This window comes from Kitasatospora sp. NPDC004272 (assembly GCF_053603035.1).
Map to the genome: position 1 here is coordinate 1 of NZ_JBSGET010000017.1, position 56896 is coordinate 56896.

Consider the following 56896-nt stretch of genomic DNA (forward strand, 5'->3'; position numbering starts at 1 on the left):
CTCCCACCCAGCCGGGGCCGCGTCCGCCAGCGCTCGTTCGAGGAGCCGGAGCGTACGCATGTGGAACAACGTCTGCGGACTCACGAAAACCAGGCGGCGGGAGCCGGGGCCTTCTGCCGGTCCGGGCGGCTCAGCCCAGGCGCAGCAGGCGGGCGCCGATGGACGCCGGGGCCAGGTCGGACTGCAGGGTCACCGGGACCTCCACGCGGCCCTCGCCCTCGCCCGCCGAGAGCGTGCCGACCTGGGTGCCGGCCGCCAGGGTGTGGGCGATCTTCCCGATCGGGGTCAGGGTGACGTGCGCGGTGACGCCGTTCCAGCCCGCGACGGTCAGGTCCTTGGTCGCGACCACCGGCACCTTGCCGCCCACGCCGTCGTCCACGTAGCCGACCACCTCCCCCTGCTTGGCCAGGGTCTGCCCGGCCAGCGCGGACTGGGCGGCCACGTTGATCCGGTCGCTCGGCGGCTGGGCGGCCCGCACCAGGCTCATCTCCTCCTTGGTCTGCGGCTGGCCCAGCGTCACGCCCAGGACCATCCGCGGCACGCCGCCGATCTCCTTGACCGCCGCCCACATCAGGCAGGACTGCGCGGGCGTGGACGAGCCGGTCTTCACCCCGATGTTGCCGTTCCGGCCGAGCAGCGCGTTGGTGTTGTAGACCCGCTGCCCGTTGAACCGGGTGTCCGGCTCGGCGACGATCTGCCGGAAGATCTCGATCTGCATGACCTTCTCGGCCAGCTTCAGCTGGTCCTTCGCGGTCGACTTGGTGTCGTTGTTGTACCCGGCCGGGTCCGCGTAGGTGGTGTTGGTCATGCCGAGCTGCGCGGCGGTGGAGTTCATCTTCTTCAGGAACTCCTCCTCGCTGCCCGCGTCCCAACGGGCCAGCAGCCGGGCCACGTTGTTGGCCGACGGCAGCATCAGCATCTCCAGCGCCTCGTACTCGGTGAGCTGCTGGCCCTCGGTCAGCGTCACCGTCGACTCGTCGCCGTTGCTGGACTCCTGGGCGGCCTGCTTGTCCACCGTGAGCGTCGGGCCGCTCTCCCCCTTCTTCAGGGGGTGCGCCTGCAGGATCAGGTACGCGTTCATCACCTTGGTGACGGACGCGATCGGCACCGGCTTCTCCTCCCCCGACGCCCCCAGGCTGCCCACGCCCAGCACCTCGGCCGCGGCCTGCCCCCGGGTCGGCCACGGGATGTTCGGCTGCTCCCCGGCGAAGGTGAACGAGTCCGCCAGCGAGAGCTCCGCCTGCGGCGTCGGCAGCGGACGCAGCAACTGCGCCGCCACCACCACGCCCAGCACGAACGCCACGAAGACGCCCCAGATCGTCACCCGCTTCAACGCCCGCCGCAGCGGCGAGACCGGACGGGCGCTCAGCGCCTTGAGCGCCTCCATCGCCTCGATGGTGCTCTCCGGCCCGGGCGGCGGCGCGGCGGGCGCGGGCGCGGACGCGGACGGGGGCACGGGCGGGGGCACGGAGGCCGCGAGGGCGGCGGGCACGGACGGGGCGATCGACAGCGGCTTGGTCTTGGCCGGGGCCGGAACGGGCTCGGTCCTGGCCTCGGGCGCGGCCCCGGACTCACCCTCGGGCGCGGCCCCGGCGGCGCTCCCGGGGGCGGCGGTCGCGCCCTCCTTGGGCAGCCGCAGCATCACGGTCGGCTCGGGGCGGCCCTTGTCGACCCGCAGCGTCATGGTCGGCTCGGGCTTGGCGGCGGGCGCGTCCGCCTTCTCCTCCGCCTTCTCCGCGTCCGCGTCCGTCTCGTCCGCGTCGGCGTCCGCGTCCTCGGTCCGGGCGGGCAGCCGCAGCATCATCGTCGCCTGCGGACCGGCCGGAACGTCCGCCGGCTCCGACTCTTCGGCGTCCTCGGCGTCCTCGTCCTCGTCGGCCTCGGCCTCGGCCTGGGGCAGGTCGGTCAGCCGGAGCATCATAGTCGGCTCGGGCTTGGCGGCCGGCGCGGCCGCCTTCTCCTCCGCCCCGTCCTCGTCCTCGTCCGCCTCGTCCTCGTCCGCGTCCTCGGCCTGGACGGGCAGCCGCAGCATCATCGTCGCCTGCGGGCCCGCCGGAACGTCCGCCGGCTCCGGTTCCGACTCCGGCCCGGCGTCCTCCGCCTCCGCCTCTGCCGTCGCGTCCTCGTCCGTGTCCTCGTCCGCGTCCGCGTCCGGCTCCCCGGCGGGCGTCTCGGATTCCGGTGCGTCCTCGTCCCGCGGAGTGGGACGGGGGGTGGTGAGGGCGGCGCTGGACTCGGGGAGGTCCGCGGGGAGGCGGAGGTCGGTGGTGCGGGTGTCCGCATCGCGGACGCGCAGGTGGACGGTGCCGCTGCCCGCGGCGCTCTCGCCGGGTTCGCGCGGGGTCTCCTCGGTCTCGGCCGACCGCGTCTCGCCGTCTCGCCGCTCGCTCTGCGGGGACTCGCCCACGTAACCCACTCCTCCTCGTCCGCCCGGCACCGCCGGTCCGATCACACAAGCTGGTTTTTTTCGGGTGGGTTCTCGACCCGGCCCGGCACCTGTACAGTCTCCGGCACTGAGCCCGCGAAGGCCCGTCGCACCCCACCCGACCGGCGGTTTTCGCGCACGGCACGCGTTCTTTCCCGCTGGGACGCGGAGCCGTCGGACAACGGTTCCAGCGTGCCCGGGCAAGGTCACGATTCGGAGGCGTACTCGACAAGCCTGTGTGAGAGGCGTCACCCTGTCATTCATCCACGCGGGGAGGCTTGGATGGGCAGAGGCCGTCGAACCATTCCTGAGGAGCTCTTGTTGCTCGCGCTGGACCCGGCCACGGGTACCACCGCGCAGCCGCAGACCCTCGACCTCGGACTTGCCGGGGCGCAGCTCGTCGAGCTGTCCCTGGCCGGAAGGATAGTCCCGGACGGGGACCGGATCGCCGTGGTGGTACCACGGCCGACCGGTGACCCGACCCTTGACCACGCACTGGAACTACTGCGCCGGCGCGGAAGCCCGGTGCGCGCCGCGCACTGGATCGGCGGTCCGCGGCTCGGCCTGCGGCAGACGTACCTGGCGCACCTGGAGCGGTGCGGCATGGTGACCGCGGTACCCGGCCAGGTGTGCGGGGTGCTGCCGACGACGCGCTACCAGGCATCGGACGACTGCACCAACGCGGCGATCAAGCAGCGGCTGGACACGGCGATCCGCACCGGCGTGCCGCCGGACCCGCGGACGGCGGCGCTGGCGGCGCTGGCGCACGCGGTCGGCCTGGGCAAGCACCTGTACCCGGGCAACGAGGGACGCTCCTCGCGCTCCCGGCTGCGGGACCTGATCAGGTACGACCCGCTGGGCGGGATGGTGGCCCACGCGGTGATGGACGTGCAGAACGGTCTGCCCGCCCAGCAGCAGCAGGGCAGGTCGGCGCCCGCGGGTTCGCGCGGTCCGGCCGGTCGTCCCGCCGCCGCGGGGCGCAGTGTGGCCAGTCGGGTGGGCGCGCGATGAGCGGCGCACGCCGTTAGCGTTCGGTTCGGCAGGAGGGCGGGCGGCCCGGTGCGATGCACCGGACCGGCCGCCCTTCGGCGTTCCGGGGCGCGTCCGCCGGGCACCGCCCGGGGCCGGACGGTCCGTCAGGGGGCGTCTAGCGCACCGGACCCCCTTTATCGGGTAGGCGCGCCGAATGCAAGCGGGCGAATCCCGATTGAGCTATTTTCAAACGATCTGTTCTACTGCGCTGCCGCGATTCCCGGGCACGAACCGCAGTTGAAGTGGCATGCTGCTCAGCGTCAGGGGGGTTGGTACCAATTACCGCACTGTTGCCCGTAGTAGGGCCGGAGGTCGATGTGTCCGCCAGCGTGAATCCGACGGTTCGCCGCCGTAGGCTCGGTGCCGAACTGCGGCGTCTGCGCGAGCTCAGGGGGATGACCGCCGAAGAGGTGGCCGGCCGCCTGATGGTCTCCCAGTCGAAGATCAGTCGGCTGGAGAACGGCCGCCGCTCGATCAGCCAGCGCGACGTGCGCGACCTGTGCGACGTCTACGAGGTCGAGGACGAGCGGGTCCGCGCCGGGCTGATGGAGATGGCCAAGGAGTCGCGCCAGCGCGGCTGGTGGCACGAGTTCGGGGACATCCCGTACAGCGTGTACATCGGCCTGGAGGCGGAGGCGTCCTCGATCCGGGCCTACGAGTCCTCGTTCGTGCCGGGGCTGCTGCAGACCCGCGAGTACGCGGAGGCCGTGGTGGCGGGCACCCAGCCGGACACCGACCCGACCGCGATCCGCCGCCGGGTGGACGTCCGGCTGAAGCGGCAGCACCGGATCCACGGCGAGGACCAGTTGGGCAGTCTGTGGGTCGTCATAGACGAGGCCGTGCTGCGCCGCCAGGTCGGCGGAAAGGCCGTGATGGCCGAGCAGTTGCGGCAACTCGTCGAGTTGGGCGAGCGGGCGAACATCAACCTGCAGGTGATCCCGTTCTCGCACGGCTCCCACCCCGGCATGACCGGGACATTCTCCTTGCTGGAGTTCCCGGAGTCAGCGGATTCCACGGTCGTCTACTTCGAAGGAGTGACGAGCGATCTCTACCTGGAGAAGGACGCCGACGTCCGCCGCTATACCAATCTCTACGACCACTTGAGGGCCGCGGCGCTGAGCGTCGTGGAGAGCCGGTCGATGATCATCGACATCGCAGAGGAGTTCATGAAATGAGCAAGGCCACCGAGAGCCTTACCTGGCGCAAGAGCAGCTACAGCGGGGGCAACGGCGCCTGCGTAGAGATCGCGCTGCCGGGTTCGGCCTCGATCGCGGTCCGGGACTCCAAGGACCCGAAGGGCCCGCAGTTGCGCTTCACCGGCGCGTCCTGGGCGGCGTTCGCCACGGCGGCCGGTGCGGGCCGCTTCGGCGAGGTCTGAGCCTTCCCACCGCCATGTGAGGGTGCCCGCCCCCGGCCCGAGACGAAGGTGCCCGCGCGGCGGGCACCTTCGCGTCCGGCACCTTCGCGTCCGGCACCTTCGCGTCCGGCGTCAGCTCCCGCTCGGCGCGGGGTAGCGGTCGGACCAGGCTCCGGTGCCGTGCAGTTCGGGGCCGTGCAGCAGTTCCAGCACCAGGTCGTCGGCGAGTTCCAGGATGGCGCCGCGGCCCTCGACCTCGGCCAGCAGTTCCGGCGGGAGGGCGGTCTCGCCGTGCAGGGCGCCCAGCAGGTTGCCGCAGATCGAACCGGTGGAGTCGCTGTCGCCGGAGTGGTTGACGGCCAGCAGCAGGCCGCTGCGGACGTCCTCGGCGACCAGCGCGCAGTACAGGCCGATGGCGAGCGCCTCCTCGGCCACCCAGCCCTCGCCGAGCTCCTCGACCCGCTCGGGGGACGGCGCCCCGGCCCGGACGGCGTCCAGCGCGGCGCGCAGCGCGGCGGTGGTCTCCTCGTGTCCGGCGCGCTCGGAGAGCAGGGCCAGCGCCAGGTGCACGCCCTCCTCCAGGGTGCCGCCGCGGGCCACCGCGTGGACGATCACCGCGAACGCCCCGGCGGACAGGTAGCCGGTGGGGTGGCCGTGGGTCAGCACCGAGCACTCGACGGCGAGCTGGAAGACCAGGGCCGGGTCCCAGGCGGTGAGCAGGCCGAACGGGGCGGCCCGCATCACGGTGCCGCAGCCCTTGGAGGCCGGGTTGCGCGGCTCCTCGACGGTGGGCAGCGGCCCGTTCTCGGTGCCGGCCAGGCCGGACAGGCAGGCCTGGCCGGGGGCGCGGCGGGCGTACAGCCACTCCTCGCGGCCGAGCCAGCCCAGGTCCTCGCGGCGCTCGTCCGGGCCCCAGGCCTGCTGGGTGGCGTACCAGCGCAGGTAGGCGCGGTGCACGTCGGACGGCGGGTGCCAGGCGCCGCCGTCGCGGCTGATGTGGGAGCGGATCAGGCCGTCGACGGTGAACAGGGTCATCTGGGTGTCGTCGGTGATCGCGCCGCGCCGCCCGTAGGCGGGGACGTAGCCGGTCACCCCGGCCTCGCCGTGCGCCGCGCGGATCTGGTCCAGCTGCTCGAACTCGATGCCGCCGCCGAGGGCGTCGCCGATCGCCCCGCCGAGCAGACAGCCCCGGACCCGGCTGCGGAAGTCCTGCTGCTGGGCGCGTGACCACAGAGGCATCACGAGGCGGAACCCTTTCGGTCGGTGGCACGGTCGGGCGCCCGGGGCGGGTGCTCGGGCAGTAGACGCACCTTATTCGAAGAGTCGCGCGAAAAGGCGGTCCGCACCGAACATCGATTCGTTCAGCCGTCCTTGGCCGGGCCGACATCCGCAGGTCACCGGGCACCTGGTCGGTGTGCCTACGGTCGGCGTCCATGAGCTCCCCCCGCACCCGGCTGATCGCCGCGGCCGCCCTCACCGCCGCGCTGACCGTCACCGTTCCCGCCCTCGCCACCCCCGCGCTCGCGGCCCCGTCCGCCAACTCGGCGCGGCACTCGGCGCACGCGATCCCGTTCACCGCCGCCACCGCCGTGCAGCGGGCCGACGGCAGCTTCGCCCTCAGCTGGACCGCCCCCGGCGCCCGGCACGTCACCGTGTACGCGGGCACCGACCCGGAGCACGTGGCGCACCGCCGGGCCGTCGCCTCCGGCGCGGGCAGCGCCACCGTGACCGTCTCCGGGCTCGGCGCGGCCGACCGCTGGTACTTCGAGCTGGTGCCGGACCGGGGCGCGCCGCTGGTCGTCGCCGACCGCTCGCTGCACCTGGCCTCCGCCCCCAACTTCCGCGACCTGGGCGGCTACCGGACCGCGGACGGCCGCTGGGTGAAGCTCGGGCAGGTGTACCGCTCGGACGACCTGTCCAAGCTGACCGACGAGGACCTGGCCAAGCTGCGCCGGCTGGGCGTCCGGACCGTCTTCGACCTGCGCACCCCGGCCGAGCGGCAGGCCGCCCCGGACCGGCTCCCGGCGGGCGCGAAGTCGATCGCCGCGAACGTGCTGGGCGCCGCCGACACCGGCCAGTTCGACGTCACCAGTCCGCAGGCCGCCGTCGACATGATGATCCTCGGCGAGCGGACCATGGTCTCCGCCGACAGCGCCCGCGCCGCCTACGCGCAGCTGCTGGGCGCCGCCGACGACCGCGGCGCGGTGCTGTTCCACTGCACCGCGGGCAAGGACCGCACCGGCTGGGGCGCGGCCGCCCTGCTCACCGCGCTCGGCGTGCCGCAGGAGACCGTGCGGGCCGACTACCTGGCGTCCAACACCTACCGGGCGCAGGCCAACGCGGCCGCCCTGGCCCAGCTGCCGCCCGCCTACCAGGCGGTGTACCAGCCGCTGCTGGACGTCCGCCCCGAGTACCTGGCCGCGGGCTTCGACGAGGTGCGGGCCCGTTACGGCAGCTTCGACGCCTACTTGAGGAAGGGCCTGGGCGTGGACGCGGAGCGGCTGCGCCGCAACCTGCTGGTCGGCTAGTCGGCCAGCGGCAGCAGCCGGGGCAGGTGCCCGTCGGAGGCCAGCGCGGCGGCGCGGCGCTCGGCGGGCACCTCGCCGTACAGGGTGGTGCGCTGCCGGGCCGGGCGGCCGGCCAGGGCGGCGATCGCCTCCAGGTCGCGGACCGACTTGTAGGAGCCCCAGGAGGAGCCCGCCATCCGGGAGATGGTCTCCTCCATCAGCGTGCCGCCGAGGTCGTTGGCGCCGCTGCGGAGCATCTCGGCGGCGCCCTCGGCGCCCAGCTTCACCCAGCTGGTCTGGATGTTGGTGATGTGCGGGTGCAGCAGCAGCCGGGCCATCGCGGTGACCGCCCGGTTGTCGCGGGCGGTCGGGCCGGGCCGGGCGATGCCCGCCAGGTAGACCGGCGCGTTGGTGTGCACGAACGGCAGCGTGACGAACTCGGTGAACCCGCCGGTGCGCTGCTGGAGCCCGGCAAGCAGCCGCAGGTGGCCGAGCCAGTGCCTCGGGGTGTCGACGTGGCCGTACATCATCGTCGAGGAGGAGCGGATGCCCAGCTCGTGCGCGGCGGTGACCACCTCGACCCAGGTCGCGGCGGGCAGCTTGCCCTTGGTGAGGATCCAGCGGACCTCGTCGTCGAGGATCTCCGCGGCGGTGCCGGGGATCGAGTCCAGTCCGGCCTCCTGCGCGGCGGCCAGCCAGTCGCGGACCGACAGGCCGGTGCGGGTGGCCCCGTTGACCACCTCCATCGGCGAGAAGGCGTGCACGTGGATGCCGGGCACCCGCTCCTTCACGGCCCGGGCGATGTCGAAGTACGCGGTGCCCGGCAGGTCCGGGTGGATGCCGCCCTGCATGCACACCTCGGTCGCGCCGACCTGCCACGCCTGCTCGGCCCGCTCGGCGACCTGCTCCAGCGAGAGGGTGTAGGCGTCGGCGTCGGTGCGGCGCTGGGCGAAGGCGCAGAACCGGCAGCCGGTGTAGCAGACGTTGGTGAAGTTGATGTTCCGGGTGACGCAGTAGGTGACGTCCTCGCCGACGGTGTCGCGGCGCAGTTCGTCGGCGATCCGGGTGAGCGCGTCCAGGGCGTCGCCGTCGGCGTGGAACAGGGCCAGGGCCTGGTCGTCGGTCAGCCGGGTCGGGTCGTCGGCGGCGGTGGAGAGCGCGGAGCGCACGTCCGCGTCGATCCGGCGGGGGGCGGGCAGCGCGGCCCGTTCGCGCAGCGACTCCCAGTCGCCGTAGACGTCGTCGAAGTCGGTGCGGCGGTCGCCGGTGCGGCCCTCGGTGTCGACGGTGCGGAACAGGTCGGTGCGGCCGCCGCCGGTCATCGGCTCGTCCGGCTCCTGCCAGGGCAGGCCGACCGGGGTCCGGCCCTCGACGGCCAGGCCGGTGGCCGGGTCGGCCAGCGCCCGGACGTGCGGCAGCAGGCGCGGGTCCAGCCAGGGCTCGCCGCGCTTGAGGTACTCGGGGTAGATCGTCAACCGCTCGCGCAGCGCGAACCCGGCGGCGGCGGTGCGTTCGGCCAGCTCTTCGACGTGCGGCCAGGGGCGTTCCGGGTTGACGTGGTCGGGCGTCAGCGGGGAGACGCCGCCCCAGTCGTCGATGCCCGCGCCGATCAGCAGCGCGTACTCCTCGTCCACCAGGTTCGGCGGGGCCTGGATCCGGGCGGACGGGCCGAGCACCAGCCGGGCCACCGCCACCGCCGCGGCCAGCTCGGACAGCTCGGCGTCCGGCATGGCGCGCATCGCGGTGTCCGGCTTGGCCCGGAAGTTCTGCACGATCACCTCCTGCACGCCCTGGTAGGCGCGGGAGACCGAGCGGATCGCCAGCAGCGACTCGGCCCGCTCCTCGTAGGTCTCGCCGATGCCGATCAGCACGCCGGTGGTGAACGGCACCGCGCTGCGCCCGGCGTCCTCCAGCACCCGCAGCCGGACGGCCGGCTCCTTGTCGGGCGAGCCGTGGTGCGGGCCGCCGGGCTCCGACCAGAGGCGGACGGCGGTGGTCTCCAGCATCATGCCCATCGACGGGGCGACCGGCTTGAGCCGCTGGAAGTCCGTCCAGGACAGCACGCCCGGGTTGAGGTGCGGCAGCAGCCCGGTCTCCTCCAGCACCCGCACGGCCATCGCCCGCACGTACGCCAGGGTGTCGTCGTAGCCGTGCGCGTCCAGCCACTCGCGGGCCTCCGGCCAGCGGGTCTCGGGGCGGTCGCCGAGCGTGAACAGGGCTTCCTTGCAGCCGAGTTCGGCGCCCTTGCGGGCGATGTCCAGCACCTCGTCCGGGGACAGGTACATCCCGTGCCCGTCCTTGCGGAGCTTCCCGGGGACGGTGGCGAAGGTGCAGTAGTGGCAGCGGTCCCGGCACAGCCGGGTGAGCGGGACGAACACCTTGCGCGAGTACGTGATGACGCCCGGGCGGCCCGCCTGCTCCAGGCCCGCGTCCCGGAGCCGGGCGGCGGTCGCGCACAGCTCGGCGAGGTCCGCGCCGCGGGCCTGCAGCAGCACCGCGCCCTCCGCCGCGTCCAGCGCCACGCCGTCCCTGGCCCGGCGCAGCGCCCGCCGCATCGCGGTCGCGGTCGGGGCGGCGGGCACGGACGCGGCCGGGGGCACGGACGGGGACTGAGGGCTCATGGGCCCGACCCTACGCGAGAGGCGTAGCCCCGTGGGACTACCCGACCCTGACGGCGTCTCAGGGTCGCCGCGCGCCGGATGCGACGCGAGGCGTACCCGGATCTGCTGCCCCCGGGCGACGCCCGCACGGCCCGGACGGCTTCTAATGGACGGTGACAGCGCACAGGCACTCGATCAGGGGGCGGTCATGGACCACGACTCCACCGCAGCACAGGACACGGCGCCGATCCGCATCGCACCGCCCGAGCCGACCGCGCCGGGCACCCGGCCCCCGAAGCGGCGCGCCGCCGTCCGGGTGGGCGTGCCGGTGGCCGTGGCCGCCGCCGTCGCCACCGGCATCGGCCTGGTGCCCGCGCTCGCCAGCGACGAGGCGCCCGACCTGCCCGCGATCAGCGCCCAGGACCTCGTCGCCAAGGCCCTCGCGGCGGACACCGACACCTTCTCCGGCACCGTCCGGATCAGCGCCGACCTCGGCCTGCCCACCGCCCTCACCGACGCCGCGGGCGGCTCCGGGCCGCTCGGGCGGCTGGCCCGCGGCGCCGGCGCGGAGGTCGGCGGCGCCGCCCCGCAGCTGAAGGCCGTCGAACTGCTCGGCGGCTCGCACACCCTGAGCGTCGCCGCGGACGGGCCCGACCGGCAGAAGGTCGTCCTGACGGGCGACGGCTCCGGGTACGAGCTCCTCCACGACGGCACCCAGCTGTGGGCCTACGACCGCGCCTCCCGGCAGGCGCTGCACTACACCGCCCCCGCGGCCGCCGGGCCCGAACGCCCCTCCGGGATCGACTCCTTCACCCCGCAGGAGGTCGCCGGGCGCTTCCTCGCGCAGTCCTCGGCGACCACCGACGTCACCGTCAGCGGCACCGAGCGGGTCGCCGGGCACGACGCGTACCGGCTCAGCGTCAAGCCGAAGCAGGCCGGCTCCACCATCCAGGAGGTGCGGATCTCGATCGACGCGGAGAAGGGCGTGCCGCTGGCCGTCCAGGTCCGCACGGTGGACGGCGCGACCGCGCTCGACGTCCGCTTCGGCACCCTCTCCTACGCCAAGCCCGACGCCGGGACGTTCCGGTTCGCCGCCCCCAAGGGCACCGAGGTCACCGAGGCCGGCGCCGACGCGTTCTCGGCCGGCCCGCTCTCCTCCGCCCTGCCCGAGCGCCCCGCCGCGAACGACGGCGGCGCCGCCGCGATCGGCGAGGGCTGGACCACGGTCCTGCACGGCGACGCGGGCGCCGACGCTGCGGGGGCCCTCGCCAAGTTCGCCGGCCGCCACGTCGACGGCGGCACCCTGGTCTCCACCCGCATCGTCAACGCCCTGGTCACCGACGACGGCCGGATCTACCTCGGCGCGGTCACCCCGGAGACGCTGCAGAAGGCCGCCCGCAACTGAGAACGGCGGGAGAGCCCCCGGTTTCGCTTCCCTCCGCTACCGGGCTTGCGTGGAGGCCGCCGCCAGGGCGAGGGCCGGGAGGTCGGCGGGGGGCACCAGGAAGAGCGGGGACCAGCTCGCGGTGACCAGGCGGACGCCCGCGGTCAGGCCGTGCAGGCGGGCCCGGTGGGAGTGGCGCAGTTCGACCCGGTCGAGGCGGTAGGGCGGGAGGAGGTCGACGGGTTCGCCCCCGGCGGGCTGCCAGCGGATCACCGCGGGGAGGCCGGGCGGCCGGACGATGCGCAGTTCCCCGCCCTGCGACCCGCAGGCTTCCCGTCGCACCGCGGGAACGCGGCGGAGCTGGGGCCGGGCGAGGTGCACCATCGGAGTTCCTCCCGCGCGCCGGGACAGCTGCGGCCGGGTCGCGCAGCACGGACGTTAGCAGTCCGGGAGTCCGGTTGAGGAGATCCCGAGGAGGCGTTCTTCACCGGTGCCGCGCCCCTGACCCGCCGGCCGTCCCCGGCCCTTGACGCGGGCTCGGGGCGGACGGTGGGATGGTGGGCCGCCGCGGACCGTTCGTCCGCCGTTCGCCCGCCCGTTCGTCCGACCCCGCTGGGAGTGCCGTGCCGATCCGCCGCCGCCGGGTGCTGCTGGGTGCCCTGGCCGCCCTGGGCACCACCGCGCTGGCCAGGTACGGGTCGGCGGCGGCGAGCCCGGCGGAGGGGCCCTCGGGCCTGCTGGAGGTCTCCACCGACTGGACGTCGGGGCCGGAGCGCAACGGCCTGCAGGCGCTGCTGGCGGCGTTGAAGGGCAGTGCCCCGAACGTCACCTTCGTCGCCGGGGACGGCTCCAACCCGTCCGGCACGGACCTCGCGGCGCGGCTGGCCGACGGCCCGCCCCCGGACAGCTTCCGGTGTTCCGGCGGCGCCGAACTCGCCGAGCTCGCAGCCCACTTGGAGCCACTGGACGCCCGGGCCGGGGCCCGCGGCTGGAGCTCGGCGCTGCCCGCGGCCCTGCTGCCCAGGCTGCGTCCGGGCGGGGCCCTGCTGGCCGTCGCGGCCGGGGCCCGGCGCACCAACCTGCTGTGGAGCAACCCGCAGGTGCTGGCCGGGGCCGGGGCCGGCGTCCCGCCCCGGGACGCCGCCGCGCTGCTGGACCGGCTGCGGCGGGTCGCCGCCACCGGCGCCGTCCCGCTCGCCGTCGGCGGCCCCGTCGAGGTGCTGCACCTGGCCGAGCACGCCCTGCTGGCCGCGCACGGCCCGGACGCCTTCACCGCCCTCTGGCAGCCCGGCGGCCCCTGGCGGGCGCCCGCCACCGGCGAGGCGCTGCGCACCCTGGACGCGCTGCTGGCGCTCGCCGCGCCGCCCGCCCCGGACGCGGACTGGACCGACGCGGCCCGGCTGCTCGGCACCGGCCGGGCCGGGTACCTGTTCACCGGGGACTGGGCGGACGGCTGGCTGCGCGAGGACCTCGGCCTGCGTCCGGGCACCGACTACGGCTGGAGCGCCGCCCCCGGCACCGAGGGCCTGTTCCAGTCCCGCGTCGACGCCTTCGCGCTGCCGCGCGGGGCCCGCAACCGCTCCGGCGCGCTGGCCTGGCTGGACGTGTGCGCCGGGCTCGACGGCCAGGTCGCGCTGAACGGCGCCCGCAGCGCCGTGCCCGCCCGCACCGACCTGGCCGACCCGACCCGGGCCCTGTTCGGCCCGTACGCCCGCTGGTCGCTGGACGAGTGGCGCACCCGCCGCCCGGTCGACTCGCTCACCCACGGCGGCCTGCTCGCCCCCCGCCGCCGGGCCGCCGCGGTGGCGGCCGCGCGCGAGTTCACCGGGCACCGCGACGGCACCCGGCTGGCCCGCGAGCTGGCCGCGCTCTGATCCCCGGCCCGGCGAGCGCTCGGCCGGCGACCGCTCAGCCGGCGACCGGGACGGGGACCGGCACCCGCCGGCGCTCGGCCCGGATCCGGCGCAGCGCGTCCGCGCTCAGCACCACCAGGGCCACCCAGACCAGGGCGAAGCCCGCCCAGCGGGCCGGGGCCATCGTCTCGTGGAACACCGCGACGCCGATCAGGAACTGCGACACCGGCGCCAGGTACTGCAGCAGCCCGAGCGTGGTCAGCGGCACCCGCAGCGCCGCCGCGCCGAAGCACATCAGCGGCACCGCCGTGATCACCCCGCTCAGCACCAGCAGCGCGCTGTGGCCCCAGCCGCCGGCGAGGAAGCTGCCCTCGCCGCGCAGGCCCAGGTAGACCAGGAACACCAGCGCGAACGGGAACATCACCGCGCTCTCCACCGCGAGGCTCTCCGCGCCGCCCAGGCCCACCTTCTTCTTGATCAGGCCGTAGGTGGCGAACGAGAACGCCAGGGCCAGCGCGATCCACGGCGGCCGGCCGTAGGCCACCGTCAGCACCAGGACGGCCCCGGCGCCCACGCCGACCGCCGCCCACTGGGCCGGGCGCAGCCGCTCGCGCAGCACCAGCACCCCGAAGGCGATCGTCACCAGCGGGTTGATGAAGTAGCCGAGGCTGGTCTCCACCACGTGCCCGGAGTTCACGCCCCAGATGTAGACGCCCCAGTTGATCGAGACGGTGACGGCGGCCAGCGCCAGCAGTGCCAGTCGGCGGGGCTGGCGCAGCAGCGGCCGCACCCACGCCCAGTGGCGGCGCACCAGCAGCATCGCGGCGACCGCGACCAGTGACCACACCATCCGGTTCGCCAGGATGTCGACCGCTCCGGCGGGCTCCAGCAGCGGCCAGAACAGCGGGAAGAGCCCCCACATCCCGTACGCCGCGAAGCCGTTCCAGAGTCCGACCCTGGCCTCCCGCGAACCCTCCGCCATGGCCTGCCCTTCACCCGCACGCTGTCGTGTCATCCGAAAGGTAGCGGCCCGCGCGCGGCGATGTCATCTCCTAATTCGGATATCGCTCCTGACATGGGGCGAAATGCCGGGGCCCGGGGGACGGTCGTCCCCCGGGCCCCGGCGCGGGGTGCTCGGCCCCGCTACGCCTCCACCGTCCAGGTGCTGGACCCGGCCAGCAGCCGGCCCAGGTCGCCGCGGCCGCGCTGCTCCTCGGCCCGGGCGAGCTGCTCGGTCATCAGGGTGTCGTAGACCGGGCGGGCCACGTCGCGCAGCACGCCGATCGGGGTGTGGTGCAGGGTGTCCGCGTCGGCCAGCCGGGTCAGCGCGAAGGCGGTGGCCGGGCTGGCCGCGTGGGCGTCGTGGACGATCGCGGTGCCCTCGGAGCGGGGGGCGATCCGCAGTTCGCCGTCCGCGTCGCGCACCACGTGCCGTTCGGCGCCGACCAGCACCGGCTGCCCGTGCTCCAGCCGGATCAGCGCCTCGTCGCGGGTGCCCGGCTCCTTGAGGACCTCGAAGGCGCCGTCGTTGAAGATGTTGCAGTTCTGGTAGATCTCCACCAGCGCGGTGCCCTCGTGCCGGGCGGCGGCCCGCAGCACCGACTGCAGGTGCTGCCGGTCGGAGTCGACGGTGCGGGCCACGAAGCCGGCCTCGGCGCCGATCGCCAGCGAGAGCGGGTTGAACGGGGCGTCCAGCGAGCCCATCGGCGTCGACTTGGTGATCTTGCCGACCTCGCTGGTGGGCGAGTACTGGCCCTTGGTCAGCCCGTAGATCCGGTTGTTGAACAGCAGGATCTTCAGGTTGACGTTGCGGCGCAGCGCGTGGATCAGGTGGTTGCCGCCGATCGAGAGCGCGTCGCCGTCACCGGTGACCACCCACACCGACAGGTCGGGGCGGGAGGCAGCCAGGCCGGTGGCGATCGCCGGGGCGCGGCCGTGGATCGAGTGCATCCCGTAGGTGTTCATGTAGTACGGGAAGCGCGAGGAGCAGCCGATCCCGGACACGAAGACGGTGTTCTCGCGCCGGATGCCCAGCTCCGGCATGAAGGACTGGACGGCCGCCAGGATCGCGTAGTCGCCGCAGCCCGGGCACCAGCGCACCTCCTGGTCGGTCTTGAAGTCCTTCGCGGACTGCGGGCCGTCCGCCTTGGGGACCAGGCGCAGGGCGGGGAAGTCGGTCATCGGGTCTCCTCCGCGTCGAGGCTGCCGAGCGCGGCGTGCAGCACGTCGGCGAGTTGGGCGGCCTTGAACGGCAGGCCGCGGACCTGGTTGTAGGACTGGGCGTCGACGAGGTACTTGGCGCGCAGCAGCAGGGCGAGCTGGCCGAGGTTCATCTCGGGGACGATCACCCGCTCGTAGCGTTCCAGCACCGCACCGAGGTTGGCCGGGAACGGGTTGAGGTGGCGCAGGTGGGCCTGGGCGACCCGGCCGCCGTCGGCCCGGACCCGGCGCACCGCGGCGGTGATCGGGCCGTAGGTGGAGCCCCAGCCGAGCACCAGGACGCGGGCCGCGCCGCTCGGGTCGTCGACCTCGACGTCGGGGACGGAGATGTTGTCGACCTTGGCCTGCCGGGTGCGCACCATAAAGTCGTGGTTGGCCGGGTCGTAGGAGATGTTGCCGGTGCCGTCCTGCTTCTCGATGCCGCCGATCCGGTGCTCCAGGCCCGGCGTGCCGGGCACCGCCCACGGGCGGGCCAGCGTGTGCGGGTCGCGCTGGTAGGGGCGGAAGCTGCCGTCCGGGCCGTTCGGCTCGGTGGCGAACTCGACTCGCAGGTCCGGGAGTTCGTCGACCTCCGGGAGCTTCCACGGCTCGGAGCCGTTGGCCAGGTAGCCGTCCGAGAGCAGGAACACCGGGGTGCGGTAGGTGAGCGCGATCCGGGCCGCGTCCAGTGCCGCGTCGAAGCACTCGGCGGGCGTCGCGGGCGCCACGATCGGCACCGGGGCCTCGCCGTTGCGGCCGAACATCGCCTGCAGCAGGTCGGCCTGCTCGGTCTTGGTCGGCAGGCCGGTGGACGGGCCGCCGCGCTGGATGTCGACCACCAGCAGCGGCAGTTCCAGCGACACCGCCAGGCCGATGGTCTCCGACTTCAGCGCCACGCCCGGGCCGGAGGTGGTGGTCACGCCCAGCGCGCCGCCGAACGCCGCGCCCAGTGCCGCGCCGATGCCGGCGATCTCGTCCTCGGCCTGGAAGGTCCGGACGCCGAAGTCCTTGTGCTTGGACAGCTCGTGCAGGATGTCCGAGGCCGGGGTGATCGGGTACGAGCCGAGGAACACCGGCAGGCCGGAGCGCTCCCCCGCGGCGACCAGGCCGTAGGAGAGCGCCAGGTTGCCGGAGATGTTGCGGTAGGTGCCGGGGGCGAGCTTGGCGGGCGGCACCTCGTAGGAGACCGCGAAGTCCTCGGTGGTCTCGCCGAAGTTCCAACCGGCCCGGAACGCCGCCACGTTGGCCTCGGCGATCTCCGGCTTCTTGGCGAACTTCTGCCGCAGGAACAGCTCGGTGCCGTGGGTGGGCCGGTGGTACAGCCAGGACAGCAGGCCGAGCGCGAACATGTTCTTCGCCCGCTCGGCGTCCTTGCGGGCCAGGCCGCTCTCCTTGAGCGCCTCCAGGGTCAGCGTGGTCAGCGGCACCGGGTGCAGCCGGAACGCCTCCAGCGAGCCGTCCTCCAGCGGGGAGGCGGCGTAGCCGACCTTCGCCAGCGCCCGCTTGGTGAACTCGTCGGTGTTGACGATGATCTCCGCGCCGGCCGGCAGGTCCGTCAGGTTGGCCTTCAGCGCCGCCGGGTTCATCGCCACCAGCACGTCGGGCGCGTCGCCCGGGGTGAGGATGTCGTGGTCGGCGAAGTGCAGCTGGAAGCTGGAGACGCCCGGCAGGGTGCCTGCGGGGGCCCGGATCTCGGCCGGGAAGTTCGGCAGCGTGGAGAGGTCGTTGCCGAACGCCGCCGTCTCCGAGGTGAACCGGTCGCCGGTGAGCTGCATGCCGTCGCCCGAGTCCCCCGCGAAGCGGATGATCACCCGGTCCAGCCGCCGGATCGGCTTGGCCGCCCGTCCGGACGCCGGCCCGGACGCCGGCCGGGCCGGCACGGCCGGGCCGTCGCCGTCCGAGCCGTCCACTGCTTCTGACTGATCGACCTGACTGGTCACTGCCGCGGACCTCCTGTCGGGGAGCCAGCAGCGGGCGTGAGCCGGTGTGCCCCCGTCCGCCTGGTGCACCGAGGGCATCCTAAGCGGGCGGGGCACGGCTGGAGGGGAACTCGCGCAGAGCGTTCCGGCGGCCGGGGCGGGGTCAGGACTCCAGGTAGGCGAGGACCGCGAGAACCCGCCGGTGATCGCCCTGGCTCTGGCTCAAACCCAATTTCTGGAAGATGTTCGACACGTGCTTCTCGACCGCCCCGTCCGACACCACCAGTTGCTTGGCGATCGCCGCGTTGGTCCGGCCCTCCGCCATCAGCCCCAGCACCTCGCGCTCACGGGGCGTCAGACCGGCCAGCGTGTCGACCTGGCGGCTGCGGCTGAGCAGTTGCTGCACCACCTCCGGGTCGAGCGCGGTGCCGCCGTCGGCGACCCGGGCCACCGCGTCGACGAACTCGCGAACCTCGGCCACCCGGTCCTTGAGCAGGTAGCCCACCCCGCGGGTGGAGCCGGCCAGCAGTTCGCTCGCGTACTGCTCCTCGACGTGTTGGGAGAGCACCAGCACCCCCAACCGCGGGTAGCGGCCGCGCAGTTCCACGCAGGCCCGGACGCCCTCGTCGGTGTGCGTCGGCGGCATCCGGACGTCCGCCACGACGACGTCGGGCAGGGCGCCCGCGCCGTGCAGCTCGTCGATCGTCCGCACCAGGGCGGCGCCGTCCCCGACCCCCGCCACGACCTCCATCCCACGGTCCGTCAGCAGCCGTGTCAGCCCCTCCCGGAGCAGCACGGAGTCCTCGGCGATCACCACGCGCAACATGGCACAGACCCTAGCGCGCGCCGGACCGGGAGCCGGACCGCGGCCGCTACATGGTGCGGATCGCCACCGTGTCGCAGAGCTCCTGCAGGGCGGCCTTCGCCGGGCAGTCGGGCAGCGGGTCGAGCAGCGCCCGGGCCTCCTCGGCGTAGCGCAGCGTGTCGCGGCGGGCCCGCTCCAGCGCCGGGTGGCGGCGCAGCAGGCGCAGCGCCTCGGCGTGCGCGGCGTCGTCGGCGGCCAGGTCGGTGTCGAGCAGTTCGCGCAGCCGGGCGTCCTCGGGGTCCGCCGGGTCGGCGGGCAGCTGGCGCAGCACCAGCACCGGCAGGGTGGGGACGCCCTCGCGCAGGTCGGTGCCGGGGGTCTTGCCGGACTCGTGGCCGTCGCTGGCGACGTCCAGGACGTCGTCGGCGAGCTGGAAGGCGGTGCCGATCCGCTCGCCGTACTGGGTGAGCAGGTCGACGATCCAGCGCTCGGCGCCGGCCATCAGGGCGCCGAAGCGGCAGGCCACCGCGATCAGCGAGCCGGTCTTGCCGGAGATGACGTCCAGGTAGTGGTGCAGCGGGTCGTCCTCGGGGCGCGGCCCGGCGGTCTCCAGGATCTGGCCGGTGACCAGGCGCTCGAAGGCGTCGGACTGGATCCGGACGGCCTCGGTGCCGAGGTCGGAGAGCACCTGCGAGGCGCGGGAGAACAGGAAGTCGCCGGTGAGGATGGCCACCGAGTTGTCCCACCGGCTGTTGGCGCTGGGCGCGCCGCGCCGCACCGGGGCCTCGTCCATCACGTCGTCGTGGTACAGCGTCGCGAGGTGGGTCAGCTCGACCACCACCGCGGAGGGCACCACGCCGGGCGCCGCGGGGTCGCCGAACTGCGCGGCGAGCATCACCAGCAGCGGCCGGAACCGCTTGCCCCCGGCCTCGATCAGGTGGCTGGCGGTCACCGTGATGAAGGGCACGTCGCTCTTGACGGCCTCGATCAGGGCGGCCTCCACGGCCTCCATCCCCGCCTGGACGTCACGGGTCAGATCGCGGTCCTGCACGCTCAGCCCGAAGGGCCCCACGACGGTCACGCTGACCACTCCTGTCCCTGGTCGATCCAGCGGGCCGGTCCCTCAGCCTCGCCGATGCACATACAAGGCAGCGTATCCGGTCCGGAGTGGATCACTGCACGGGCATGGGCCCGACTTCCCTGGTGGCGGGAGGTGGGCCGTGGGCGATCCCGGCCGCACCGCTCCACGGCTCCGGCCCCCGCCCGGTGCGGGCGGGGGCCGGAGCCGGTCGGAGCCGGTCGGAGCGGGTTCAGCGGGTGAAGAGGGCGGCCTTGGAGGCCAGGTCGAGGAAGTACTGCGGGAGCAGGCCCAGACCCAGGGTGACCAGCACGCCCACGCCGATCGCGGTCGCGGTGAGCGGGCTGGGCACGGCCACCGCGGGCCCGGAGGGCTGCGGGTCGGAGAAGAACATCAGCACGATGACCCTGATGTAGAAGAACGCGGCCACCGCCGAGGACAGCACGCCGACGATGACCAGCGGGGTGGCCCCGCCCTCGGCCGCGGCCTGGAAGACCGCGAACTTGCCGGTGAACCCGGAGGTCAGCGGAATGCCCGCGAAGGCCAGCAGGAACAGCGCGAACACCGCCGCCAGCAGCGGCGAACGGCGGCCCAGACCGGCCCAGTTGGACAGGTGGGTGGCCTCGCCCTTGGAGTCCCGCACCAGGGTGACCACGGCGAACGCGCCGAGCGTCACGAAGGAGTAGGCCAGCAGGTAGAACAGCACCGCCGCCACGCCGCGCCGGTCGGTGGCGATCAGGCCGGTCAGGATGAAGCCGGCGTGCGCGACCGAGGAGTACGCAAGCAGCCGCTTCACGTCCTGCTGGGTGATCGCCAGGATCGCGCCGACCGCCATGGTGAGGATCGCCACACCCCACATCACGGGCCGCCAGTCCCAGCGCACGCCGGGGAAGGCCACGTAGAACAGCCGCAGCAGGGCGCCGAACGCGGCGGTCTTGGTGGCGGCCGCCATGAAGCCGGTGACCGGCGTCGGGGCGCCCTGGTAGACGTCCGGCGTCCAGGAGTGGAACGGCACCGCGCCGACCTTGAACAGCAGGCCGACGGCCAGCATGGCCAGGCCGATCAGCAGCAGCGCGTCGTTCTGGGTGGTGACGGCCAGCGCCGGGGTGACCTGGGAGACCCCGGAGACCACGTCGGCGATCTCGCCGAACTGCAGCGAGCCCGCGTAGCCGTACACCAGGGCGGTGCCGAACAGGAAGAACGCCGAGGCGAACGCGCCGAGCAGGAAGTACTTGACGGCCGCCTCCTGCGAGATCAGCCGGCGGCGCCGGGCGAGCGCGCACATCAGGTACAGCGGGAGGGAGAGCACCTCCAGCGCCACGAACATGGTCAGCAGGTCGTTCGCGGCCGGGAAGAGCAGCATGCCGCCGACCGCGAACAGGGTCAGCGGGTAGATCTCGGTGGTGCGCAGGCCCTCGCGGACCGCGTCGCGCTCCTGCTCGCCCCCGGGGACGGCCGCGGCCTGGGCGGCGAACGCGTCCACCCGGTGCCCGTTGATCCGCGGCTCCAGCCGGCCCTCCGCGTAGGTGAGCACGGCCAGCACCGCGGTCAGCAGGATCACGCCCTGCAGGAACAGCGCGGGGCCGTCGATGGCGACCGCGCCCATCGCCAGCAGGCCGGACTTGGTGGTGGCGTGGCCCTGGGCGGCCAGCACCAGCACGGCCGCGAAGGCGCCGCCCAGGCCCAGCAGCGACACCCCCAACTGGGCCGAGGCGCGGGCCCGGCGGGGCAGGAACGCCTCCAGCAGCACGCCGACCAGGGCGGCGCCGAACACCACCAGCATCGGCGAGAGCTGCCCGTACTCGATGTGCGGGGCGGGGATGCTCGGGCCGCTGCCGTTGGCGGCGGCCAGCGCGTGGACGGGCATCACTTCTGCTCACCTCCGTTGGTGGCGGCGACCGGGTGGGCCGGCGCGGGGTCGGTGCGGTGGACCTGGCTGAGGGTGTCGTTCACGGCCGGGTTCACCAGGTCGGTGAGCGGCTTCGGGTAGACGCCGAGCAGCAGGGTCAGGGCCACCAGCGGGGCGACGACGGCCAGTTCGCGGGCCTTCAGGTCCTTGACGCCCTCGACGCCGGCCTTGACCGGGCCGGTCATGGTGCGCTGGTACAGCAGCAGCGCGTACAGCGCGGCCAGCACGATGCCGAAGGTCGCCACGATCCCGATCGCCGGGTAGCGGCTGAAGGTGCCGACCAGGACCAGGAACTCGCTGACGAACGGGGCCATGCCGGGCAGCGACAGCGTCGCCAGGCCGCCGATCAGGAAGGTGCCGGCCAGCACCGGGGCGACCTTCTGCACGCCGCCGTAGTCGGCGATCAGCCGGGAGCCGCGGCGGGAGATCAGGAAGCCCGCCACCAGCATCCACGCGGCGGTGGAGATGCCGTGGTTGACCATGTAGAGCGTGGCGCCGGACTGGCCCTGGCTGGTCATCGCGAAGACGCCCAGGATGATGAACCCGAAGTGCGAGATGGACGCGTAGGCGACCAGCCGCTTGATGTCCTTCTGGCCGATCGCGACCAGCGCGCCGTAGACGATGCCGACCAGCGCCAGCACCATGATCACCGGAGCGAAGGTCTTCGACGCGTCCGGGAACAGGCCCAGGCAGAACCGCAGCATCGCGAAGGTGCCGACCTTGTCGACCACCGCGGTGATCAGCACGGCCGTCCCGGCGGTGGACTCGCCCATCGCGTTCGGCAGCCAGGTGTGCAGCGGCCACATCGGGGCCTTCACCGCGAAGGCGAAGAAGAAGCCGAGGAACAGCGCCCGCTGCGCGTTCGGGTCGATCACCAGCTTGCCGGAGGAGATCGCGTCGGTCAGCGCGGTCAGGCTGAACGTCGCCTGCCCCTGGTCGGCGGCCACCACGTACAGGCCGATCACGGCGGCCAGCATGACCAGGCCGCCGAGCAGGTTGTACAGCAGAAACTTGACGGCCGCGTAGGAGCGCTGGCGGTCCGAGTCGGGGCCGCCGGCCCGGTCGCCGAAGCCGCCGATCAGGAAGTACATCGGGATCAGCATGGCTTCGAAGAACACGTAGAACACAAAGACGTCGGTGGCCAGGAAGGACACCAGCACCATCGCCTCGACGGCCAGGATCAGCGCGAAGAACGCCTGGGTGCGCCGCTTGGACTCGAACGAGCCCTCCGGGGTGGAAGGGTCCGCGTCGTGCCAGCCGGCCAGCATCACCAGCGGCACCAGCACGGCGGTCAGCAGCACCAGGGCGGTGCCGATGCCGTCCGCGCCCAGCGAGAAGCTGATCCCGAAGGAGCGGATCCAGGAGTGGGACTCGGTCAGCTGGTAGCGGTCGCCGCCGGTCTCGAAGGAGGCGGCGATCGCGGCGGCCAGGCCGAGGGTGAGGACGGAGACCGCCAGCGCGACGGTCTTGGCGGTGCGCCGCCGGGACTCGGTGGTCCCGGCCGGGAGGGCGGCGGTGAGCACCGCTCCGGCGGCCGGGACGGCACAGGTGGCGGAGAGGAGGTAGCTCATCAGACCGACCTCATCAGGAGAGTGGAGGCGACCAGCACCAGCGTGCCGCCGAACATGGAGAGCGCGTACGTGCGGACGTAGCCGGTCTGGATCCGGCGCAGCCGACCGGAGATCCCGCCGATCGCCGCGGCCAGGCCGTTGACGAAGCCGTCCAGGCCCCGGCTGTCGAACCAGACCAGGGTGGCGGCCAGCGCGGTGCCGGGACGGACCAGGACGGCGTGGTTGAAGTCGTCCTGCAGCAGGTCGCGGCGGGCGGCCCGGGTGAGCAGCGAGCCGACCGGCGCCTTGACCGGGACGGGGCTGCGTCCGTACATCTGCCAGGCCAGGGCGGCGCCCGCCAGCATGCAGACGGTGGCGAGGCCGGTGACGGTCCACGGGCTCAGCGGGGAGTCGCCCTCGGCGTGGCCGGTGACCGGCTCCAGCCAGTGCAGGAAGGAGCTGCCGTAGACGAACAGGCCGCCGGCGAAGACCGAGCCGAAGGCCAGCACGATCATCGGGACGGTCATCGACTTCGGGGACTCGTGCGGGTGCGGGTCGTTGCCCTCAGCGTCGGGCTGCCAGCGCTTCTCGCCGAAGAAGGTCAGCACCATCACCCGGGTCATGTAGAACGCGGTGATCGCGGCGCCGAGCAGGGCGCACAGGCCGAGGATCCAGCCCTCGGTGCCGCCCTTGGCGAACGCCGCCTCGATGATCTTGTCCTTGGAGAAGAAGCCGGACAGGCCCGGGAAGCCGATGATCGCCAGGTAGCCGAGGCCGAAGGTGGCGAAGGTGACCGGCATGTACTTCCGCAGGCCGCCGTAGTGCCGCATGTTCACCTCGTCGTTCATGCCGTGCATGACCGACCCGGCGCCGAGGAACATCCCGGCCTTGAAGAAGCCGTGGGTGACCAGGTGCATGATCGCGAAGGCGTAGCCGATCGGGCCCAGGCCCGCCGCCATGATCATGTAGCCGATCTGCGACATGGTCGACCCGGCCAGCGCCTTCTTGATGTCGTCCTTGGCGCAACCGACGACCGCACCGAACAGCAGCGTCACCGCACCGACCACCACCACGGCGGTCTGCGCGTCCGGCGCCAGGTTGAAGATCGCGCCGGAGCGGACGATCAGGTAGACGCCCGCGGTGACCATGGTGGCCGCGTGGATCAGGGCCGAGACCGGAGTCGGGCCCTCCATCGCGTCGCCCAGCCAGGACTGCAGCGGCACCTGCGCCGACTTGCCGCAGGCCGCCAGCAGCAGCATCAGGCCGATCGCGGTGAGCTTGCCCTCACTCGCGTCGCCCGCGGTGGCGAACACCGGCCGGAAGGCGAAGGACCCGAACTCGACGAACATCAGCATGATCGCGATGGACAGGCCCATGTCGCCGACCCGGTTGACGATGAACGCCTTCTTGGCGGCCGTCGCGGCGCTCGGCTTGTGCTGCCAGAACCCGATCAGCAGGAAGGACGCGAGGCCCACGCCCTCCCAACCGACGTACAGCAGCAGGTAGTTGTCGGCCAGCACCAGCACCAGCATGGCGGCCAGGAACAGGTTCAGGTAGGCGAAGAAGCGGCGGCGGCGCTCGTCGTGCGCCATGTAGCCCACCGAGTACAGGTGGATCAGCGTGCCGACGCCGGTGATCAGCAGCACGAAGGTGATCGAGAGCTGGTCGAGCTGGAAGGCCACATCGGCCTGGAAGCCGTCCACCGGGATCCAGCTGAACAGCCGCTCGGTGACGGCGCGCTGCTCGGCCTCCCGGCCGAGCATGTCCGCGAACAGGGCCAGGCCGAAGGCGAAGGAGAGCGCGGCCAGGGCCGTCGCGATCCAGTGCCCGAACCGGTCCAGGGCGCGGCCGCCGAGCAGCAGCAGGGCAGCGCCGGCCAGCGGCGCCGCGACCAGCAGCGGAATGAGAGAGTTCACTGAAGGGCCCTCCGCTACAGCTTCATCAGGTTGCTGTCGTCGACCGAAGCGGAGTGCCTGGTCCGGAAGATGGAGACGATGATGGCGAGGCCGACCACGACCTCGGCCGCCGCGACCACCATGGTGAAGAACGCGAGGACCTGGCCGTCCAGGTTGCCGTGCATCCGGGAGAAGGTGACCAGCGCCAGGTTGGAGGCGTTCAGCATCAGCTCCACGCACATGAACAGCACGATCGCGTTGCGCCGCAGCAGCACCCCGGAGGCGCCGATGGTGAACAGCAGCGCGGCGAGGTACAGGTAGTTGGCCGGGTTCACTCCGCCCCCTCCTCGTCCTGGTCCTTGGTCGGCACGGTCTCCAGCGCCCGGCGCGGACCGGTGACCCGCGGGCGGGCGGAGGACGGGCGGCCCAGCCAGTCGGCCGTGCTCTCCTCCAGCTCGGCCATCCGCTTCAGCATCTCCTGGCTGACGTCGCGGACCTGGCCGCGCTCGCGCAGGGTGCCCATCACCGAGTCCTCGGCGACGGTGCCGTCCGGCAGCAGCGCCGGGACGTCCACCGCGTTGTGCCGGGCGTACACGCCGGGGGCGGGCAGCGGCGGCACCTGGATGTTGTCCTTGACCCGCCGCTCGGCCAGCTGGCGCTGGGTCAGCGGGGCGCGGACCTTCTCGCGGTGGGTCAGCACCATCGCGCCGACCGCCGCGGTGATCAGCAGCGCGCTGGTCAGCTCGAACGCCCACACGTACTTGGTGAACAGCAGCCGGGCCAGGCCCTGCACGTTGCCCTCGGCGTTCGCCCCGGACAGGCCGGTGAAGTTCCGCAGGTGCGCGTTGGCCAGGCCGGCGATCAGCAGCATGCCGAAGCCGAGCCCGCAGAGCACCGCGGCGATCCGCTGGCCCTTCAGGTGCTCCTTCAGCGAGTCGGCCGCCGAGACGCCGACCAGCATCACCACGAACAGGAACAGCATCATGATCGCGCCGGTGTACACCACGATCTGCACCACGCCCAGGAACACCGCGCCCTGCGCCAGGTAGCAGACCGCCAGCGCGAGCATGGTGGCCGCCAGGCAGAGCGCCGAGTGCACGGCCTTCTTCATCAGCAGCATGCCGAGCGCGCCGCCGACCGCGATCACGGCCAGCACCCAGAACTGCACGGCCTCGCCGGTGGAGGTCATGACTGCTCCTCCTTCTCGCGGTCCTGCCGCTCCTGCTGGACGGTGCCGGGCGCCGCGCCGGTGATCTCGCCCCGGTAGTAGGCGCCCTCGTCGGCGCCCGGGAAGATCGAGTGCGGCGAGTCGACCATGCCCTCGGTCAGCCCGACCAGCAGCTGCTCCTTGGTGAAGATCAGGTCCTGCCGGGAGGAGTCCGCGAGCTCGTACTCGTTGGTCATGGTCAGCGCCCGGGTCGGGCACGCCTCGACGCACAGCCCGCACAGGATGCAGCGGGCGTAGTTGATCTGGTAGACCGCGCCGTACCGCTCACCGGGCGAGTAGCGCTCCTCGTCCCGGTTGTCGGCGCCCTCGACGTAGATCGCGTCGGCCGGACAGGCCCAGGCGCACAGCTCGCAGCCGACGCACTTCTCCAGGCCGTCCGGGTGCCGGTTCAGCTGGTGGCGGCCGTGGAAGCGCGGAGCGGTGGGCTTCTTGTACTCCGGGTACTGCTCGGTGAGCCGCTTCTTGAACATGGCCTTGAAGGTCACGCCGAAGCCGGCGGCCGGCCCGAGGATCGACTTCTCTGACGGTTCGTCAGGCATCTCGGATCAGCTCCCTTCGGAATGGTCGGCCCCGTTGAGGGCGTCCTGGAGTTGCGGGGTCCGGCGGCGGCGGCGCGGCACCGGCGGCAGTTCCTGCCCGGGCAGCGGCGGCACGGGGTAGCCGCCCGCCATCGGGTCGAACGCGGGCTCCGGCTCCGGAGCGGGCGCGGGCTTCTTCCGCAGCAGGTCGACCACCAGCGCGACCAGCAGCACCGCCGCCAGCGGCGCGCCCACGTACAGCACCACCTTGGCGAAGTCGTAGCCCTCGTTGCGCAGCGCCCGCACGGTGGCGACCATCACCAACCACACCAGCGAGACCGGGATCAGGATCTTCCAGCCGAGCTTCATGAACTGGTCGTAGCGCAGCCGGGGCAGGGTGCCGCGCAGCCAGATGAAGAAGAACAGCAGCAGCTGGATCTTCAGCACGATCCACAGCATCGGCCACCAGCCGTGGTTCGCCCCCTCCCAGAAGGTGGAGACCGGCCACGGGGCGCGCCAGCCGCCCAGGAACAGCGTGGAGGCGACCGCCGAGACGGTGACCATGTTGACGTACTCGGCCAGCATGAACATCGCGAACTTCAGCGAGGAGTACTCGGTGTTGAAGCCGCCGACCAGCTCGCCCTCGGCCTCCGGGAGGTCGAACGGGGCCCGGTTGGTCTCGCCGACCATCGCGATGATGTAGACGATGAACGACACCGGCAGCAGCACCGCGAACCAGGTCGGCTGCTGCGAGGAGACGATCTCCGAGGTCGACATCGAGCCCGAGTAGATGAACACCGCCGCGAACGACAGGCCCATCGCGATCTCGTAGCTGATCATCTGCGCGGAGGAGCGGATGCCGCCCAGCAGCGGGTACGTCGAGCCGGACGACCAGCCCGCCAGCACGATGCCGTAGATGCCCACCGAGGCGGTGGCCAGGATGTACAGCAGCGCGATCGGCAGGTCGGTGAGCTGCAGCGGCGTCCGGGTGCCGAAGATCGACACCTGGTTGTCGGCCGGGCCGAACGGGATCACCGCGAACGACATGAACGCGGGGATCGCCGCGACGATCGGCGCCAGCACGTAGACCGCCTTGTCGGCGCCCTTGACCACCAGGTCTTCTTTCAGCGCCAGCTTCACGCCGTCGGCCAGCGACTGCAGCAGGCCCCACGGGCCGTGCCGGTTCGGGCCGATCCGCAGCTGCATCCAGGCGACCACCTTGCGTTCCCAGACGATGGCGATCAGCACCGTCAGGACCAGGAACGCGAAGCAGAACACCGCCTTCAGCAGCACCAGCCACCACGGGTCGCGGCCGAAGAAGCCGAGCGTGTCGGCGGCGGCGAGGGGGGTGGCCGCGAGGGGTGCGGCAAGGACGCTCATGACTCCTCCGCCGGGGCGATGGTGACCAGGTGGCCGACCGTGGTGCCGAGCGTGCGGTGCGCGCCGCCGTCCGGCGTCGAGTTGAGCGGCAGCCAGACCGTGCGGTCCGGCATCGCGTCGGTGACCTGCAGCGGCAGGGTCAGCGACCCGGCCGGGCCGGTGACCCGCAGCGCGCCGCCGGCCGGGTCCGCGCCGATCTCGGCGGCGGTGGCGGCGGACAGCCGGGCCACGGCGGCGTGCCGGGTGCCGGCCAGGTGCTCGTCGCCCTCCTGCAGGGTGCCGTTGTCCAGCAGCATCCGGTGCCCGGCCAGCACGGCCTGCCCGGTGACCGGGCGGGGCAGCGCGGCAGGGTGGGCGGCCGGCGCGGCCGGGCGGTCGCCCGTCCACGGGGCGAACCGGTCCAGCTCCAGCCGGGCCGCGCGGACGTCGGGCAGGCCGATCGGCCGCCCCAGCGCGTCCCCGACCATGTTCAGCACCCGGACGTCGGCGTGCAGGTGGCGCTGCATCAACTGGTCGGGCTTGAGCGCCGGTTCGAACATCCGGACCCGGCCCTCCCAGTCCAGGAAGGTGCCGGCCTTCTCGGCGACCGCCGCGACCGGCAGCACCACGTCGGCGCGCTCGGTGACCGCGGACGGGCGCAGCTCCAGCGAGAGCACGAAGCCGACCCGGGCCAGCGCCTCGTCGGCGAGCGCCGGGTCCGGCAGGTCGTCCAGGCCGACGCCGCCGAGCACCAGCGCGTCCAGGTCGCCCGCCGCGGCGGCGGCCAGGATCTGGCCGGTGTCGCGGCCGGGCCGGGCGGGCAGTTCGGCGACGCCCCAGTGCGCGGCGGCCTCGGCCCGGGCGGCGGGCACCGCGACGGACCGGCCGCCGGGCAGCAGCCCGGGCAGCGCGCCCGCCTCGACGGCGCCGCGCTCACCGGCCCGGCGCGGCACCCAGGCGAGCTTCGCCCCGGTGACGTGCGCCAGGCGCAGCGCGGCGGTCAGGCCACCGGCGGTCTGCGCGAGCCGTTCGCCGACCAGCACCACGGCGCCCGGCGAGCGCAGCGCGTCGGCGCAGCGCCCGGCGTCGTCGGCGAGGACCTCCTCGCCGGCCAGCGCGCCGAGCCACTCGGTCTCGGTGCCGGGGGCGGCGGGCAGCAGCGCGCCGTGCAGCTTGGCCAGGCCGCGGGTGGCGTGCGAGGCGATCGAGAAGACCCGCAGTCCGGCGGCCCGGTTGGCCTTGCGCAGCCGCAGGAAGACGATCGGCGCCTCCTCCTCGGCCTCCAGGCCGACCAGCAGCACGGCCGGGGCGGCTTCGAGGTCCCGGTAGCTCACGGAAGGACCGTCCAGGTCGACCCCGCTGCCCGCGACGGCCGCGGCCAGGAAGTCGGCCTCCTCGGCGCTGTGCGGCCGGGAGCGGAAGTCGACGTCGTTGGTGCCGAGCGCGAGCCGGGCGAACTTGCCGTAGCCGTACGCGTCCTCGACGGTGACCCGGCCGCCCGCGAGCACCGCGGCGCGCGCCCCGCGCAGCCCCTCGGCGGCCCGGGCCAGCGCCTCCGGCCAGGAGGCGGCGACGAGTTCGCCGTCCTCGCCGCGGACCATCGGGGTGGTGAACCGGTCGCGCTGCTGGGCGTAGCGGAACGCGAACCGGCCCTTGTCGCAGTTCCACTCCTCGTTGACCTCCGGCTCGTTGCCGGCCAGCCGCCGCAGCACCTTGCCGCGCCGGTGGTCGGTGCGCTGCCCGCAGCCGGCCGAGCAGTGCTCGCACACGGACGGGGAGGAGACCAGGTCGAACGGGCGGGAGCGGAACCGGTAGGCGGCGGAGGTGAGCGCGCCGACCGGGCAGATCTGGATGGTGTTGCCGGAGAAGTACGAGTCCAGCGGCTGGTCGACGCCGGTGCCGATCTGCTGCAGCGCGCCGCGCTCCACCAGGTCGATGAACGGGTCGCCGGCGATCTGCTGCGAGAAGCGGGTGCAGCGGGCGCACAGCACGCAGCGCTCGCGGTCCAGCAGCACCTGGGTGGAGAGCGGGACGGGCTTCTCGTACGTCCGCTTGACGCCCTCGAACCGGGAGTCGGTGTCGCCGGTGGACATCGCCTGGTTCTGCAGCGGGCACTCGCCGCCCTTGTCGCAGACCGGGCAGTCCAGCGGGTGGTTGATCAGCAGCAGTTCCATCACGCCGCGCTGCGCCTTCTCGGCGACCGGCGAGGAGACCTGGGTGCGCACCACCATGCCCTCGGCGACCGGGATGGTGCAGGAGGCGACCGGCTTGCGCTGCCCCTCGACCTCCACGATGCACTGGCGGCACGCCCCGGCGGGGTCGAGCAGCGGGTGGTCGCAGAAGCGCGGGACCTGGGTGCCGATCTGCTCGGCGGCGCGGATCACCAGCGTGCCCTTGGGGACGCTGACTTCGACGCCGTCGATGGTGAGCGTGACCAGCTCGGTCTGGGTGGAAGGCTCCGTGACCGTCACGCGTGCACCTCCCTCTCGGTGGCGGACTCGTGGACGGGGGACCGGCCGGCCCAGACGGTGGAGGCCGCCGGGTCGAACGGGCAGCGGTGTTCGTTGAGGTGCTGCTCGTACTCGGCGCGGAAGTGCTGCAGCGAGGAGACGATCGGGCTGGCCGCGCCGTCGCCCAGCGCGCAGAACGACTTGCCGTTGATGTTGTCGGCGATGTCGAGGAGCTTCTCCAGGTCCCCGGGGACGCCCTGCCCGGCCTCGATCCGCTTGAGCAGCTGGACCAGCCAGTAGGTGCCCTCGCGGCACGGGGTGCACTTGCCGCAGGACTCGTGGGCGTAGAACTCGGTCCACCGGGTGACGGCCCGCACCACGCAGGTGGTCTCGTCGAAGACCTGCAGCGCCTTGGTGCCGAGCATCGAGCCCGCCGCGCCGACGCCCTCGTAGTCGAGCGGGACGTCGAGGTGCTCCTCGGTGAACATCGGGGTGGAGGAGCCGCCCGGGGTCCAGAACTTGAGCCGGTGCCCGGCCCGGATCCCGCCGGTGATCTCCAGCAGCTGGCGCAGCGTGATGCCGAGCGGCGCCTCGTACTGGCCGGGGTTGGTGACGTGCCCGGAGAGCGAGTACAGCGTGAAGCCGGGCGACTTCTCGGTGCCCAGCGACTTGAACCAGTCCTTGCCGCGGGCCAGGATCGGCGGCACCGAGGCGATCGACTCGACGTTGTTGACCACGGTCGGGCAGGCGTACAGGCCGGCGATCGCGGGGAACGGCGGGCGCAGCCGGGGCTGGCCGCGGCGGCCCTCCAGCGAGTCGAGCAGCGCGGTCTCCTCGCCGCAGATGTACGCGCCGGCGCCGGCGTGCACGGTGATGTCCAGGTTGATGCCGGAGCCCTGGATGTCCTTGCCGAGGTACCCGGCCGCGTACGCCTCGGCGACGGCCGCCTGCAGGCGGCGCAGCACCGGGACGACCTCGCCGCGCAGGTAGACGAAGGCGTGCTCGCAGCGGATCGCGTACGAGGCGATGACCATGCCCTCGATCAGCGCGTGCGGGTTGGCGAACAGCAGCGGGATGTCCTTGCAGGTGCCCGGTTCGGACTCGTCGGCGTTGACCACCAGGTAGTGCGGCTTGCCGTCGTTCTGCGGGATGAACTGCCACTTCATGCCGGTGGGGAAGCCGGCGCCGCCGCGGCCGCGCAGGCCCGCGTCCTTGACCAGGGCGATCACGTCGTCCGGGGCCATCGCGAGGGCGGCGGTCAGGCCGTCGTAGCCGCCGTGCCGGCGGTAGGTCTCCAGCGTCCAGGGGCGCTGGTCGTCCCAGGAGGCGGACAGGACCGGGGAGAGGAGCTTCTCGGCCGGTTCGGCGGAGGTCATCACGCTTCCGTCCCTTCGTGCCGCGGGGAGACCACCTTGGCGCCCGGGGTGCCGGGCAGCGCCTCGCCCTTGGCCAGCCGCAGGCCGGCCAGCGAGGGGGCGCCGCCCGCGCCGGACTCGTCGTTGGCGCCGGGGCGCTCGTCGGCGAAGCCGGCCAGGATCCGGGAGGTCTCCTTGAACGAGCAGAGCTTGGCGCCGCGGGTGGGGCGGACCTCGTGGCCGGCGCGCAGCTGGTCGACCAGCTGCTTGGCGCTCTGCGGGGTCTGGTTGTCGAAGAACTCCCAGTTGACCATCACCACGGGGGCGTAGTCGCAGGCCGCGTTGCACTCGATCCGCTCGATCGAGACCGAACCGTCCTCGGTGGTGCGGTTGTTGGCGATGCCGAGGTGCTCGGAGAGCTCGTCGAAGATCTGGTCGCCGCCGAGCACCGCGCACAGCGTGTTGGTGCACACGCCGACGTGGTACTCGCCGGCCGGGCGCCGCCGGTACATCGTGTAGAAGGTCGCGACGGCGGTGACCTCGGCGGTGGTGAGGTCCAACTGCTCGGCGCAGAACCGGATTCCGGTCGGGGTGACGCAGCCGTCCTCGGCCTGCACCAGGTGCAGCAGCGGCAGCAGGGCGGAGCGGGACTGCGGGTAGCGGTCGATCAACTCCCGTGCGTCGGCGGCGAGTCGGGCGGCCACCTCCGGCGGGTAGGGCTTGGCCGGCAGCGCCGGCAGGCCGAGTTCTGTGCTGCTCACCGGTCCACGCCTCCCATCACCGGGTCGATCCCGGCCACCGCCACGATCACGTCGGCCAGCGGGCCGCCCTCGCACATCGCGGCCATCGTCTGCAGGTTGGTGAAGGACGGGTCGCGGAAGTGCACCCGGTAGGGCCGGGTGCCGCCGTCGCTGACCACGTGCACGCCGAGTTCGCCCTTGGGCGACTCCACCGCGGCGTAGGCCTGGCCGACCGGTACCTTGAAGCCCTCGGTGACCAGCTTGAAGTGGTGGATCAGGGCCTCCATCGAGGTGCCCATGATCTTCCGGATGTGGTCCAGCGAGTTGCCCATGCCGTCGGGGCCGACGGCCAGTTGGGACGGCCAGGCGATCTTCTTGTCGGCCACCATGACCGGCCCGGGGGCCAGCCGCTCCAGGCACTGCTCGACGATCCGCAGCGACTGCTTCATCTCCTCCAGGCGGATCAGGAACCGCCCGTAGGAGTCCGCGGTGTCGGCCACCGCGACGTCGAAGTCGTAGGTCTCGTACCCGCAGTACGGGTCGGTCTTGCGCAGGTCGTGCGGCAGTCCGGTGGCCCGCAGGATCGGGCCGGTGGCGCCGAGCGCCAGGCAGCCGGGCAGGTCGAGGAAGCCGACGTCGACCAGCCGGGCCTTGAACACCGGGTTGTCGGTGGCCAGCTTGTCGTACTCGTGCATCCGCGAGCGCAGCAGGTTCACGCCCTCGCGGATCTTGTCGACCGCGCCGGGCGGCAGGTCCTGCGCGAGGCCGCCGGGGCGGACGTAGGCGTGGTTCATCCGCAGGCCGGTGACCAGCTCGAAGATGTCCAGCACCACCTCGCGGTCCCGGAAGCCGTAGATCATCAGGGTGGTGGAGCCGATCTCCATGCCGCCGGTGGCCAGCGCGACCAGGTGCGAGGAGATCCGGTTGAGCTCCATCATCAGCACCCGGATCACGGTGGCCCGCTCGGGCACGTCCGCGGTGATCCCGAGCAGCTTCTCCACGGCCAGGCAGTAGGCGGTCTCGTTGTACAGCGGGGTGAGGTAGTCCATCCGCGTCACGAACGTGGTGCCCTGCACCCAGTTGCGGAACTCCATGTTCTTCTCGATGCCGGTGTGCAGGTAGCCGATGCCGCAGCGGGCCTCGGTGACCGTCTCGCCGTCGATCTCCAGGATCAGCCGCAGCACGCCGTGGGTGGACGGGTGCTGCGGGCCCATGTTGACGATGATCCGCTCGTCGTCGGCGCCGGCCACCGCCTCGGCGACCTCGCCCCAGTCGCCGCCGGTGACGGTGAAGACCCGTCCCTCGGTGGTCTCCCGGGCGCCTGCTTCGTAGTGGGTGCTGCTCATCAGCTGTACGACCTCCGCTGGTCGGGAGCCGGGATCTGGGCGCCCTTGTACTCGACGGGGATGCCGCCGAGCGGGTAGTCCTTGCGCTGCGGGTGCCCCAGCCAGTCGTCCGGCATCATGATCCGGGTGAGCGCCGGGTGGCCCTCGAAGACCAGGCCGAAGAAGTCGTAGGTCTCCCGCTCGTGCCAGTCGTTGGTCGGGTAGACGCTCACCACGGACGGGATCCGCGGGTCGGCGTCGGGCGCGGTGACCTCCAGCCGGATCAGCCGGGTGTGGGTGATCGAGCGCAGGTGGTAGACCGCGTGCAGCTCCCGGCCCTTGTCCTGCGGGTAGTGCACGCCGCTGACGCCCAGGCACAGTTCGAACCGCAGCGCCGGGTCGTCGCGCAGGATCCGCACCGCCTTCAGCAGGTGCGCGCGGTCGAGGTGGAAGGTCAGCTCGCCGCGGTCGACCACCGTCCTCTCGATGACGTCGGCCACGTCGAGGCCCTGCTCCTCCAGCGCGCCCTCGAACTCGTCGGCCACCTCGTCGAACCAGCCGCCGTACGGGCGCTCGCTGGCGCCGGGCAGCACGATCGGCGCGGTCAGGCCGCCGAAGCCGGAGGTGTCGCCGGTGCCGCGGGCGCCGAACATGCCCTGCCGGGCGCCGACCACCTCGACCGGGATCTCCCGCCGGGTCGCGGGCACTTCGGGCCCCTGCTCCTCGCTCATCGCAGCAGCCCCCGCATCTCGCTGATCGGGGTGGCCTGCAGCGCGAAGCGCTCGGCCTCCTCCTCGGCCCGGCGGCGGTTCACGCCGAGCTTCTCGTGCTGGATCTTGTCGTGCAGCTTGACGATCGCGTCCAGCAGCATCTCCGGGCGGGGCGGGCAGCCCGGCAGGTAGATGTCCACCGGGACGATGTGGTCGACGCCCTGGACGATCGCGTAGTTGTTGAACATGCCGCCGGAGGAGGCGCACACGCCCATCGAGATGACCCACTTCGGGTTCGGCATCTGGTCGTAGACCTGCCGCAGCACCGGCGCCATCTTCTGGCTGACCCGGCCGGCCACGATCATCAGGTCGGCCTGCCGGGGCGAACCGCGGAAGACCTCCATGCCGAACCGGGCCAGGTCGTAGCGGCCCGCGCCGGTGGTCATCATCTCGATCGCGCAGCAGGCCAGTCCGAAGGTCGCCGGGAAGACCGAAGCCTTCCGCACCCAGCCCGCGGCGGCCTCCACGCTGGTGAGCAGAAAGCCGCTCGGCAGCTTCTCCTCGATACCCATCAGTTCCCTCTCAATGCCTTCGAGTCCGGTGGCTTGTCCGCCCGTTCACAAACGCCGCGCCCGGCGGCGGCCGGTGGTCAGTCCCACTCCAGGCCGCCGCGGCGCCAGACGTAGGCGTAGGCGACGAACACGGTGGCGATGAACAGGAGCATCTCGACCAGCCCGAAGATCCCCAGGGCGTCGAAGCTGACCGCCCAGGGGTAGAGGAAGACGATCTCGATGTCGAAGACGATGAAGAGCATCGCCGTCAGGTAGTACTTGATCGGGAACCGACCGCCGCCCACCGGCTGCGGGGTCGGTTCGATGCCGCACTCGTACGCCTCCAACTTGGCCCGGTTGTAGCGCTTGGGGCCGGTGAGCGAGGCCATCACGACGGAGCCGACCGCGAACGCCGCCGCGATGGCACCGAGTACGAGGATCGGCGCGTAGGCATTCATAGCCCCCGCTCCCTCCGTCCAGTCGTCCTTGACTGCAGATCGGAACCACCAGGTCACCAAGGGTGAAATGATGATCCACTTCGTGGGATCCGGCTCCATGTGAGGCAGTTCACAAAGCCAGGTTGGAGCGCATCCTATGCCTGTCCGCTTGTGATCTGCGACACGCAGTTCCCGATGATCTTTGTGATCTTCGCCACCCGACGAAGCCCATCGAAAGCGGATCGATCACCACTGTTCGACCCAGTGCGGGCAATTGGCCACGTATGGTCGCAATCCAGCGCGAAACGGCCGCCGTTCGGCCACGCCCTATATCAATTCTGCGGCGGTCCAGGCAAATTTCGGAGTGATCCGGTTTACGTGATAGTGGATCTCACCCGCCAGGTGGACCCGGCGGGGCGGCAGCTTGACCCTTCGTTCACAAGCCCTCAGGCGGCCGCCGGGAACCGCGGCGCCCGCCGCCGGCCCCACTCGGTGCCCGCCAGCACCGCCACCGCCCCCAGCAGCGCGAGCACCCCCGGCCGGTCTCCCGCCAGCAGCACCCCGCACAGCGCCGCCCACAGCGGCTCGGTGCCCAGCAGCAGGCTCACCCGGGACGGCGAGGTGGCCCGCACCGCCCACAGCTGCACGAAGAACGCGAACAGCGTGCACAGCAGCGACAGGTACAGCAGCAGGCCCCAGCGCGCCGCGTCGAAGGACCCCGCCACGCTCAGCGGGGACGGCCCGGCCAGCGGCGCCGCCAGCACGAACACCAGCGTGGCGAAGGCCAGTTGGACCCAGGTCAGGGCCAGCGCGTCCACCCCGCGCACCGACCGCAGCCGGGCCGTCGCCAACACGTTCACCGTCCGCGCCACCGCCGCCCCCAGCACCAGCAGGTCACCCGCCGAGGGCGCCCGCAGCCCGCCGTCCCCGGTCAGCAGCGCCACCCCCAGCACCGACAGCCCCGCCGCCGCCAGGAACGCCCCCGAGGGCGCCGAGCGCCGCAGCGCCGCCTCCGCGAGCGGCGTGAACACCATCGTCAGGCTGATCACCAACCCCGCGTTGGTCGCCGAGGTGTGCACCGCCCCGTACGTCTCCAGCAGGAACACCGCCCCCAGCACCAGCCCCAGCACCGCCCCGCCGCCCCACTGCGCCGCCGACAGCCCCCGCAGCCGCCGCCACGCCACCACCCCCAGCACCGGCAGCACCAGCCCGAACCGCAGCGCCAGCACCGCCACCACCGTCTCCGGCTCGGCGACCCGCTTCACCACCAGGAAGCTCGACCCCCACACCACCGCCACCGCCACCAACGGCAGGTCACGCACGAACTGCGGGCGGGCACCAACGGAGAGGACAGCCACGGCACGGCTCCCGGAAGGACTCGACGGGGGCCCGTGCGGCATCGGACGGGACGGTTCGGAGGCGCCACTCTCCCGCACGCGGAAGGCGGCGGGCAAGCGTTTTCCGCGCCCGCCCGCCGCCGTCCCGGAGCCCGTGCCGTCAGGCCCGCGGCGCCACCTTGGTCAGGCCGTTGATGATCCGGTCCGCGACGTCGCCGCCGCTCGGGTCGGTCAGGTTGGCGAGCAGCTTGAGGACGAACTTCATCAGCACGGGGTGGGTCAGGCCGCGCTCGGCGGCGATCCGCATCACCCTGTCGTTGCCGATCAGCTTCACGAACGCCCGGCCCAGCGTGTAGTAGCCGCCGTAGGTGTCCTTGAGCAGCTGCGGGTAGCGGGCCAGCGCGCGCTCCCGGCCCTCGGGGGTGATCCGGGCCATCGCCTGGACGATGACGCCCGCCGCGAGCTGGCCGGATTCCATCGCGTAGGCGATGCCCTCGCCGTTGAACGGGTTGACCATGCCGCCCGCGTCGCCGACCAGCAGCAGGCCCCGGGTGTAGTGCGGCTGCCGGTTGAAGGCCATCGGCAGCGCGGCGCCGCGGATCGGCTCGGTCATGTTCTCCGGCGTGTAGCCCCACTCCTCGGGCATGCCGGCGCACCAGCTCTTCAGCACCTCGCGCCAGTTCAGGTCGCCGAAGGCGGGCGAGGAGTTGAGGATGCCGAGGCCGACGTTGGAGGTGCCGTCGCCCATGCCGAAGATCCAGCCGTAGCCGGGCAGCAGCTTCTTCTGCCCGCCGCGGGTGTCCCACAGCTCCAGCCAGGACTCCAGGTAGTCGTCGTCGTGCCGGGGCGAGGTGAAGTACGTCCGGTACGCGACGCCCATCGGCCGGGACTCGATCCGGTGCAGGCCCATGGCCAGCGACAGCCGGGTCGAGTTGCCGTCCGCGGCCACCACCAGCGGCGCCCGGAACTCGACCTCGCGCTTGTCCGGCCCCAGCTTGGCGGTGACGCCGGTGATCCGCCCGGTGCGGTCCTGCACCGGCCCGCTGACGTTGCAGTTCTCGTACAGCCGGGCGCCGGCCTTCTGCGCCTGCCGGGCCAGCAGTTCGTCGAAGTCGGCGCGCTTGCGCACCAGCCCGTAGTCGGGGAACGCCGCCAGGTCCGGCCAGTCCAGCTCCAGCCGGACGCCGCCGCCGATGATCCGCAGGCCCTTGTTGCGCAGCCAGCCCTCGGCGGACACGTCGATGCCCATGTCGACCAACTGCTTGACGGCGCGCGGCGTCAGGCCGTCCCCGCACACCTTCTCGCGCGGGAACTCGGACTTCTCCAGCAGCAGCACGTCCAGGCCCGCCTGGGCCAGCCAGTACGCGGTGCTGGCACCGGCCGGACCGGCGCCGACCACGATGACGTCGGCGGTGGACTCGACGGCGGTCTCGGTCATACGGGGCTCTCCTGAGCGCGTCGGGGCACGGGGATCGGGGCCGACTCCCCGTCAACGCCTTTCCGGCGGACGGGGTGCCGAACCACCGCAGTCTACGGCGCCTTGAAGCCGCGGTGGAGAGCGACGATGCCGCCGGTCAGGTTGCGCCACGCCACCTTCGTCCAGCCCGCCCGCTGCAGCTCGGCGGCCAGCGCGGGCTGGTCCGGCCAGGCCCGGATCGACTCCGCGAGGTACACGTACGCCTCCGGGTTGGAGGACACCTTGGTCGCCACCGGCGGCAGCGCACGCATCAGGTACTCGGTGTACACCGTCCGCAGCGGCGTCCAGGTCGGCGTGGAGAACTCGCAGATCACCAGCTTCCCGCCGGGCTTGGTCACCCGCAGCATCTCCCGCATCGCCACCTCGTGCTCCTGCACGTTGCGCAGCGCGAACGAGATCGTCACGGCGTCGAACGACTCGTCCGCGAACGGCAGCCGGGTCGCGTCGCCCGCGGTCAGCGCCAACTCGGGGTGCCGGCCCTTGCCCTCGGTCAGCATCCCGATCGAGAAGTCGCACGGCACCACGTCGGCGCCGGCCTCCAGGAACGGCAGCGAGGACGTCCCGGTGCCCGCACCGAGGTCCAGGATCCGCTGTCCCGCGACGGCCCCCACCGCGTCGGCCACCGCCCGGCGCCACAGCCGGGCCTGGCCCAGCGAGAGCACGTCATTGGTGCGGTCGTACTTGGCCGCGACGTCGTCGAACATGGCGGCGACGTCCTGCGGCTGCTTGTCCAGATGGGCTCGGGTCACGCCCCCATTGTTCACCTTGCGACCCGGACGACCGTCACCAGGGCTCACCGCAGGGCGCGGCGGCCCCCCTTGCGGCGGCGCCGGGAGCGCTTCCCCTGGGTCAGCGCGGGCATCCCCTCCGCCGCGAACGCCACCGTGAAACCGGCCCGCGCCCGCTCCGCCCCCGCCCGGCCCCGCTGGATCCGCCACAGGCACAGCCCGCACAGCAGCACCGCCACCGGCACGCTCAGCTGCGCCAGGCCGACGCCCGACGGCTGCGGGTACGTCTTCCCGCACACCCGCACCGCGGACGGGTCGTCCGCCGCGCGCTCCAGGCAGATCGGGTCCCCCGCCCGGACCCCCGCCGGCAGCCACAGGTCCGCCGCCGTCAGCCGCCGCCCGTCCACCGGGTACGCGACCTGGCTGTACGTCCCGCTCCCGCCCGGCAGTTGGGTGACCGTCCCCTCCACCCGCACCGGATGCGCGTCGATCCGGTCCGCCTGGTCGGCCTGCCGCCACCCGAGCAGGCACATCGCCACCGCCACCACCGCGCTCAACACGGCCCCGACGTACCACCCCCGAGCCGGTCGGCTCCGGGGACGTTCGGGGGTCGCGGCTCGCATGCGTCCTGTTCCTGGCTCGGGGGAGGTCTGAACCGGGATGCTAGCCGCAAAGACCTCTCCGGGTCACGGTGAGTCAGAAGAAGCACCGTCAGGGGCCCGGGGAACGGCGGGTCGATGCTGCTGGCGGCCGGAGCCCGTCGAAGTGTCCGTGCTGCTGCGTGCCGTGAACAGAACCGGAAGCCGATGCGCGCCACGGCAGTGCACCGCCGGCGGACACGGACCCGCCGTTCCCCGAGTCCTTGGTTTCACCTGCCCCGGTACAGCAGCCGCCCGTCCAGCACCGTCGCGAGACACCTCGTCCCGCCCCCGGCCAGCTCCTGCGCCGTTCCGGCCGCGAACACGGCGAAGTCCGCCGCCCCGCCGACCGTCAACGGCCGGTGCAGGGCGGCCTCCAGGGTGCCCCCCGCGTGCGGGTCGAGCGGGTCGAGGGGGCCGGGGCCGGTGTCCGGGCCGGGGAGGTGGCGCAGGCCGGAGCGGGTGACGGCGGTCCGGACGGGGGTGCGGTGGAGCGGGCCCGCCAGGGCCGTCGTGCCGTGGGCGAGGAGCCGTTGCAGTCCGCGCCGGGCGCTGCCGCCGCGCTGTTCGTCCGTCAGGTCGCCGTCGGGCAGCAGCGGCCGGTCGCCGCGCTCCTCCCGGGGGTCGGGGTGGTAGGCGGTCTCCAGCAGCCACGCCGCGTGCCGGTTGAGCAGCCCGGGCACCAGCAGCCCGGGCCACTCCCGGATCCGGGCCGGGCCGCCCGCCAGTTCGTCGAAGGGTCCGATCGCGGCGACGGTGGCGCCGTCGACCAGCACCGCCCCGTCCTCGATCAGGTCAGTGCCGGTGTGCAGCAGCCGGGCCCGGTGCAGGGTGAGCACGCCGGGGTCGTCAGTTCGTCGCGAGGATGGTCAACTCGGGGTGCGCGGTGCCGCCTTCGATCGCGGTGGAGGCGATGTGCGAGGCGACCCGCGGGTCGACCGGGTCGTTGGCCGGGTCGTCGAGGACGCGCAGGTGCTGGTAGGTGGTGGAGCGCTGGGCGGGCACCCGGCCGGCGGTGCGGATCAGGTGGATGAGTTCGTGCAGGTTGGAGCGGTGCTTGGCGCCGGCCGCCGAGACGACGTTCTCCTCCAGCATGACCGAGCCGAGGTCGTCGGCGCCGTAGTGCAGGGAGAGCTGGCCGGCCTCCTTGCCGGTGGTGAGCCAGGAGCCCTGGATGTGGGCGACGTTGTCGAGGAAGAGCCGGGCGATGGCGATCATCCGCAGGTACTCGAAGACCGTGGCCTGGGTCGAGCCCTTCAGGTGGTTGTTCTGCGGCTGGTAGGTGTAGGGGATGAACGCCCGGAAGCCGCCGGTGCGGTCCTGCACGTCGCGGATCATCCGCAGGTGCTCGATCCGTTCGGCGTTGGTCTCGCCGGTGCCCATCAGCATGGTGGAGGTGGACTCGACGCCGAGGCGGTGCGCGGTCTCCATGATCTCCAGCCAGCGCTCGCCGGACTCCTTCAGCGGGGCGATCGCCTTGCGCGGCCGCTCCGGCAGCAGTTCGGCGCCGGCGCCCGCGAAGGAGTCGAGGCCCGCGGCGTGGATCCGGGTGATCGCCTCCTCGATCGACACGCCGGAGATCCTCGCCATGTGCTCGACCTCGGAGGCGCCCAGCGAGTGGATCACCAGCTGCGGGAACTCGGCCTTGATCGCGGCGAAGTTGGTCTCGTAGTACTCGACGCCGTAGTCGGGGTGGTGCCCGCCCTGGAACATGATCTGGGTCCCGCCGAGCTCGACGGTCTCCGCGCAGCGCCGCAGGACCTCGTCGAGCTCCCGCGACCAGCCCTTCTCGCTCTTCGGCGGCACGTAGAAGGCGCAGAACTTGCACGCCGTCACGCAGACGTTGGTGTAGTTGATGTTCCGCTCGATGATGTACGTCGCGATGTGCTCGACGCCCGCGTACCGCCGCCGGCGCACCGCGTCGGCGGCCGACCCGAGTGCGTGCAGCGGCGCCGACCGATACAGCTGCAGGGCCTCTTCGGCGGTGATCCGGCCGCCCTCGGCCGCGCGGTCCAGCACGGCCTGCAACTGGGTGGCGGAAAGGTTCTGCTCGGACACCTGGCGGGCCTGCTCTCTTCATCGGAGGGACGACCGGTTCAGCCTACGCCAGCACATTTCGGCCCCGCCGCAGGCCCGTTCCGCGCCGCCTACTGCTTGACCAGGTCGCCTTCCGGGTCGGAGCCGAGCGCCGCCTCGGAGACCGCCACGTGCAGGCCGCCGCCGCTGAGCAGGGTGTACGTCTGCTTCTCGGGGACGCCGGTGCAGGCGCTGTCGGTGCCGTCGGGGCGCTCCTGGAACAGGGCCTTGCCGTCCTGCACCGAGAGCAGGGTGAGCACGCCGTGGCAGACAGTGGTGCTGAGCTGGGAGGCGTTGCTGGTGCGTCCGACCTCCTCGCCGACCTTCCCGGCGGTGAAGGTCACGGTGAAGGTCGACGCCAGCGGGACGAGCTTGGTGGTGATGTTCCCCTTGAAGGTGCCCAGGAACGCCTCGGGCAGCGCCGTCCCGTCGCCCTTCACCGGCGTCCCCGTCCCGCTCGGGCTGGGGCTGGGGCTGGGGCTGGGGCTCTGGCTCGCGCTCGCACCGGTACTCGGGTCCGGGCTCGGCGCCCCGGTGACCGCGTCCTGCCCCGGCGGGGGTGAGGGCGGGGGCGTGGCGCTCGGGCCGGGGCCGGCCTGCGCCCAGGGCAGGTTGCCGGTGGCCGCCAGCCCGCCGTAGAGCGCGGCGGCCAGCGCCAGCGCTCCGGCGGCGGCCACCGCCCACCGCCGTCCCGCGGGCCGTTCCCGCCGTTCCGGCCGTTCCCGCCGCGGCCCGCCGTCCAGCACGGTCGGCATCCGGTCGGTGACGACGGCGCGGCTCGGCCCGCTGTCGCCCTCCAGGTCGAGGAGTTCGACGGCGGCGCGGCCGACCGCGGCGGCCAGCGGGCCGGGCAGCCAGCCCTCGGGGCCGGCCGCGGCGGCGGGGGCGAGCCGGGCGCGCAGTTCGGCGGGGGTGGGGCGGTGGGCCGGGTCCTTGGCGAGGCAGGCGGTGACGGCTTCGCGCAGTTCGCCGTCCAGGCCGTCGAGCGCGGGTTCCTCGTGCAGGACGCGGTAGAGCAGGACGGCGGCGCTGACGCCCTCGCCGAACGGGGCGGTGCCGGTCGCGGCGAAGGCCAGCAGCGCGCCGAGCGAGAAGACGTCGCCGGCCGGTCCGGCGGGCGAGCCGGCGGCCTGCTCGGGCGACATGAAGCCGGGCGAGCCGACCACGTAGCCGCTGTGGGTGAGGGTGGCGGCGGCGTCCAGCGCGCGGGCCACGCCGAAGTCGATCAGCCGGGGGCCGTCCAGGGCGAGCAGCACGTTGGACGGTTTGACGTCCCGGTGGACCAGGCCGAGGGCGTGCACCTGTTCCAGGGCCTCGGCGAGCCGGGCGCCGAGCGCGTGCACGGAGGGGACGGGGAGCGGCCCGGCGGTGCGGACGGCCTCGCCGAGCGAGGGGCCGGCCACGTAGCCGGTGGCGACCCAGGGGCGGGGGCCCTCGGTGTCGGCGTCCAGCACGGGGGCGGTCCAGCGGCCGCCGACCCGCCGGGCGGCGGACACCTCCTGGCGGAACCTGGCCCGGAACTCGGGGTCGTCGGCCAGTTCGGGGCGCACCACCTTGACCGCGACGGTCCGCCCGCCCGCGGTCCGGCCCAGGTAGACCCGTCCCATCCCGCCGGCGCCGAGCCGCCGCAGCAGCCGGTAGTCGCCGATCACCGACGGGTCGTCAGCCGTCAGCAGTTCCATGACCGTCCCCCTCGTCCGCCGTCCAGCACCCGCCGGCCGCTCCGATCATCCCAGGGCGGCCGCCGGCCGGGAACGCCCGAGTCCGGAAGGGGACCGGACGGGTCAGACCACCGCGGGCGCGGCCTCCAGCAGCCGGATCGGCACGTCGGGGGCGAAGCCGCTGTCGTGCGCGACCCGGCGGGCGAACTCGGCGATGCCGGCCAGCTGGCGGGCGCCGAGCGAGAAGTCGAGCGCCTCGGAGAAGTAGGTCTCCAGCAGCGGGGCGTCGAACTCCTCCCAGCGGGCGGCCTGCTCGGCGACCTTCCCGGCCTCGGCCAGCGAGAGGTCGCGGGACTCCAGGAAGGCCCGGTGGACGGCGGCGGTCAGCGCGGGCTGCCGCTCGGCGTACTCGCGGCGGGCGGCCCAGACGGCGAAGACGAACGGCAGCCCGGTCCACTCCTTCCACATCGCGCCGAGGTCGTGCACGGCCAGTCCCTGCCGGGGGGCCTGCTCCAGCGAGGCGCGCAGCGCGGGGTCGCCGATCAGGACGGCGGCGTCGGCCTCGGCGAGCATCGCGTCCAGGTCGGGCGGGCAGGAGAAGTACTCGGGGTGGACCCCTTCGCGCTCCTCCAGCAGCAGCCGGGCGAGGCGCACCGAGGTGCGGCTGGTCGAGCCGAGGGCGACCCGGCGGCCGTCCAGGTCGGCCAGCGGGACCTTGCTGACGATCACGCAGGACATCACCGGGCCGTCGCTGCCGACCGCGATGTCGGGGAGCACCACCAGTTCGGACGCGTTGCGCAGGTACTCCACGCAGGTGATCGGGCCGACGTCGAGCTCGCCGGCCACCAGCCGGTCGCTGAGCTTCTCCGGGGTGTCCTTGCTGAGGTCGAGGTCGAGCAGGTTCCCGGTGCGCGCGAGACCCCAGTAGAGGGGAAGACAGTTGAGGAACTGAATATGGCCGACCCTCGGCCGGACCGCGCTCTCCGGCCGTCCGCCGTCGCTACTGCTCACCGTGTGCTCCCTTGCCGTTGGTGCTCTCCCGGCAGGGTATGCCCGCTGATTGGGGCGGTCCGCATCCGGTGTCCGACACACCGTCCGACACCGTTGTTCACCCCTGGTCGGGGCAGCCACCGCGTGCTACCGTTCCCCTCAGTTGCAGTTTGATTCCCCTTGCAGTACTTGGAGCCTGCGGAGCATGTAACCGCAGGCTTTTTGTAATTTTTCAGCAGTATCAGGCGTCAATTGAGCATTGATTGAAGCCTGTGCGAAAAACTCCGGACTCGTCCGGAGGCGGGGCGATCAGCGCAGCGGACCCGGGCGCCACAAGGTGTGGCGTCCATAACGTCCCTCGCAAGGAGAACGGTATGGCGACCGGAACCGTCAAGTGGTTCAACGCCGAGAAGGGCTTCGGCTTCATCGCCCAGGAGGGCGGCGGCCCCGACGTCTTCGTCCACTACTCCGCCATCAACGCGACCGGTTTCCGCTCGCTGGAGGAGAACCAGGCGGTCAGCTTCGACGTCACCCAGGGCCCGAAGGGCCCGCAGGCGGAGAACGTCACCCCCGTCTGAGGCGCGATCTCCATTTGATCGCTCACGGCCCCTCGGGTCCGTACGAGTAGCAGTTCCCAAGGAGGCCCGCCCCGGCGGGCCTCCTGCCTTTTCCCCGCGCATTCCCGATTACCGCCGCTACCGCCGCATTCCCCCGGTTGCGCCCGCATTTCCCCCGACTGCCCGTTGCCGCCGGTTACCGCCCGTTGCCGCCCGTTTCCGGCCCCCGCCGCCGGAGCCCGCGCCGCGCCGGGAGAGGATCGGTGCATGCACCGCCTCCGATCCGCCCGCCGCGCCCTCGACCGCTCCCTCGGCCGGATCGGCATCGACACCTACCTCCTGCTGCTGCTCGGCACCGTCCTGCTGGCCACCCTGCTGCCCGCCCGGGGCGCCGCCGCCACCGCCGTCACCGACGCGGTCTCGCTCGCCGTCGCCCTGCTGTTCTTCCTGTACGGCGCCCGGCTCTCCCCGCAGGAGGCGCTCGCCGGGGCCCGGCACTGGCGGCTGCACCTGCTGATCCTCGGCTGCACCTTCGTGCTGTTCCCGCTGCTCGGCGAGGCCACCCGGCTGCTGCCGGACTCGGTGCTGCCGCCGCAACTGTTCACCGGCGTGCTGTTCCTGACCCTGCTGCCGTCCACCGTGCAGTCCTCGATCGCGTTCACCTCGGTCGCGGGCGGAAACGTCGCGGCGGCGATCTGCGCGGCGACCTTCTCCAGCCTGCTGGGCGTCGTGCTCACCCCGCTGCTGGCCGCCTGGCTGCTGTCCGGCGCCTCCGGCGTCGGGGTGGACGGCGGCCAGGTGCTCGACATCGTGCTGCAGCTGCTCGTCCCGTTCGCCCTCGGCCAGCTGCTGCGCCGCCGGGTCGGCCCGTGGATCGCCCGGCACAGACTGGTCACCGTGCTGGTCGACCGCGGCTCGATCCTGCTGATCGTCTACAGCGCCTTCGGCGAGGGCGTCCGCGAGGGCATCTGGAGCCGGGTCACCGCCGGCCAGCTGCTCTGGCTGGCCGTGATCTCGCTCGCCCTGCTGTCCACCGTGCTCGGCTTCACCCGCCTCGCCTCCCGCCGACTGGGCTTCTCCCGCGCGGACGGCATCACCATCCAGTTCTGCGGCTCCAAGAAGTCCCTGGCCAACGGCCTCCCGCTGGCCACCATCCTGTTCCCCGCCTCCGCCGTCGGCCTGACCGTCCTCCCGCTGATGCTCTTCCACCAGCTCCAGCTGACGGTCTGCACCGTCCTCGCCCAGCGCTGGTCCCGCGCGACTACGCTGCCCGGGTGACCTCACTCCCTGACGGCCCGCGGACCCGGGTCGGCGCCGCGGACCGCGACAGCGCCGTCGAACGCCTGCAACTCGCCTACGCCGAGGAGCGGATCAGCCAGGACGAACTCGACCAGCGGGTCCACGCGGCCCTCACCGCGACCGTCCGCGCCGAGCTCGACGCCGTCCTGCACGACCTGCCCGCGCAGGCCCCGGACGCCGCCGTCACCCTGACCGCCGTGAGCGGCCGCCTGGTCCGCCGCGGCCCCTGGCGCGTCCCCCGCGTCCTGAAGGTCTCCTCCACCTTCGGCAAGGTCCACCTCGACCTGAGCGCGGCGGTCATCGACCACCCCGTCGTGGACATCGAGCTGGGCCTCGGCTTCGGCCGCGCCACCATCACCGTCCCGCACGGCGCCACCGTCGACCTGGACGGCCTCCAGCAGTCCTGGAAGACCGTCCGCTACCGCCCCCCGCGCACCCCCGCCGCCACCCCCGGCCCCACCGTCCGGATCACCGGCACCCCGGGCTTCGGCCGCCTCAAGATCCGCCACGCCCGCCGCTGAGCTCCGCCTCAGAACCGGGAGGTGTCCACCCGCAGCCCGAACGGCTCCGGCAGCTCGACCGGCTCCCCGAACGGCAGCGGCCCGATCGCCCGGGTGTACCCGAGCGCGCCCGGCTCGGAGAACAGCGTGCAGGCCCGGTCCTGGCGGTCGATCAGCAGGTAGAGCGGCGCCCCGTACTCGGCGTACCGGCGCCGCTTCACCACCCGGTCGGTGTCCGCGTTCGAATCGGACGTCACCTCGACCACCAGCAGCGTCTGATCGGGCAGCAGGGCACGACCCCCCTTGGCGAGGGAGCGCGGGACGACCGCGATGTCGGGGATGTACCAGTTGCTCGATCCCGGCAGGTCGAGGTCGCCCGAACCCATCACACAACCCAGTTCACGGACCTTGCCGAAGAGTTGGTAGCGAAGATCGTCCGCCAGCGTCTCGTGGTCCCACTGCGGCGCCATCGGCTCGATGACCCCTTCTACGATCTGGACGCGGTCACCGGCGTGGTGCTGGATCGCGTACTTCAGGGCCTGCTCCGGATCGACGGCGTCGTACGGCCGCTCGCTGGGCAGCGCGCTCATCGGCCCCTCCTTCGTCGCTCCCACGCTACCGACCGCCCCGGGCGGCCCCAAGCGAACTCACTCCAACGGGCGAAGGCCCGCACCCTCCCGAGGTGCGGGCCTTCGTGTCTGCGGGGCGGGCCGGGTCAGGCGGTGACGGGCTCCGAGGCGGTCTGGGCCGGGACGGTGACCGGGCGGTCGTCGGCGAGGAGGTCACCGGTGGGGTTGTTGTAGGCGACGAGGTCGAGGGTCTTCTCGCGGGCGGAGACCAGGATCGGGACGACGACCTGACCGGCCACGTTGGTGGCGGTGCGCATCATGTCGAGGATCGGGTCGATCGCCAGCAGCAGGCCGACGCCCTCCAGCGGGAGGCCCAGGGTGGAGAGGGTCAGGGTGAGCATCACGATCGCGCCGGTGAGGCCGGCGGTGGCCGCGGAGCCGATCACCGAGACGAAGGCGATCAGCAGGTAGTCCTTGATGCCGAGGTCGATGCCGTACACCTGGGCGACGAAGATCGCGGCGAGCGACGGGTAGATCGCGGCGCAGCCGTCCATCTTGGTGGTCGCGCCGAACGGGACGGCGAACGAGGCGTACTCGGACGGGACGCCGAGGCGCTCGGTGACGCGGCGGGTGACCGGCAGGGTGCCGACCGAGGAGCGGGAGACGAAGGCGAGCTGGATCGCGGGCCAGGCGCCCTTGAAGAAGTTCAGCGGGTTGAGGCCGGCCACGAAGCGCAGCAGCAGCGAGTAGACGCCGAACAGGACGATCGCGCAGCCGACGTAGACGTCGGCGGTCAGCGTGGAGAAGGGCTTGAGCAGGTCCCAGCCGTACTCGGCGACGGACTTGCCGATCAGGCCGAGGGTGCCGAGCGGGGCGAGCCGGATGACCCACCACAGGGCGGTCTGGACGAGTTCGAGGATGCTCTCGGAGAGCTGGCGGACCGGGGCGGCCTTGTCGCCGAGCTTGAGCAGGGCCGCACCGACGACCACGCCGAGGAAGACGATCTGGAGGACGTTCACCTTCAGGAAGGCGTCGGCGATGTTGGTCGGGATGATGCCGGTCAGGAAGTCGACCCAGCTGCCGCCCTTGGCGACGCCCTTGACGCCCTCGGTGGAGATGTTCGCGCCCTTGCCGGGGTCGGTGAGCAGGCCGAGGCCGAGGCCGACGGCGACCGCGATCAGCGAGGTGGCGAGGAACCAGAACAGGGTGCGGGCGGCCAGCCGGGCGGCGTTGGTGACGTTCCGCAGGTTGGCGACCGAGACGATGATCGCGGTGAAGACCAGCGGCGGGACGGCCAGCTTGAGCAGCTGGACGAAGGTCTTGCCGATGGTGTCCAGGGTGGTCTTCAGCCAGGACACGTCGCCGGACCGGGCGATCCAGCCGAGCAGCAGGCCGAGGACGAGGCCGCCGACGATCTGGACCCAGAAGGGGGTGCGGCGGAGGCGTCCCAGCAGGGTGGGCGCGGGCGCGGTGGACATGGGTGTGCGTCTCCGGGGGGGGTGGTGGAGCAGGCGGGGGGGTGGGAGGGGCGGAGGCGGCGGCACGGCGGACGCGGGGGCCGGGCGGGGAGGCCCGGGGGGCCGACACTCGGGGTGTCGGTGCGTCAGGAGCGGCGTGCCGCCCGCATACAGCCGCCGGAGCGACAGCGGCGCGGGCCGTCCACGGCACCGGGCAGACGCGGGCAGCGCGGCACGAGCGGGGTGCTCGTCCCGGCCCGGCGCGCGGCGTCTGCGGTGGTCATGAGCAGCACAGTAGCAACAAACCTTTGAGATGTTCAAAGTACTTGTTTGAGATCGTTACCGAACGACCCTTTCCTGACGGGCCATCAGCCTGACCAGGCAGCTTTGACGCCCTTCCGGTTATACGTATAACTTGAAGGGACACCACGCCGCCGGAAGGACGCCCATGGGCTACGCCGCACTGCTCCGCGCCCCGCACGTCACCCGGCTGCTGCTCGGCACCCTGCTCGGCCGGCTCCCGGCGGGCATGACCGCCCTGGTCATCGCCCTCGCCCTGCGCGAGGCCGGCGCCCCCTACAGCCGGATCGGCCTGGCCACCGCCGCGTACGCGATCGCCACCGCCGTCGGCGGACCCGTCCTCGGCCGGATCGTCGACCTCACCGGGCAGCCCCGCGTCCTGCTCGCCTCCGCCACCCTGGCCGGCAGCGGCTACGCGCTGCTCGCCCTCGCCCCCGGCTCCGCCCTCGCCGCCCCGCTCGGCGCCGCGGTCGCCGGCCTCTGCATGCCCCCGCTGGAACCCTGCCTGCGCTCGCTGTGGCCCGCCGTCGTCCGCGAGGAGCAGCTCGACACCGCGTACGCCTTCGACTCCGCCGCCCAGCAGGTGCTGTACCTGGCCGGGCCGCTCGCCGTCGCCGGGATCGCCGGTGCCTTCTCCCCCACCGCCGCGCTGTGGACCGCCGCCGCGCTCGGCCTGCTCGGCGCCCTGGTGGTGGCGAGCTCCGCGCCCGCCCGGGCCTGGCAGGCCCCGCCGCGCGAAGCCTCCGCCGGACTGCTCGGACCGCTGCGCTCCCCCGGCCTCGTCCTGCTGCTGCTCGGCCTGGCCGGGGCCGGCTGGACGGTCGGCGGGCAGAACGTGCTGTTCATCGCGTACGCCGAACAGCACCCCGGCCTGCCCGGCGGCGCCGGCACCCTGCTCGCACTGGCCGCGCTGGCCGGACTGCTCGGCGCCCTGGCCTACGGCACCGCCCGCTGGCGGGCCGGCACCGCGACCCGCACCTGGGTGCTCGCCCTCGCCATGGCCGCCTGCTACCTGCCGCTGCTGCTCCTGCCCGGCCCGTGGCCGATGGCCGCCCTGGCCTTCGCCTCCGGCCTGGGCCTGGCCCCGCTGCTGGCCGCCGCGTTCGTGCTGGTCGCCGAGCTCGCCCCGCCCGGCACCGTCACCGAGGCCTTCTCCTGGCTGATCACCCTGTTCGCCACCGGCAACGCGGCCGGCAGCGCGGTCTCCGGCGCCCTGGTCGACACCTCCCTGCCCGCCGTCGCCCTGTGCGCCACCGGCGGCATCACCCTCGGCGGCCTCCTCCTGCTCACCACCCGCACCCGCCTGCGCCCGGCCACCCCCGTGCTCGTCCCCGCCTGACCCGGCCCCGGCCCGGCCGGAAAAGCGCTGGTCCGCGCCGGCCGCCCGCTGCTTGGATGCCCCGCATGACCAGTTTCGAGCTGCCCGCCGGCCACAGCGTCTCCACCGACCCCGACCGCCTCGACCGGGAGGCCGTGCACCGCTGGCTCTCCGAGGGCGCGTACTGGGCACTCGGGCGGCCGCGCGCGAAACAGGAGCTGGCGATCGACCACTCCCTCAACTTCGGCCTGTACGAGGACGCTTCGGGCGCCCAGGTCGGCTACGCGCGGGTGGTCACCGACCGGGCCACCTTCGCCTGGCTGTGCGACGTGTTCATCGCCCCCGGGGCCCGCGGCCGCGGCCTGGGCACCGCACTGGCCGCCGCCGTCCGGGACGAGCTCGCCGCCCTCGGCCTGCGCCGGGTGCTGCTCGCCACCGGGGACGCCCACGAGGTGTACGCCAGGGTCGGGTTCGCGCCGCTGGCGCTGCCGGAGAAGTGGATGGTCCTCGGCGAGCAGTAGCCGAGCCGACCGCTCAGGCCGCCGCGGTGGACCGGCGCACCACCAGCTCGGTCGCCAACGGGGCCACTGGGGACGGGAGTTCGCCGTCCAGCAGGGCGGTCAGTTGGGCCAGCCCGGCCCGGCCCAGCTCCTCGCCCGGTAGGTCGACCGTGGTCAGCGGCGGGCTGAGCAGCTCCGCCACCGGGATGTTGTCCATGCCGACCACCGACAGGTCCGCCGGGATCCGCAGCCCCAGCTCCGCCGCCGCCCGGTACAGCCCGGACGCCACCACGTCGTCGTCGCACACCACCGCGCCCGGCCGCCCGGGGCCGGCCAGCAGCTCCCGGGCCGCCCGCTCCGCCTCCCGGCTGCCCTCGTTCAGGCCCACCGCCAGCTCCCGCACCTCCAGCCCGGCCGCGGCCGCCGCGAACGCCGCCTGCCGCACCCGGAAGGTGTGCGCCGAGTGCACCGAGCGCAGGTAGCCGATCCGCCGGTGGCCCAGCCCCGCCAGGTGGTCCACCGCCGCCCGCATGCCCGCCGCCAGGTCCAGCTCCACCGTCGGACGGCCCGGGTGGGCCGCCGGGTCGGCGTCCAGGAACACCGCCGGGGTGTCCGCCGGGAGCCCGCCGACCTGCTTGTCGTCCGGCGAGCAGACCAGCAGCCCGTCGAACCGCCCGGCCGCCGCCGCCTCGGCCAGCTCCGCCGCGTCCCACCCGCTGGAGACCACCACCGACAGGCCGTGCCGGGCCGCCTCCCCGTGCACGCCGGTCAGCACCCGGCCGAAGAACGGGCCCAGCAGGTTCGGCACCGCCAGCAGCACCATCCCGCTGCGGCCCAGCCGCAACTGCCGGCCGGCGGCCTGCGGACGGTAGCCCAGCTCGCGGGCCGCGGTGCGGATCCGCTCCCGGGTGGCCGCCGAGACCCGGTGCCCGGCGCTGCCGGAGAACACCAGCGAGACCGTCGCCTGCGAGACCCCCGCCAGCCGGGCCACGTCACGACCGGTCGGACGCCGTCGCGGGCCCTCGCCGGAAGGGGGTTCGCCGGAAGGGGGTTCGCCGAGCGGGCTCTCCCCGGAAAGACCGTCCCCGGACGGGCTCTCGCCGAGCGGGCTGTCCGCCAACGCCGGTCAGCCGGCCTGCGCCCGCTGGGCCTGCTGGGCGGCGGCGGCCCGGGCCGCGTCGTCCGCCGCGTCCTCGGCCGAGTCCCGCGCCACCGCGCGGGTCTTGCGGGTCTCGATCCGCTCCGCGATCTGCGCCGACATCTCGTCGCGCTGCTTGCTCAGCACCACGTAGCTGATCGCCGAGGACGCCACCGCCGCCAGCGCGAACAGGATCAGCAGCCCCAGCGAACCCACCACCGGGATCACCTTGAAGTGCCCCAGCAGCAGGGCGACCAGCAGGCAGGCCAGGAAGATGCTCGCCCGCAGCGAGGTGTAACGGAGCGTGGCGTGGTTCTTGCTGCTCACCGGGATCGTCCTTCGCTGCCGGGCCGCGCCGGCGGGCGCGTGGGGAAAAAGGCCCTCCCAGTGAAGCACGACCTCACACCGCTCAGGCGCGCAGGTCGAGCCACATCGTCACGTCGTCCCGGTCGTCACCCGGCGCGACCCGGATCGCCCCCGGCACCCGGCCCACCTCCACGTACCCGCTGCGCCCGTAGAACTCCTCCAGGCCGTGCCCGCCGCGCAGGGTCAGCTTCAGCCCCGCCAGCCCCCAGCCCCGGGCCACCCGCTCCGCCTCCGCCAGCAGTTGCGCCCCGTAGCCGCGGCCCTGGCACCTCGGGTGCACCATCACCCGCTTCAGCAGCCGCCAGTGGTCCATCAGCCCGAACCGCATGTCCTCGAAGAACACCACCGCGACGGCCCGCCCGCCCGGCTCGAACCCCACCAGCAGCCGGTCCGGCCCCAGCCCCGCGAACTGCCGCTCCGCGACCGGCCGCACCTCCGCCACCTCCACCGGCGGCACGAACCCCACCGCGCCCCCGGCGTTGGACACCTCCGTCCACAGCACGGTGATCTCCTCCCGCAGCGCGGGGGTCGGCTCGGGATCCAGCACGAATCGCAGACTCATGCCCAAAGCCTAAGAGCACCGACAGGGGCTCGGGGAACGGCGAGGCCCGGTCTGCTCACGGTGCACTGCCGGAGCGCGCATCGGCTCCCGGTTCGGTTACTACACGCGGCAGCACGGACACTTCGACGGGCTCCGGCCGTCAGCAGCTCGGACCCGCCGTTCCCCGAGCCCCTGATCGCGCGCCCCGCCGTTTCTCACCCGAGCCCCTGGCGGCGAAGCCCCGCGCAGCAGGCGACCGCGACCGCGCACAGCGCTCCCGCCGCGTACCAGGTCGCGTCGTAGTCGCCGAAGCGGTCCCGGGCCAGGCCCGCCAGGCCGGCCACCGCGGCCGCGCCGACCTGGTGGGCGGCGAGGACCCAGCCGAAGACGATCGGGGCGTCGGCGCCGAAGTGGCGGCGGCAGAGGGCGACGGTGGGCGGGACGGTGGCGACCCAGTCGAGGCCGTAGAAGACCACGAAGGCCAGGATCGGCGGCCGCAGGCTCTCCCCGAAGAGGGCGGGCAGGAAGAGCAGCGAGAGCCCGCGCAGCGCGTAGTAGGTGACCAGCAGCCGGACGGGGTCGAAGCGGTCGGTGAACCACCCGCTGGCGATCGTCCCGGCGACGTCGAAGATGCCGATCAGGGCGAGCAGCGAGGCGCCGGTGGTGACGGGCATGCCGTGGTCGTGGGCGGCGGGGATGAAGTGGGTGCCGACCAGGCCGACGGTGGTGGCGCCGCAGATCGCGAAGGACGCGGCGAGCAGCCAGAACGCGCGCCGCCCGGTCGCCTGCCGGAGCACCCGCAGCGAGCGGGCCAGCGCCGAGCCGTCGGTGGCCGGCGGCGGCGGGGCGGTGCTCGCGCCGTACGGCAACTGCCCGACGTCGGCGGGCCGTTCGCGCATCAGCAGCAGGACGGGGACGGCCACCGCGGTGGCGCAGAGCGAGACCACCACGACCGCGGTCCGCCAGCCGTGGTTCTCGACCAGCGCGGCCAGCACCGGCATGAAGACCAGGTTCCCGGCGGCTCCGGCGGCGGTCAGGACGCCGGTGACCAGACCCTGTCGGGCCTCGAACCAGCGTCCGGAGACGGTGGTGGCGAAGGCCCCGGCCATCGAGCCGCTGCCGAGGCCGACCAGCACGCCCCAGCACAGGACCAGCTGCCAGGGGTGGGTCATCAGCATGGTCAGGCCGGCGCCGGTGGAGATGGTGAGCAGCGCGCAGACCACCACCGGGCGGACGCCGAAGCGGTCCATCAGGGCGGCGGCGAACGGCGCGGTGAGGCCGTAGAGGGCGAGGTTGACGGAGACGGCGCTGGAGATGGTGGCGCGGGACCAGCCGAACTCGTCGTGCAGGGCGTCCATCATCAGGCTGGGCGTGGAGCGGAACCCGGCCGAGCCGACCAGGACGACCAGCGAGACGGCGACCACGATCCAGCCGTAGTGGACGCGCGGGGTGCGGCGGGGGCCGGGCGGGTCCCCGGCCGGGTCGGCGACGGGGTCGGGGTCGAGTTCCAGTTCCTTCACCCGGCCGAGTCTCCCGGCCCGGCCGCCCGGGCACGACGGCTCCGGCTGCCACGTATGCCCGATTTCCGGTCAGCGGGCCGCCGTTCGGACGGCCCGGCGGTCCGTTCCGTGCCCGGCGGTCCGTTCCGTGCCCGCCGTTCCGTTCCGTGCCCGGCGGTCCGTTCAGTGCCCGCCGGTGACCGGCCTGCCGTCGGGGATCCGGCGCAGGTTGCGGATCGGCGGGCTGAGCAGCAGCGCGGTGGCGGTGCCCAGGGTGACGACGCCGCCGATCAGGTAGACCTGGGTGGTGCCGAGCAGGTCGACGGCCGGTCCGGCCAGCGCCGAGCCGAGCGGGAACATGCAGACGGAGCCCGCCACTTCGTACGCGTGGATCCGGTTGAGCACCTCGCCGGGGACCTGGGTCTGCACGCTGGTGGCCCACATGACGCCCCAGAAGCTGATGCCGATGCCGGAGACCAGCTGGGCGGTGCCGAGCAGCGGCCAGGGCAGGTCGGCCGCGAAGGCGAACTGCTGGACGGCGAACAGGAACAGGGCGGTGGCGCCGGCCGCCAGCGGGCGGACCGGCTTGACCCGGATGGCGAGGACGCCGCCGATGATGGTGCCCGCGCCGAGCATGCTGTTGATGATGCCGTAGACGAGGACGCCGTCGCGCTTGGCGATGTCGCCGACCACCACCGGGGCGAGCGGGCCCCAGGAGAGCACGGTGAAGGCCATCCAGATCAGGATGACGCCCCACATCCAGCTGCGGGACCAGAACTCGTGCCAGCCCCCCACCAGGTTCTGCCACAGGCTGTCGCCGGGCGGCGGGGCGGGGACCGGGCCGAGCCGCAGGACGAGCAGGCAGGAGGCGCTGACCGCGTACATCACGGCGGCGAGCACCATCACCCAGCCGGTGGAGAGGGTGATCAGCGCGGCGGCCAGCGAGGGGCCGGCCAGGGCGGTCAGCGCCTCGGAGATCCGCAGCACGCCGTTGGCGCCCTGCACGTCGGTGGCGACCAGCGGGACGGTGGAGGCGGCGCCGGGCTGGAACATCGCGGCGGCGGTGCCGGCCAGCGCGAGCAGCAGGTAGAGCTGCCAGAGCTGGTCGAAGCCGTGGAAGAACAGCACCGCGAGCAGCACCCGGGTGACGAGGTTGAGCAGGTCCGCGAAGATCATCAGCCGCCGGGCGGTGAACCGGTCGGCGAGCACTCCGCCGAACAGCACCAGTCCGGCGAACGGGCCGAGCAGGAAGGCCATCGCGAAGCCGACCTCGGAGGTCTTGTAGCCGGCCGTCACCAGGCCGGCCGAGACGGCGACCGGGAGCATCGCGTCGCTGAGCAGTCCGGCGGTGCGGGCGGTGAAGTAGAGCCGGAAGTTGCCCGACCAGATGGCGGGCGGTTTCGCCGTGCTGACCTGCGGGGTGGGAGCGGTTCTCAGTTCGGGTGCGGTCACGGGTCTCAGTTTTGGTGTAGACCACTACCGGTTTCCAGTGGTTTTGGGTCACGATGCGGAGTCTGCGCGTCCGCCGGCGGAACGACGGCCCGCCGTGCGCACCCCGAGCACGGCACGGCGGCCCGCCGTCCGGTCGACGTCCGGGCCCTGAAGCCGTGACGCCCGGGCGGCCCGATTTCGCCGAGGTTCCGGACGGGGTCGGCCAACGACCCCCTGAGTGTCGGCACCGCCCGGTCTCCCTCGGCGTCCCCTCGCAACGGGCGCCGCACCCAAGAGTGATCAGTCGGATACGTCACGTCAATGGGTTGTCCGAAATTCAGACCGATTCCGCCGAGGCGCGGACCGCGCGACCGGCGCACGACCGCGGCCCCGGCGGGCGCCCGGCGCCCGGCGCGACCGCCGGTTCAGCGGGCCGAGGCCACCTGGGCGGCCGGTTGCCCGGCCAGCGCGCAGGACGCCCCGCCCGGGTCGCCGATCTCGCACCACACCCGCTTGCCGGAGCCGTCCGGGTACCAGCCCCAGCGCTCGCAGAGCAGCTCGACCAGCTCCAGGCCGCGCCCGTTGGTGGCGTCCTCGTCGGCCCCGGCGTGCCGGGGCGCGGGGGCGGCGCAGCTGGCGTCGGCGACCTCCACCCGGAGCGCGGTCGGCACGGCGGCGGGGTCGACCGGCATCAGCAGTCTGAGCACCGCCGGGCGGCCGGTGTGCACCACCGCGTTGGTGACCAGTTCGGAGACCACCAGCACCAGGGTCTCGGCCACCGGGGCGTCCGGGTCGATCCCGCCGGCCCGCAGCCGGTCCCGGACCCACCGCCGCGCCCGTGACACCTCCGCCGGGTCCGCCTGGACCGCCAGCTGTACCTGGAGTACCTGCACCGCTCCACCACCCGCACTAGGTATTCGGCCCGCTTGATCCCGCCGGTCCGGTCGGCCGCTCGAAGCGGGGGTCACCGACCAGGACTGCCCATGGCATCGACACGAATACGCCCCAGAATGATTCCGGGACCGGGTCGCAGCAAGAGCTTCGGGCATATTCCAGCGTTCGGGGGACGGCTCGGTGCATACTGTCCCGCTCACCCTGCCGGGGTTCGCACGACCGGTCGGCGGCACCGCCCTCGCGGGTACCCACGACCGTACCGCCGTGGCGGGCCGGACACCGGCCCGCCACGGGCGAACCACCCTTCCTACAAATGTCCACCGCGACTCGAACGCCGGTGGCGGGGAAGGGTGCTGATCATCCGTCGGCCCGCCCGTCGGACCAGCCGTCGACCCGTCCGTCGGCGGTGCCCGGCCGGGTCAGGCCCGCCCGGG

The 56896-nt window shown here is 73.2% G+C and carries 50 protein-coding genes; 11 read left to right on the forward strand and 39 right to left on the reverse strand.

What is annotated here, in order from left to right:
- Nucleotides 1–130: 130 nt before the first annotated feature.
- The gene (locus tag ACWEO5_RS08025; RefSeq protein WP_452161200.1) at nucleotides 131–2407 is read right to left on the reverse strand and encodes a serine hydrolase; all 2277 of its coding nucleotides are present in this window, start codon (nucleotides 2405–2407) and stop codon (nucleotides 131–133) included.
- Nucleotides 2408–2707: 300 nt separating this feature from the next.
- Between ACWEO5_RS08025 and ACWEO5_RS08030 the strand changes: the two genes are divergently transcribed.
- The 3 genes from ACWEO5_RS08030 to ACWEO5_RS08040 all read left to right on the forward strand — a co-directional run bounded on the left by ACWEO5_RS08030 (nucleotide 2708) and on the right by ACWEO5_RS08040 (nucleotide 4835).
- On the forward strand, nucleotides 2708–3436 hold the full coding sequence (locus ACWEO5_RS08030; RefSeq protein WP_285736124.1) for a GOLPH3/VPS74 family protein: 729 nt from the start codon (nucleotides 2708–2710) through the stop codon (nucleotides 3434–3436).
- Between the two features lie 338 nt (nucleotides 3437–3774).
- On the forward strand, nucleotides 3775–4632 hold the full coding sequence (locus ACWEO5_RS08035; RefSeq protein ID WP_452161202.1) for a helix-turn-helix domain-containing protein: 858 nt from the start codon (nucleotides 3775–3777) through the stop codon (nucleotides 4630–4632).
- On the forward strand, nucleotides 4629–4835 hold the full coding sequence (locus tag ACWEO5_RS08040) for a DUF397 domain-containing protein (protein WP_452161204.1): 207 nt from the start codon (nucleotides 4629–4631) through the stop codon (nucleotides 4833–4835). Before ACWEO5_RS08035 ends, ACWEO5_RS08040 begins: the two co-directional genes overlap by 4 nt.
- A 111-nt stretch (nucleotides 4836–4946) precedes the next feature.
- On the opposite strand, the gene ACWEO5_RS08045 is transcribed toward ACWEO5_RS08040, so the two are convergent.
- Entirely contained in the window at nucleotides 4947–6053 is a 1107-nt protein-coding gene (locus tag ACWEO5_RS08045) for an ADP-ribosylglycohydrolase family protein (protein WP_452161206.1), read from the reverse strand.
- 194 nt (nucleotides 6054–6247) lie between these two features.
- Here ACWEO5_RS08045 and ACWEO5_RS08050 point away from each other — a divergent pair, with 194 nt between their 5' ends.
- On the forward strand, nucleotides 6248–7342 hold the full coding sequence (locus ACWEO5_RS08050) for a tyrosine-protein phosphatase (protein WP_452161208.1): 1095 nt from the start codon (nucleotides 6248–6250) through the stop codon (nucleotides 7340–7342).
- Here ACWEO5_RS08050 and ACWEO5_RS08055 read toward each other — a convergent pair.
- Nucleotides 7339–9942, reverse strand: coding sequence for a bifunctional FO biosynthesis protein CofGH (locus ACWEO5_RS08055; protein ID WP_452161210.1), 2604 nt, complete (start codon nucleotides 9940–9942; stop codon nucleotides 7339–7341). The two genes, ACWEO5_RS08050 and ACWEO5_RS08055, sit on opposite strands and share 4 nt — an antisense overlap.
- A 187-nt stretch (nucleotides 9943–10129) precedes the next feature.
- Here ACWEO5_RS08055 and ACWEO5_RS08060 point away from each other — a divergent pair, with 187 nt between their 5' ends.
- A complete protein-coding gene (locus ACWEO5_RS08060; RefSeq protein ID WP_452161212.1) occupies nucleotides 10130–11326 on the forward strand; it encodes a LolA family protein in 1197 nt (398 codons plus the stop codon).
- Between the two features lie 36 nt (nucleotides 11327–11362).
- Here the strand turns inward: ACWEO5_RS08060 and ACWEO5_RS08065 are convergent, their stop codons facing one another.
- On the reverse strand, nucleotides 11363–11689 hold the full coding sequence (locus tag ACWEO5_RS08065; protein ID WP_452161214.1) for a hypothetical protein: 327 nt from the start codon (nucleotides 11687–11689) through the stop codon (nucleotides 11363–11365).
- A gap of 239 nt (nucleotides 11690–11928) precedes the next feature.
- Between ACWEO5_RS08065 and ACWEO5_RS08070 the strand changes: the two genes are divergently transcribed.
- Nucleotides 11929–13179: an extracellular solute-binding protein gene (locus ACWEO5_RS08070; RefSeq protein ID WP_452161216.1), complete on the forward strand. Its 1251-nt coding sequence runs from the start codon at nucleotides 11929–11931 to the stop codon at nucleotides 13177–13179.
- A gap of 34 nt (nucleotides 13180–13213) precedes the next feature.
- Here ACWEO5_RS08070 and rarD read toward each other — a convergent pair whose 3' ends face one another.
- The 27 genes from rarD to ACWEO5_RS08205 all read right to left on the reverse strand — a co-directional run bounded on the left by rarD (nucleotide 13214) and on the right by ACWEO5_RS08205 (nucleotide 44114).
- A complete protein-coding gene (rarD, locus tag ACWEO5_RS08075) occupies nucleotides 13214–14140 on the reverse strand; it encodes an EamA family transporter RarD (RefSeq protein WP_452161319.1) in 927 nt (308 codons plus the stop codon).
- Between the two features lie 161 nt (nucleotides 14141–14301).
- Nucleotides 14302–15339 carry a 2-oxoacid:ferredoxin oxidoreductase subunit beta gene (locus ACWEO5_RS08080; protein ID WP_452161218.1) on the reverse strand — a complete coding sequence of 346 codons (1038 nt, stop codon included), beginning with the start codon at nucleotides 15337–15339 and terminating at the stop codon, nucleotides 14302–14304.
- Entirely contained in the window at nucleotides 15336–17237 is a 1902-nt protein-coding gene (locus ACWEO5_RS08085) for a 2-oxoacid:acceptor oxidoreductase subunit alpha (protein ID WP_452161321.1), read from the reverse strand. The genes ACWEO5_RS08080 and ACWEO5_RS08085 overlap by 4 nt, the downstream gene beginning before the upstream one ends.
- Before the next feature lie 202 nt (nucleotides 17238–17439).
- On the reverse strand, nucleotides 17440–18102 hold the full coding sequence (locus ACWEO5_RS08090; protein ID WP_452161220.1) for a LuxR C-terminal-related transcriptional regulator: 663 nt from the start codon (nucleotides 18100–18102) through the stop codon (nucleotides 17440–17442).
- 46 nt (nucleotides 18103–18148) lie between these two features.
- The gene (locus ACWEO5_RS08095; protein WP_452161222.1) at nucleotides 18149–19162 is read right to left on the reverse strand and encodes a polyprenyl synthetase family protein; all 1014 of its coding nucleotides are present in this window, start codon (nucleotides 19160–19162) and stop codon (nucleotides 18149–18151) included.
- 229 nt (nucleotides 19163–19391) lie between these two features.
- Complete coding sequence (gene nuoN, locus ACWEO5_RS08100; protein WP_452161224.1) at nucleotides 19392–21026, reverse strand: NADH-quinone oxidoreductase subunit NuoN; 1635 nt, start codon at nucleotides 21024–21026, stop codon at nucleotides 19392–19394.
- Entirely contained in the window at nucleotides 21026–22639 is a 1614-nt protein-coding gene (locus ACWEO5_RS08105) for an NADH-quinone oxidoreductase subunit M (protein ID WP_452161226.1), read from the reverse strand. Before ACWEO5_RS08105 ends, nuoN begins: the two co-directional genes overlap by 1 nt.
- On the reverse strand, nucleotides 22639–24534 hold the full coding sequence (gene nuoL, locus ACWEO5_RS08110) for an NADH-quinone oxidoreductase subunit L (RefSeq protein WP_452161228.1): 1896 nt from the start codon (nucleotides 24532–24534) through the stop codon (nucleotides 22639–22641). The genes ACWEO5_RS08105 and nuoL overlap by 1 nt, the downstream gene beginning before the upstream one ends.
- 14 nt (nucleotides 24535–24548) lie before the next feature.
- The gene (nuoK, locus tag ACWEO5_RS08115) at nucleotides 24549–24848 is read right to left on the reverse strand and encodes an NADH-quinone oxidoreductase subunit NuoK (protein ID WP_344553711.1); all 300 of its coding nucleotides are present in this window, start codon (nucleotides 24846–24848) and stop codon (nucleotides 24549–24551) included.
- Nucleotides 24845–25702: an NADH-quinone oxidoreductase subunit J gene (locus ACWEO5_RS08120; RefSeq protein ID WP_452161230.1), complete on the reverse strand. Its 858-nt coding sequence runs from the start codon at nucleotides 25700–25702 to the stop codon at nucleotides 24845–24847. Before ACWEO5_RS08120 ends, nuoK begins: the two co-directional genes overlap by 4 nt.
- A complete protein-coding gene (nuoI, locus tag ACWEO5_RS08125; RefSeq protein ID WP_452161232.1) occupies nucleotides 25699–26280 on the reverse strand; it encodes an NADH-quinone oxidoreductase subunit NuoI in 582 nt (193 codons plus the stop codon). Before nuoI ends, ACWEO5_RS08120 begins: the two co-directional genes overlap by 4 nt.
- A gap of 6 nt (nucleotides 26281–26286) precedes the next feature.
- Nucleotides 26287–27639 carry an NADH-quinone oxidoreductase subunit NuoH gene (gene nuoH, locus ACWEO5_RS08130; protein WP_452161234.1) on the reverse strand — a complete coding sequence of 451 codons (1353 nt, stop codon included), beginning with the start codon at nucleotides 27637–27639 and terminating at the stop codon, nucleotides 26287–26289.
- Nucleotides 27636–30089, reverse strand: coding sequence for an NADH-quinone oxidoreductase subunit G (locus ACWEO5_RS08135; protein ID WP_452161236.1), 2454 nt, complete (start codon nucleotides 30087–30089; stop codon nucleotides 27636–27638). Before ACWEO5_RS08135 ends, nuoH begins: the two co-directional genes overlap by 4 nt.
- A complete protein-coding gene (gene nuoF / locus ACWEO5_RS08140; RefSeq protein ID WP_452161238.1) occupies nucleotides 30086–31444 on the reverse strand; it encodes an NADH-quinone oxidoreductase subunit NuoF in 1359 nt (452 codons plus the stop codon). Before nuoF ends, ACWEO5_RS08135 begins: the two co-directional genes overlap by 4 nt.
- Nucleotides 31444–32163: an NADH-quinone oxidoreductase subunit NuoE gene (nuoE, locus tag ACWEO5_RS08145; protein WP_452161323.1), complete on the reverse strand. Its 720-nt coding sequence runs from the start codon at nucleotides 32161–32163 to the stop codon at nucleotides 31444–31446. The genes nuoF and nuoE overlap by 1 nt, the downstream gene beginning before the upstream one ends.
- 17 nt (nucleotides 32164–32180) lie before the next feature.
- Nucleotides 32181–33509, reverse strand: coding sequence for an NADH-quinone oxidoreductase subunit D (locus ACWEO5_RS08150; protein ID WP_452161240.1), 1329 nt, complete (start codon nucleotides 33507–33509; stop codon nucleotides 32181–32183).
- On the reverse strand, nucleotides 33509–34219 hold the full coding sequence (locus ACWEO5_RS08155; RefSeq protein ID WP_452161242.1) for an NADH-quinone oxidoreductase subunit C: 711 nt from the start codon (nucleotides 34217–34219) through the stop codon (nucleotides 33509–33511). The genes ACWEO5_RS08150 and ACWEO5_RS08155 overlap by 1 nt, the downstream gene beginning before the upstream one ends.
- Nucleotides 34216–34770, reverse strand: coding sequence for a NuoB/complex I 20 kDa subunit family protein (locus ACWEO5_RS08160; RefSeq protein WP_344553719.1), 555 nt, complete (start codon nucleotides 34768–34770; stop codon nucleotides 34216–34218). The genes ACWEO5_RS08155 and ACWEO5_RS08160 overlap by 4 nt, the downstream gene beginning before the upstream one ends.
- Before the next feature lie 77 nt (nucleotides 34771–34847).
- Nucleotides 34848–35207 carry an NADH-quinone oxidoreductase subunit A gene (locus tag ACWEO5_RS08165; RefSeq protein WP_014137597.1) on the reverse strand — a complete coding sequence of 120 codons (360 nt, stop codon included), beginning with the start codon at nucleotides 35205–35207 and terminating at the stop codon, nucleotides 34848–34850.
- Nucleotides 35208–35632: 425 nt separating this feature from the next.
- Entirely contained in the window at nucleotides 35633–36544 is a 912-nt protein-coding gene (locus tag ACWEO5_RS08170; RefSeq protein ID WP_452161244.1) for a DMT family transporter, read from the reverse strand.
- Nucleotides 36545–36683: 139 nt separating this feature from the next.
- Nucleotides 36684–37961, reverse strand: coding sequence for a geranylgeranyl reductase family protein (locus tag ACWEO5_RS08175; protein ID WP_452161246.1), 1278 nt, complete (start codon nucleotides 37959–37961; stop codon nucleotides 36684–36686).
- 92 nt (nucleotides 37962–38053) lie between these two features.
- On the reverse strand, nucleotides 38054–38749 hold the full coding sequence (locus tag ACWEO5_RS08180) for a demethylmenaquinone methyltransferase (protein ID WP_452161248.1): 696 nt from the start codon (nucleotides 38747–38749) through the stop codon (nucleotides 38054–38056).
- A 44-nt stretch (nucleotides 38750–38793) separates the two neighbouring features.
- Nucleotides 38794–39288: a hypothetical protein gene (locus tag ACWEO5_RS08185; protein ID WP_452161250.1), complete on the reverse strand. Its 495-nt coding sequence runs from the start codon at nucleotides 39286–39288 to the stop codon at nucleotides 38794–38796.
- Nucleotides 39289–39596: 308 nt separating this feature from the next.
- Nucleotides 39597–40205, reverse strand: coding sequence for a hypothetical protein (locus ACWEO5_RS08190; RefSeq protein ID WP_452161252.1), 609 nt, complete (start codon nucleotides 40203–40205; stop codon nucleotides 39597–39599).
- Nucleotides 40206–40215: 10 nt separating this feature from the next.
- Nucleotides 40216–41424, reverse strand: coding sequence for a cyclic dehypoxanthinyl futalosine synthase (gene mqnC / locus ACWEO5_RS08195; protein ID WP_344553727.1), 1209 nt, complete (start codon nucleotides 41422–41424; stop codon nucleotides 40216–40218).
- Nucleotides 41425–41513: 89 nt separating this feature from the next.
- Nucleotides 41514–43124 (reverse strand): serine/threonine-protein kinase, encoded by a 1611-nt coding sequence (locus ACWEO5_RS08200; RefSeq protein ID WP_452161255.1) that lies wholly within the window; start codon nucleotides 43122–43124, stop codon nucleotides 41514–41516.
- Nucleotides 43125–43226: 102 nt separating this feature from the next.
- Complete coding sequence (locus ACWEO5_RS08205) at nucleotides 43227–44114, reverse strand: menaquinone biosynthetic enzyme MqnA/MqnD family protein (protein WP_452161257.1); 888 nt, start codon at nucleotides 44112–44114, stop codon at nucleotides 43227–43229.
- 353 nt (nucleotides 44115–44467) lie between these two features.
- On the opposite strand from ACWEO5_RS08205, the gene ACWEO5_RS08210 reads away from it, so the two are divergent.
- The 3 genes from ACWEO5_RS08210 (at nucleotide 44468) to ACWEO5_RS08220 (ending at nucleotide 46470) form a co-directional block, all read left to right on the forward strand.
- The gene (locus ACWEO5_RS08210; protein WP_176189615.1) at nucleotides 44468–44671 is read left to right on the forward strand and encodes a cold-shock protein; all 204 of its coding nucleotides are present in this window, start codon (nucleotides 44468–44470) and stop codon (nucleotides 44669–44671) included.
- A gap of 246 nt (nucleotides 44672–44917) precedes the next feature.
- Nucleotides 44918–45928 (forward strand): bile acid:sodium symporter family protein, encoded by a 1011-nt coding sequence (locus ACWEO5_RS08215; protein WP_452161259.1) that lies wholly within the window; start codon nucleotides 44918–44920, stop codon nucleotides 45926–45928.
- Nucleotides 45925–46470, forward strand: coding sequence for a DUF1707 SHOCT-like domain-containing protein (locus ACWEO5_RS08220; protein WP_452161261.1), 546 nt, complete (start codon nucleotides 45925–45927; stop codon nucleotides 46468–46470). The genes ACWEO5_RS08215 and ACWEO5_RS08220 overlap by 4 nt, the downstream gene beginning before the upstream one ends.
- Before the next feature lie 8 nt (nucleotides 46471–46478).
- Here ACWEO5_RS08220 and ACWEO5_RS08225 read toward each other — a convergent pair whose 3' ends face one another.
- Entirely contained in the window at nucleotides 46479–47039 is a 561-nt protein-coding gene (locus ACWEO5_RS08225; protein WP_452161263.1) for a Uma2 family endonuclease, read from the reverse strand.
- 125 nt (nucleotides 47040–47164) lie between these two features.
- Nucleotides 47165–48496: a dicarboxylate/amino acid:cation symporter gene (locus ACWEO5_RS08230; RefSeq protein ID WP_452161265.1), complete on the reverse strand. Its 1332-nt coding sequence runs from the start codon at nucleotides 48494–48496 to the stop codon at nucleotides 47165–47167.
- Nucleotides 48497–48923: 427 nt separating this feature from the next.
- Between ACWEO5_RS08230 and ACWEO5_RS08235 the strand changes: the two genes are divergently transcribed.
- Together ACWEO5_RS08235 and ACWEO5_RS08240 are read left to right on the forward strand one after the other, a co-directional pair.
- Nucleotides 48924–50114, forward strand: a complete 1191-nt coding sequence (locus ACWEO5_RS08235; RefSeq protein WP_452161267.1) for an MFS transporter — start codon at nucleotides 48924–48926, stop codon at nucleotides 50112–50114.
- 65 nt (nucleotides 50115–50179) lie between these two features.
- Entirely contained in the window at nucleotides 50180–50614 is a 435-nt protein-coding gene (locus ACWEO5_RS08240) for a GNAT family N-acetyltransferase (RefSeq protein ID WP_344553737.1), read from the forward strand.
- Nucleotides 50615–50627: 13 nt separating this feature from the next.
- On the opposite strand, the gene ACWEO5_RS08245 is transcribed toward ACWEO5_RS08240, so the two are convergent.
- The 6 genes from ACWEO5_RS08245 to ACWEO5_RS08270 all read right to left on the reverse strand — a co-directional run bounded on the left by ACWEO5_RS08245 (nucleotide 50628) and on the right by ACWEO5_RS08270 (nucleotide 56461).
- Nucleotides 50628–51584 carry a LacI family DNA-binding transcriptional regulator gene (locus ACWEO5_RS08245; protein WP_452161269.1) on the reverse strand — a complete coding sequence of 319 codons (957 nt, stop codon included), beginning with the start codon at nucleotides 51582–51584 and terminating at the stop codon, nucleotides 50628–50630.
- Between the two features lie 135 nt (nucleotides 51585–51719).
- The gene (locus ACWEO5_RS08250) at nucleotides 51720–52058 is read right to left on the reverse strand and encodes a DUF4229 domain-containing protein (protein WP_344553739.1); all 339 of its coding nucleotides are present in this window, start codon (nucleotides 52056–52058) and stop codon (nucleotides 51720–51722) included.
- An 82-nt stretch (nucleotides 52059–52140) separates the two neighbouring features.
- Nucleotides 52141–52659 (reverse strand): GNAT family N-acetyltransferase, encoded by a 519-nt coding sequence (locus tag ACWEO5_RS08255; protein WP_452161272.1) that lies wholly within the window; start codon nucleotides 52657–52659, stop codon nucleotides 52141–52143.
- Between the two features lie 194 nt (nucleotides 52660–52853).
- Nucleotides 52854–54158, reverse strand: a complete 1305-nt coding sequence (locus tag ACWEO5_RS08260; RefSeq protein WP_452161274.1) for an MFS transporter — start codon at nucleotides 54156–54158, stop codon at nucleotides 52854–52856.
- A 162-nt stretch (nucleotides 54159–54320) separates the two neighbouring features.
- Nucleotides 54321–55589, reverse strand: a complete 1269-nt coding sequence (locus ACWEO5_RS08265; protein ID WP_452161276.1) for an MFS transporter — start codon at nucleotides 55587–55589, stop codon at nucleotides 54321–54323.
- 404 nt (nucleotides 55590–55993) lie between these two features.
- Nucleotides 55994–56461, reverse strand: coding sequence for an ATP-binding protein (locus ACWEO5_RS08270; protein ID WP_452161278.1), 468 nt, complete (start codon nucleotides 56459–56461; stop codon nucleotides 55994–55996).
- Between the last annotated feature and the right edge of the window lie 435 nt (nucleotides 56462–56896).

Excerpts from the sequence above, each read along its gene's own strand:
- ACWEO5_RS08030 (WP_285736124.1), top strand. The coding sequence starts at position 2,708 with ATGGGCAGAGGCCGTCGAACCATTCCTGAGGAGCTCTTGTTGCTCGCG.
- ACWEO5_RS08040 (WP_452161204.1), top strand. The coding sequence starts at position 4,629 with ATGAGCAAGGCCACCGAGAGCCTTACCTGGCGCAAGAGCAGCTACAGC.
- ACWEO5_RS08045 (WP_452161206.1), bottom strand. The coding sequence starts at position 6,053 with ATGCCTCTGTGGTCACGCGCCCAGCAGCAGGACTTCCGCAGCCGGGTC.
- ACWEO5_RS08050 (WP_452161208.1), top strand. The coding sequence starts at position 6,248 with ATGAGCTCCCCCCGCACCCGGCTGATCGCCGCGGCCGCCCTCACCGCC.
- ACWEO5_RS08055 (WP_452161210.1), bottom strand. The coding sequence starts at position 9,942 with ATGAGCCCTCAGTCCCCGTCCGTGCCCCCGGCCGCGTCCGTGCCCGCC.
- ACWEO5_RS08060 (WP_452161212.1), top strand. The coding sequence starts at position 10,130 with ATGGACCACGACTCCACCGCAGCACAGGACACGGCGCCGATCCGCATC.
- ACWEO5_RS08065 (WP_452161214.1), bottom strand. The coding sequence starts at position 11,689 with ATGGTGCACCTCGCCCGGCCCCAGCTCCGCCGCGTTCCCGCGGTGCGA.
- rarD (WP_452161319.1), bottom strand. The coding sequence starts at position 14,140 with ATGGCGGAGGGTTCGCGGGAGGCCAGGGTCGGACTCTGGAACGGCTTC.
- ACWEO5_RS08080 (WP_452161218.1), bottom strand. The coding sequence starts at position 15,339 with ATGACCGACTTCCCCGCCCTGCGCCTGGTCCCCAAGGCGGACGGCCCG.
- ACWEO5_RS08090 (WP_452161220.1), bottom strand. The coding sequence starts at position 18,102 with ATGTTGCGCGTGGTGATCGCCGAGGACTCCGTGCTGCTCCGGGAGGGG.
- nuoN (WP_452161224.1), bottom strand. The coding sequence starts at position 21,026 with ATGCCCGTCCACGCGCTGGCCGCCGCCAACGGCAGCGGCCCGAGCATC.
- ACWEO5_RS08105 (WP_452161226.1), bottom strand. The coding sequence starts at position 22,639 with ATGAGCTACCTCCTCTCCGCCACCTGTGCCGTCCCGGCCGCCGGAGCG.
- ACWEO5_RS08120 (WP_452161230.1), bottom strand. The coding sequence starts at position 25,702 with ATGACCTCCACCGGCGAGGCCGTGCAGTTCTGGGTGCTGGCCGTGATC.
- nuoI (WP_452161232.1), bottom strand. The coding sequence starts at position 26,280 with ATGCCTGACGAACCGTCAGAGAAGTCGATCCTCGGGCCGGCCGCCGGC.
- nuoH (WP_452161234.1), bottom strand. The coding sequence starts at position 27,639 with ATGAGCGTCCTTGCCGCACCCCTCGCGGCCACCCCCCTCGCCGCCGCC.
- nuoF (WP_452161238.1), bottom strand. The coding sequence starts at position 31,444 with ATGACCTCCGCCGAACCGGCCGAGAAGCTCCTCTCCCCGGTCCTGTCC.
- ACWEO5_RS08150 (WP_452161240.1), bottom strand. The coding sequence starts at position 33,509 with ATGAGCAGCACCCACTACGAAGCAGGCGCCCGGGAGACCACCGAGGGA.
- ACWEO5_RS08155 (WP_452161242.1), bottom strand. The coding sequence starts at position 34,219 with ATGAGCGAGGAGCAGGGGCCCGAAGTGCCCGCGACCCGGCGGGAGATC.
- ACWEO5_RS08160 (WP_344553719.1), bottom strand. The coding sequence starts at position 34,770 with ATGGGTATCGAGGAGAAGCTGCCGAGCGGCTTTCTGCTCACCAGCGTG.
- ACWEO5_RS08165 (WP_014137597.1), bottom strand. The coding sequence starts at position 35,207 with ATGAATGCCTACGCGCCGATCCTCGTACTCGGTGCCATCGCGGCGGCG.
- ACWEO5_RS08175 (WP_452161246.1), bottom strand. The coding sequence starts at position 37,961 with ATGACCGAGACCGCCGTCGAGTCCACCGCCGACGTCATCGTGGTCGGC.
- ACWEO5_RS08200 (WP_452161255.1), bottom strand. The coding sequence starts at position 43,124 with ATGGAACTGCTGACGGCTGACGACCCGTCGGTGATCGGCGACTACCGG.
- ACWEO5_RS08210 (WP_176189615.1), top strand. The coding sequence starts at position 44,468 with ATGGCGACCGGAACCGTCAAGTGGTTCAACGCCGAGAAGGGCTTCGGC.
- ACWEO5_RS08215 (WP_452161259.1), top strand. The coding sequence starts at position 44,918 with ATGCACCGCCTCCGATCCGCCCGCCGCGCCCTCGACCGCTCCCTCGGC.
- ACWEO5_RS08225 (WP_452161263.1), bottom strand. The coding sequence starts at position 47,039 with ATGAGCGCGCTGCCCAGCGAGCGGCCGTACGACGCCGTCGATCCGGAG.
- ACWEO5_RS08230 (WP_452161265.1), bottom strand. The coding sequence starts at position 48,496 with ATGTCCACCGCGCCCGCGCCCACCCTGCTGGGACGCCTCCGCCGCACC.
- ACWEO5_RS08235 (WP_452161267.1), top strand. The coding sequence starts at position 48,924 with ATGGGCTACGCCGCACTGCTCCGCGCCCCGCACGTCACCCGGCTGCTG.
- ACWEO5_RS08240 (WP_344553737.1), top strand. The coding sequence starts at position 50,180 with ATGACCAGTTTCGAGCTGCCCGCCGGCCACAGCGTCTCCACCGACCCC.
- ACWEO5_RS08255 (WP_452161272.1), bottom strand. The coding sequence starts at position 52,659 with ATGAGTCTGCGATTCGTGCTGGATCCCGAGCCGACCCCCGCGCTGCGG.